The organism is Algoriphagus terrigena DSM 22685, assembly GCF_000429445.1.
Classification (GTDB): Bacteria; Bacteroidota; Bacteroidia; order Cytophagales; family Cyclobacteriaceae; genus Algoriphagus; species Algoriphagus terrigena.
In genome coordinates, this window is the sequence record NZ_AUBW01000029.1 from 1 (window position 1) to 55,494 (window position 55,494).

The window sequence follows — 55,494 nt, forward strand, 5'->3', positions numbered from 1 at the left end:
GGATCAATGGAATTATCAAAGGAGAATACCTGGATTGCTATGAAGTAAATTCCATACAAGAGGCAAACGAGTTGCTTTCCCACGTTGTCAACCTCTACAACCAAGAACGACCTCATATGAGTATAGGAAACAAAACACCTGAGGAAATCCACCAAACCAATCAAAAAACAGATCGGTTGTGGAAAAACTACTATGCCAAAAATCGTACACTTGTAAACCTATAAAAGGACGAACCAAAAACAGTCAATCAGTATCAGGATTTAAACTATAACCTGTAAACTGTTTTTAGGACGAGTCAGAGATCAATTTCATCTGGGAGTCCTATTCCATCCCCTCCCCCAAGTCAATCCTCCAGATCACGGTTGATTCGTTCAAACTCAATTATCTATTTCTGTTGCGACAATTGCGTGCCGACATGTTTACCACCGTGCTCGCAATCTTGATCTTGATCGCCTGTTTCGTGTCGGTAGATCTCACCATGAGCAAGATCGAAAAAGACAAAGAGTATGGTAAAATCATCCTGGAAAGAGTGAAGTACTTGTCCAAAAGACCGTTTCCATCCGTAATGGTGGCCGCGCTTCCTTTGGTATTCTTCATGTTTGACACCGGGTCCGTGGCGCTGTTGACTTTTTTCATGTACTTGTTGGTGATTTTCTCGTCGATCTTGATTCACCTGGCATTTCCACGCCGTGTATTCCTCCGGTGGCTGGTGCTGGTCGCCGTCTTCGCATTCTTCTCTATCAGCAATCTCTATTGGGAAATCGCCTATCAGGAACGGATCTATTTTCAGCTGGGAAACCTCACCGTCATCTACCTGCTGTGGCAAATCCCGAAAAAATTCAAATCAAACGACAAGAGCGAGATCAAGTTCCTGCTAAGCCTGCGGATCTTGACAATGACGTTTCTCGTCATGGGGGTTATCGCCAATGTATTTGCCAGATATAGTCTGGCAAAACTCCTAAGTGTAGCAGGTGTAGTCGGGTTCATCCATGCGATCACGCTGTATCTCTTTATCAAAGTCATCATGGAGATCATCTATGTGATCGTCGAAAACAAAAGAGATTCGGATGCTTTTACTTCTTACATGCACTTCCAGGGAATTCAGGATCGGATCCGGGGATTTTTCACGTTTCTCGCAATCTTCTTCTGGATCAATATGCTGCTGCACAATCTCGCACTAAGCGACTATGTGCAGGAAACGCTGACCCAATTCCTTACCAAAGAACGACTGCTGGGAGCGACCGCCTTTACCTTTGGCAGCATCTTACTGTTCGGCGGGCTGATCTATGGCGCCTACGTTCTTGCAAACAACGTTGCCTATTTTGCCTCCCTCAAAGACCAACAATACGCCGGCAACCGAACCAAGCGTCTCGGAAGCTCGATCCTCCTGATCCGTCTGGCGGTCTTGATTGTCGGGTTCATCATCGCCGCCACCGCCGCGGAGATCCCGCTGGACAAAGTCACCATTGTGCTCGGAGCGTTGTCCGTCGGCATCGGCTTTGGTCTCCAGACCATCATCAACAATCTGGTATCCGGTGTAATACTTGCTTTCGAGCGACCCATCCAGATTGGCGACGACATCGAAGTGGGCCTCAATAGCGGACAGGTAAAAGAGGTCGGAATCCGAGCCAGCAAGATCCTTTCCTACGACGGCGCAGAGGTGGTCATCCCCAACGGTGACTTGCTGTCGCAAAGCCTGATCAACTGGACGCTATCCGACAAAAGACGCCGAATTGAACTGATCATTGGCGTGGGCTATAACTCTGACATGCAAAAAGTCAAAACGCTCATAGAAGAAGTTCTCAAAAGAGACAAGATCCTGACAACTCCAATGCCCAGGGTGCTTATGCAGAACTTCAATGAAAGTTCGGTGGATTTTCGCGTGCTCTTCTGGATCGAATCCATGGATATGATGCTGGAGATGCGCAACGAAGTCATGAATGCGATCTTCGAGAGTTTCAAGGAAAATAAGATTGAAATTCCCTTTCCAAAGCGGGATCTCTATGTCAAAAGTCTTCCCGAAGAAATCACCGAAATCGGCTTACCAAAAAAAGATTCCACGTCGACCGATTTGCCTGCGGAAGAGACGGATTCCGCGGACTTACTAAACAAGGAGGACAAAAAAAATCCTCCGAAAACAGATCCGGAGGATAATTTGCACTAGAGCATTCTCTCGAAGGGATTAGGCTCTCTTGACGTTAATGGCATTAGGGCCTTTTTTCCCATCTTTGATGTCGTAAGTGACCTTGTCGTTTTGTGCGACTTTGTCAACTAATCCAGTTGCATGCACAAACACATCACCCTGAGTTTCATCATCAACGATAAATCCAAACCCTTTGGCGTCGTTGTAAAATTTTACTGTTCCGGTAAACATAATAAATAGTGATAAATTGTAATTGAAAGTGGTTAAAAGTAAATATTTGATCAAAAAAAACAAAATAATCGTTCTTTATCAGGCGATATGAAGAAATTAATTTTGATACGGCATGCTAAATCGGCCTGGGACGATCCTTCGCTGAGCGATCATGATCGCCCACTCGCTGAGCGAGGCCTCGAGGATGCCCCAAAAATGGCCAAACGGCTCAATAAACGGGGTATTCAGGCTGATCTGATGATCAGCTCCTCCGCGCTCCGTGCCAAAGACACTGCGAAATTTGTCGCCAAAGAACTGGGCTATCCTAAGGACAAAATCATACTCGAAAGCAGCCTTTTTCATGCTTCTCCCCATTCGATCTTAAAGCATCTCCGAACGCAGGATGACCGCCACAATACCATCCTGATTTTTGGGCACAATCCGGGCTTCACTGACCTGGTCACCTATCTTGGAGGAGAAACCGACAACCTGCCCACTTCAGGCCAGTACGGATTCAAACTAAAGTCAGAACACTGGGCTGATCTGAAACCTGAAACTGTCGAAGTGTGGTTTTACGACTACCCAAAAAAGAAGAACTAGGGCAGTTCAAAGTCCCGCACATCCTGAACGACGTCAGGAAAAAGAGTGGGATTGTTTACGAGATAAAAGATCTTTTCGGCTACCGTCTCCGGAGGCAGCAACTTTCCCTCTGTCTTAAAATCTTTGAAGCGATCCAGCGCCGGAAAATCCACGGAATCGGAGGTTCTGATTTCCGCCTGCATCTCAGTGTCAACGATACCGGGAGCAACGGCAAAGACCTCGAATCCCTGTGCACTGAGATCGGCTGCCGTTACTTTCGAAAACATCGCCAATCCAGCTTTGCCGCTGCAATATTCCGCCCAACCTGCCATAGGTTTGCTCGCTGCACCGGAGCTGATGTTGCAGATTATCTTCTGTCCATTCAGTTCTGAATACGTCTTGACAAAAGCATCCGTGAGAATCATCGGGGCTACGAGATTCAGATTCATCGCTTTTCTGATTTCCGCCGGTTGAAGCTTGCCGACGGGCTTGACCTCCCCGATCCACCCGGCGTTGTTGATCAAGACTACTTTTTCAAAATCTCCTGTCGGAAAAATCTCCGAAAGACTTGCCTCCAACACGTCCAAATCGCTCAAATCCAAGGCTATTTCAGTGAGGCTGTCTTTTGGAATATCCAACCCCGATCTGGAAACTCCGATTATCTGGAAATTTCCCTCCGATTGAAATCTTTCCAAGATGGCTTTGCCCAAGCCTTTGGAATGTCCGGTGAGGATGAGAAGCGATTTTTTCATGGCATAAAAAAGGCACCGAAGTGCCTGTAATTTTAAAGTATGTACTGCGAAAGATCCCGGTTTTTGACCAGCGAATTGAGTCGGTCGAGCACCATCTCCCTAGTGACCATGATCTTGGAATTGGGCTCGATCACGTCCGGCACTTCAAACAGGAAGTCGTTGAGCAAGTGGCTCATGACCGTGTGAAGCCTTCTCGCACCGATATTTTCTACCTCCTGATTGATTACGAATGCTATTCTAGCGATCTCTTCGATGGAGTCCTCAGAAAATTCCAAAGAGACCTGTTCTGCTTCAAAAAGCGCCTGATACTGCTTAGTCAGCGCATTTTTTGGTTCGCGGAGAATCCTCGAAAAATCCTCCTGAGTCAGACTCTGCAGCTCTACGCGGATCGGAAAACGACCCTGCAACTCAGGGATCAAATCCGAAGGTTTGCTCACATGGAAGGCTCCGGCGGCGATGAACAGCACGTGATCCGTATTCACCACGCCATACTTGGTGCTCACCGCAGATCCTTCTACGATTGGCAGCAAATCGCGCTGCACACCTTCGCGGCTGACATCGGGACCGCCACCGCCTTTTCCCGATTTGGAAGCGATCTTGTCGATCTCGTCTATGAAGATGATCCCGTTGTTTTCGGCGAGCTTGATGGCTTCTTCCTTGACTTCGTCAAAGTCCACCAACTTGGAAACTTCCTCTTCCAGCAAGACCTTTCTGGCTTCTGCAATACTGAGCTTACGCTTTTTGGTCTTTTTGGGCATCATGCCTGAGATCATATCCTGAAGTCCCGCCATACTGGCGTCGTCCATCATCCCATTGCCGATCATTCCGATTCCAACTGAGGAACTCGCTTTGACATTGATCTCGATCTTGCGATCATCCAGTTCGCCATTTCTCAGCTTTTCGCGAAACCTGTCCCGCGTCCGCTCATTGAGATCAGCATCTGAGCTCGGTTCACCTTCCAAGTCTGTATCGACAGGGATTGCCCGTGCAAAACCTGCACTCTTCACCGGCGGGATCAAGATATCCAAGATGATTTCCTCCACCGCTTCAGCGGCTTTGATCTTTACCGCTTCATTCTTGATCTCACGGACCAGATGAACGGCTTGCTCCACGAGGTCACGGACCATGCTCTCGACATCGCGCCCGACATACCCCACCTCGGTGAACTTAGACGCCTCCACTTTGGTAAAAGGAGCATTGGCAATCTTCGCCAATCGGCGGGCAATTTCAGTCTTTCCGACACCGGTGCTCCCGATCAACAGGATGTTGTTGGGCACGATGTCTTTTTGGATTTCGGACTTTACCATCATGCGGCGGATACGGTTGCGCAGGGCAATCGCGACATTTCGCTTGGCGTCTTTCTGTCCGATAATGTATTTGTCAAGCTCCGTGACGATCTGCCTTGGAGTCAAAGAATCAATTTCGTTCATGGGGAATCTATGGTATAGTTAACTAATAGTGGTTTTCGATCTCAAAAAGAAAAGCGGCTTCCTCTGGTGGTCAGAAGAAGCCTCGAAGCTTTATTCTTGAATCGGTTTCGTCTCCGGAGAGAAGGTGAATTTCAAAGGCTGATCTACGAGTGACTTGGTCAAGGCGATATCCAAAACCTCTTTCACCTTGTCAACGAAATGGAATTCAATTCCTTTTACATATTGAGGATCGATCTCTTCGATATCGCGAAGGTTCTTTTTGCAAAGGATGATTTCCTTAATCCCAGCTCTTTTGGCAGCGAGGATCTTCTCCTTGATTCCACCGACCGGCATGACTTTACCGATGAGGCTGATCTCTCCTGTCATCGCGACTTTCGACTTGACTTTGCGCTGGGTGTAAACCGATGCCATGGCGGTCAGCATGGTGATCCCCGCCGACGGTCCATCCTTTGGCACCGCACCAGCCGGCACGTGAATGTGTAGATCATACTGCTCAAAAATCCGGTGGTCAATACCCAGGGTTTCAGCCTTCGATTTCAGATAGGAAAGTGCCGTCATCGCTGATTCTTTCATCACTTCTCCCAGCTGGCCGGAGAGTGTCAGCTTGCCGCGACCCTTGCTGAGGCTGGACTCGATGAACAGAATCTCTCCTCCCACGCTAGTCCATGCCAAGCCTGTGACCACTCCAGCCACACTGTTGTCCTGGTAGGTTTCCTTGTCGAAAATCTCCCCACCCAGAATCTTCCGCACCGTCGCTGCGGTGATCTTATGATCGTATTCCTCCTCCATGGCGATGGATTTGGCAATGTTACGGATCACTTTGCCGATCGCCCGTTCCAGACTTCTGACGCCAGACTCGCGGGTATAGTCTTCGATGACCTTCACCAGAGCTGCCTTGTCAAAAGCAATGTCTTTTGCTTTCAACCCATGCTCTTTTCGCTGTTTTGGTACGAGGTGACGTTTGGCGATTTCGAGCTTTTCCTCCTGGGTATATCCAGTCACCTCGATGATCTCCATCCGGTCTCTGAGAGCGGGTTGGATCGAGTCCAGTGAGTTGGCGGTAGCGATGAAGAGCACTTTGCTCAAGTCGTATTCTACCTCCAGATAGTTGTCAAGGAAGGTGCTGTTTTGCTCCGGATCGAGTACTTCCAGAAAAGCCGAAGAAGGATCGCCCCGGAAATCCGAGGAAAGCTTGTCGATCTCATCCAGCACAAAGACGGGATTTGAGATCTTCACCTTTTTCATGTTTTGGATGATCTTGCCCGGCATCGCACCGACATAGGTCTTGCGGTGACCTCGGATCTCCGCTTCATCGTGCAATCCGCCGAGCGACATCCGGATGTATTTTCTACCCAATGCGGCAGCGATCGATTTCCCCAAAGAGGTCTTTCCGACACCCGGAGGGCCATAAAGGCAAAGGATTGGGCCTTTCAAGTCGTTCTTTAGCTTCAATACCGCGAGGTATTCGATGATTCTTTCTTTGACTTTCTCCAAGCCAAAGTGATCGTGATCCAGGATTGCCTTCGCATGCTTCAGGTCAAAGTTGTCTTGCGTAAACTCGTTCCAAGGCAAATCCACCAAGGTCTCTGCATAGTTAAGCGCGATGGGATATTCTGCCGCTGCCGGGTTGATCCGCAGGATCTTGCCCAGCTCCTTGTCAAAATGCTTCTTCACTTCATTCGACCAAAGCTTCAGATCTCCTCTTTCGCGTAGATCTTCGACTTCCTTCTCTGGCCCTTCTTCTCCCAGTTCGGTCTGGAGGACTTTCATCTGCTGTCTGAGGAAGTAGTCCCGCTGCTGCTGATCGATGTCGGTATGGACCTTTTTGTGGATTTCCGACTTGAGCTCCAGCATCTGGATGTCCTTCATCATGTACTCCAGCAAGAGTGTAGCGCGCTCCACGCCGTCGTTGATCTCCAGCAACCGCTGCTTGGATTCCACCGGTGCGTTGATGTTGGAAGACAGAAAGTGGGTAAGAAAAGCCGTGTTGTCAATATTGTCCAAGGCGACTTGCGCTTCGCGGGGGATCTCGGGATTGAGGTGTAGGATCTTCGTTGCGGCCTCTTTTAGAGACTCTTCCAGTGCCTTGATCTTCTTGGAGTTTTTGGGGAAATTCTCGTCCAAGTAATCCACCTTGGCAAGGAAATACGGATCGTCAGTGACCTGTTCGCGGACTTTGAATCGCTTTTTCCCCTGAATGATAATCGTCGTATTCCCATCGGGAAGCACGATCATCTTGATGATCTTGGCCAAAGTCCCCACAGAATAGATGTCATCCCAAGCGGGATCGTCATTGTTTGGGTTGATCTGCGCACAGACTCCGATCAGCTTATCGCCTTTGTGGGCTTTCTTTACCAGTCGGATCGAGCGCTGCCGGCCGACTGTAATAGGGATCACCACACCGGGAAAAAGAACTGTGTTTCGAACAGAAAGGATGGGGATATCTTCACCAAACGCCTCTTTGCTGGGATCTTCCTCTTCTTCGTCGGTGATCAGTTGGATCAGATCACCTTCGCCGGAATAGTCGCCAGTCATGAGGTTTTGGAAGAACGTATTTTCAAATTGATTCATATGGACAGATTGACAGCCGGGCTGTCAGGATATAGCTAAAATAAAAGAAGAACCTACTATATACGAAGGTTCTTCCAATTAAGTCAAGGTCAATGCCAAAAGGGGATCGGGTCAGAATGGCAGTTACTGATCGAAATATTCCGGATCAAATTCGTAGAGGAATCTATCCTTTGTAACGTATATTTTGCCGTTGGCTCGAAAAGAGTAGTTCCAATTGAAAGATGAAACGTAGAATCCATGCTGCCAAATTTTGGTGTCGCGGGTCTTCATGTTGTAAGCAGAAACTTCCTCAGGATAAAAACTGTACACCCAATCTCCTACGACGAATATTTCATTGGCGGACGTAACTCCGCCATAGTGTCCCAAATCCGCAAAATCTTCCCACGCTTCAGACGTCGGATTGAAACGCTTGATTTTCGGATAAATAGACCCGGGATTTGTCAAAATCGAGTAGAGCTGCCCATCATATCTGAAGGTTCTGAACAATCGGGTATATTCATCATTATCAAATTCCCTGAGCAGCTTCTCCCATTTATCTGTTGCAATCGTATATCGATACACTCCAGGATCCCAAATATATCCGCCTGCGGCAAATTTGTACCCACCTTCATAATACAAGTATGACTCTGTAGAATAAACCAGCTTTGGCTTATTGGCTATGGAAGGAATGTTGGCGAGCTGTCTAAGTTTGTTTGTTCTGGGATCAAATTCCCAAAAGGAATTCTGGGACGGAGAGCTGCTGATAGCTCCCAGATAGATTTTCCCGTTACTGGCATAGTAGGAAAACCCGCCTGCAAGATTGAAGATACTCTCAGGAGCCACTGCAACTTTCTCTACTTTGCGCGTACCGGGATCAAGTTTATATACATTCCTTTCGAGGAAGAAGTACCCCACCCCATCTACAGTCACTCCACTTTCCTGGACAAATCTATAAACAGCAAATTCGTTAGGTATCTCCATATGGCGAAGGCTTGGATTCGTAAAGTGGAATTCTGCGTAGTTCTGAGACTTTTGTCCATAATTGTTTGCATAGACCTTTAGATTCCGGGAAACGATGTTCCCTCCAAAATTAATCCCCGATTCGTTTGAAAAAGCGTATTCCGAATTCACCGTGACCCCGGGAATATCAGTTGTAAAACTATTTGACTGATACTCCGCGATAAAGTGCTCGCCCTTAACCTCATAATATTGATTGGTCAATCCTGAGTAAGTCTGGTTTGGCAACAACTCGGAACCTTTCATCCTATAAATGTCCGGAAGCGCGTATTCCTTGCCTCTGACCTTCACAAATAAGTCCCCATCATAGATATAGTTATTAAACCTTGCGGCGATAACGATCTTTTGGTCGCTGTAAGAAACCAAAGGCACTTCCCATCCGGAATTTGCCTCCTTTTTGAGCCTGACCTCGACTCTGTCCGAAAACAGAAACTTGCCTGATATCGTCACTTCCTCTCCGTAGTGAACGTCCTGAATCTCTCCGACGACAAACTCCGCATCTCTGAAGTGAAGGGGAATCTCCAGATGGAGACTCTTGCCGGCGATCTGGAGATCAGTGCTAAATACATCCACAACATTCCCATACTCCTCGAAAGTAAGGTGGCCTGGTATCAAAAACTCAAAATAGCCCTCTCCGACTTTGCTGATGGAGACAAGCTGTCCCTGCATCTGTACCGAATACTGGTTGAGTGAGCGTGGGAGAGACTTTGCATAGACCCGGATGGTATCTCCAAAGTAGACCTGCTCGGGCACTTCGTACCGCTCAAAAACAAAGCCCTCGGAGCCCTGACTCGTGAAGGAAAAAGGCTCTGAATACACCACTCCTGAGTCAGTTTTTATAAACGCTGATACGATCATCTGGTCGCCAACATTCATCCCATACGTAGTCTTTAGGCGAAACTCCGAAGCCGGAGATCCCGCCGATCTGACTATCTCGGAAGTTTCCACAGTCAAGGGTCCGCCTGAACCGAACACAAAACCGTGTTCCAAAATCTCCTCGGAGCCGAAGTCATACATGTTGGCAGCGAACTCCACCCCACTTGCGTCTACTGTCTGGACGAAGGCCACGCTAAATCGTGGATTAGTCCGCGGCACAACCTCATCCTCACTACACGAGGTCAGCACCCAAACCGAAAAAACCGCTATTACAATCTGTCTCATCATGATCTCAAAATTCTAAACCTACTTGAAATGACAGCCTATTCCGGGAGTAGCGCGATTTATTCTGCAGCACATCGAAAAGGTAATACTCCTTTTGGGTGTTGGCTTCCAGCTCCATCAGCAGTCGCATCTTGGAGCTAAGCGCCAAAGTATAGCCGACCTTAAGGCCGGGGATAAAATTAGAATCAAATACTTCTACGATCTCGCCCTCGTACAATCTCGTATCGCCCGTACTTATATTTGTCAGATCAACAATCCCTCCGGATGTAGTCACCTCCTGGATCCATAGCCCTCCTGAAATTCCAAGATAAAGCTCCGATTGCTGATTTTTTACTACGCTATAATTGAAACTCACAGGAATGTAGAACGCAGTTTCCTCCATTTCCTCAGATGAAGTCCATACAATTTGGGGTCCCTCCGAGCTGGAGAGTACCGTGGTGTTAAACATCGAATAGCCTACACGCACATCAATACTGAGTCGGGGTATCGCTCTCAGATCGTGAAATCTTACTCCCAGAAACCCTTGGTACGCTAGGTTGTTGGAAAATTGATCATTTCTACCTTCTCTTTTCTCGGCAGAACCGAGAGAAAAATGTGAGATGCCGACTCCAGCCGTAGGGGAAATTTTCACCTGAGGAACCTTTTCTACATGAACCCGATACTCAGCTTCCTGGCAGATATAGTAGTCCTCCAGCAGCCGGATGATATTGTCGCGATTTAAGGTGAGTCGGTCGACTTTTGGATAAAGCAGCACGGCACATTCACCACTCAGCGCAGTCTTCAAGATAAAAATGTAGGGTTTGTACAACTTCCGGACTGTTTGGCCATCCCGATCGATCTTCTTCTCGTAAGAGTCCAGTTTTTGATAGGTTTTTCCGTCGTCAAGAAACAAACTGCCCCGGCGTTCGCTCAATTCCAAAGATCCGGAAACCAAGATTTGAACGAAAGACTGGGCTGTTTCTCCAGGGAGTATCCTCGAAAAAAACAGCTGTCCGTTATCCAAGCCAAAGCCTTTAAGATCCGCGGGGACGAAAGATTTTATCTCACCACCTGCTTGGAACTGTATTTCATCATATGAAGCTTTGTCGAAATTTCTGAGGATTTCGCCGAAGAGCTTTTCTCCCGAAACCAAAACAACAAAGTCGGATTCTTGTCCCGACGATGGGTCCACATTGGTCCAGTCAAACTCGGAAAGCCTGTCAGTTTGGGAAAAAGCCTGAAGCGCGCCAAAGAAAAGCCAGCCAAAAACGGCTAGGCGGGAGATACATTTAATCATAAAACCATAATTGCAGGCCTAGTTAGAAAGAAACTAACTAATAAACTATCTACACAAACAATCACACGCATAGGTAGTTGACGATCAGAAAATTAATCTTTCAGGAATTGATTTTTTTGATATTTAGCAATAGAAACGGGAAATCCTTTTTCTGCAAGAATCTGAAAGCAGAGAGACAGAGTAGCCCAGGCAAGATTCTCTTCACATTCATCAAAATGCAATCCCCGCCGAGAATGTCCCCACTAAGAGATTGTGATTAGAGTAATAGACCAAAGGGATCATTTCATAGTTTTTGATCAAAAAGTCACCTTTGGCTTCGATGAAGAAATGGCTCTTTTCAGAGAGATTCATACTCCAGCCGAGTTTCAAATTTGGACTAAGCGAAGCTGATTTTCGCAATACAAAATCATCCGTATGGGTAATCAGATCGGGTTCGCCATTGTCCAATACCAATTCGGCGGAATCATTTTTATAATTGGTAATCCAAAAGGTCAAACCTGCGCCGGCATACCACTCCGCAGACGCTCCCTTTGAGAAAATGTAATGGATCTGCATAGGCAACACGATGGAAGAACTGGTAAAAGACTGCTTTCCTTCGAGCTCAAAAGAAATTTGGCTAGTCTTTGCCAGGATCTCGTCCGACTCGGCATAGTACCCGATTCCCAGATCTACCATCAATCTTGGAGAGCTCCTGAAATCTCTAAATCGAGCGCCAACCTCCAAGTAAGGAGAAATGCCACTTTCAAAACCATACTCAAAGCCTTGATTCTCGAAGTTCTCCAGCAACTTTTGTACTCCTACACCCGCCTGCACTTTCCATTTGATTTTAAAGACAGGTCCTTGAATCACCCCAACTTCCTGCCCCAGAGCAAGATTGTTTTGCTCATGATAGAGTTGGAAAATTTTGATCAGATCACGGTCATTCAGATCCGAGGTTCGAATTGCTTTGCCTAATTCTTGCTGGGCAGAAGTAGGCTGCATTACGGAGAGCAGTACACCTTGATATTGCTTTATGGTCGAATTGACCTGTTCTCCATCCACTGTTCGACTGGATCTGACTTCTTGGAGTGGGGTGATTTGATCCGATCGGCGGAGAAAATAATTGCCTTCCCACTTCAGAAGATCCACCTCACCGTCGACCATCACCAGTACAAAAGCTTTTTGCGTTGCGTCCGGCAAGATGATAGATTGAAACACTCTCCCATTTTCAAATCCAACTTCCAAAGCCTGATCCGGGCGTAAGTCCAACTCCTCACCATCACTCACAATCACAAACTTCTCATAATTTTCCCCGTCAAAGTTGAACTTGTAGGAAGCTTCCTTACGCTCTCCAGCAGGATCAATGTAGTAGCCGGGCATGAGTTGCTGCGCAAAGGTCGATTGAATACCCAACAAGTAGGTAAAGAGGATTAACAGGTATCTTGGTAATCGCATGATCTTAGTAAGTGGACAGCTTAATAACTAATTTTACTTCCAAATAAAGTTTAAAAACCGCTTTCTACAACCCACAAAAAACCAAGAAGAAACTAACCCCCTGAATGTCTTGACTATCTTTTTCTGAAAATTTCTATTTTTCACCGTACACAAAAAAACCGGGCTAAAAAACCCGGTTTCAAAAACTATGGAAAGCCAAGAATCAACCTCAGTTGAACAGCTTCAGAATATCATTTCCGATCGCAAATACCATCAGAGCAAGTAGGATGACCATGCCGACTTTTTGGGCGTTCTCCAGGAATTTGTCCGACGGAGCTCTGCCGGAGATCATCTCATAGAGTAGGAACATCACATGTCCGCCGTCCAGCGCCGGTATCGGAAGCAAGTTCATAAAGGCCAAGATCATCGAAATCAAGCCGGTGATGCCCAGAAACTTCGTCCAACTCCACTCAGCACCGTAAATCTTGGCCATGCCGATCGGACCGCTGACGTTTTTGGTAGAAACTTCTCCGGTGAACATCTTACCCATCGCCTTCGCATTGACGATCACCACAGTAAAGGCTCGGTTTGTTCCTTTTGCCAAGGCCTCTCCCACTCCATATTCTCTTCGCACGGGCTCGATAAGGGGCTGAACCGCAAATCCCATCCTGGCAGAATCATTTACCGCAATCGTAAGCGTATCAATAGCTGCTCCACTTTGTCTGACGACTTCCGCAGATTGATTTGCAATCCCCTTCAGGGAACCTTGCAGTTGGTCGAAATATTGAACTTCCTGACCGTTTATTGCCAGAATCTTGTCACCGGTATGAAGCCCGGCGGCTTCCGCTCCGCTTCCCGGGTCAACTTCCCCAACTTCGAAAGGGAAGCGAATGTCAACGAACTTGTCGAATGACTCCTGGGAGTTGAAGGTATTGATAAAGCCGCGCGGAATCTCGACTTTGAGGATCTCTCCGTCTCTGTCTACGGTGTAGTAGCCATTTTCGCTCAGCAACGACTTTCCACTGGTCAGATCTGTTATGCTTTGGTACGGCTCGCCATTAATGTCAAGGATCTTGTCGCCGGTCTTCAGTCCGATGGCCTCTCCATATTCGTATGCTACGATCCCGTTTTCTACGATCTGCTCTCTGGAAAAATAGGTCTCTCCGTTGTTGTACACCAACAGCCAGAAGATCAGAATCCCAGTCACTACGTTGACGATAATCCCTCCCAGCATCACGATCAGTCGCTGCCAGGCCGGCTTGGATCGAAACTCCCAGGGTTGGGGTTCCGCAGCCATCTGGGCTGAATCCATGGATTCGTCCACCATGCCGGAGATCTTCACAAAGCCTCCCAGCGGGATCGCTCCGATCGAATATTCGGTTTCTCCCCATTGGAATCCGGCGATTTTCGGAGGAAATCCGATGGAGAATTTTTCTACTCTCATGCCAAACATCTTGGCGGTAAGCAAGTGACCCAACTCATGAAGCCCTACCAGGATTGACAATCCCAAGAGCAGTTGGCCCACCATAATCAATGTTTCCATTATACTTTCGACTTAATTAATTGTTCTGTTATAATTCTTGCCTCCCGGTCTGTTTCCACGTAATCGTCCAACTTCGGATGCGCGACAAACGCAACTTTTCCCAAAGTGCTCTCAATCAAGTCTGGCATCTCAAGAAATCCTATCTCGTTTCTCAGAAATGCTGCAACGGCAATTTCATTGGCAGCATTCAACACACAGGGCGCGTTTCCACCCTGAGCCAAGGCATCAAATGCCAACTGGAGATTGCGGAATGTTTTCAGATCGGGTTGCTCAAAGGTCAATTGAGGGTACTTCATGAAGTCAAATCGCTCAAAATCACTTTTGAACCGGTGCGGATAGCTCAGGGCAAACTGAATGGGAATACGCATGTCGGGCAATCCGAGTTGCGCTTTGATCGAACCATCCTCAAACTGCACCAGCGAATGTACAATGCTTTGCGGATGCACGACCACTTCGATCTGCTCGGCTTTGAGCCCAAAAAGCCACTTCGCCTCGATCACTTCCAGACCTTTGTTCATCAACGACGCAGAGTCGATGGTGATTTTAGCGCCCATATCCCAGTTGGGATGCTTGAGCGCCTGCTCGCGTGTGACTGTTTCGAGAAAAGCCCGGTCTTTGCCGCGAAACGGCCCACCCGATGCGGTCAGGATGATCTTCTCGATCGGATTGTGAAACTCCCCAACCAGACATTGGAAGATCGCCGAATGCTCCGAGTCCACCGGATATATATTGACCGCGTTTTCCTTCGCCAGCTTGGTGATCAGCTCACCGGCGACGACGAGCGTCTCTTTATTTGCCAGAGCAATCTGCTTCCCCGCCTTGATCGCATTCACCGTAGGAATCAATCCCGAATAGCCGACCAATGCAGTTAAGACCACATCGATCGTCTCCATCTCTACGATCTGGGCAATCGCTTTTTGCCCGGCAAAGACCTTAATGTCGTGGGGAATGAGTGCTTCTTTGACCTTCTGGTACTTGGCTTCGTTCCCTATCACCACCGCATTTGGCTGAAACTCCAACGCTTGGGCGATCAGTAAATCGCAGCTATTCTGAGCGGTAAGCACCTCTACAGTAAACTTGTCGGCGTGCTGGCGGATTACATCCAATGTCTGTGTGCCGATACTACCGGTACTTCCGAGGATAGCTACACGTTTTGCTTCTGTCATTCAACGGGATTAAATCAAACTAAAAACCTTCCGTTTTGGGGGAAGGCTTCCGGTTCAGGTTGGCAAAATTACCAATTGGTCAGACTTTTCCTTGCACAATCGATCAGTTTTTGGGGTTTGGGAAAATTAATGCCTTTTGCGCAGCTAAAAACATTCTTAAAATTTGTAAACGAAGTCCCGAGTAGACAACTTGTATAAACCCTATTTGGTAAATACACCTATGAACACACTGATCAAATCCTTAGCAATTCCATTTGTCGCCGGACTGGCAGGAGCCGCACTTTGGACCACGATTGATTCGCAGGAGTCAACCTCCCGGTACGGTCTCCAACAAGACTTTTCGGCTACCCCATCCCAGTTTACTTCAGACTATTCTTCCTCCGCCTTGCGGGCTGACCCGCCGATTTCCTTTGTAGAAGCTTCGCAAAAGAGCACCCAATCGGTGGTTTTTATCAAGAACTTCAGCGGCACCGATCCCAGCCGTTACAGCATGTTTGACTACTTGTTTGGCACAGGTGTACCGCCGCAACAAGTGAGCACCGGCTCTGGTGTGATCCTGTCAAACGACGGCTACATCATCACCAACAACCACGTGATCGAGCGGGCCGAAACCATCGAAGTCGTCCATCAAAAGCGAACCTATACCGCCAAACTCGTCGGCACGGATAAAAACTCGGACATTGCCGTACTCAAGATCGAGGCGACCAATCTACCGGAAATCAAGCGCGGCAGCAGCCGCAATCTCAAGATCGGCGAATGGGTGCTGGCCGTCGGCAATCCTTTCAACCTGACCTCGACCGTCACAGCCGGGATCGTATCTGCCAAAGAACGCCAGATCAATATCCTCGGCGGTGAGTTCCCGTTGGAAAGTTTCATCCAGACGGATGCTCCGATCAATCCGGGAAACTCCGGAGGCGCCCTCGTCAATATCAGCGGAGAGCTGGTCGGGATCAACACCGCCATCCTGTCCCGGACAGGAACCTACACCGGATATGGATTTGCGGTGCCGGTGGATGTCGCCGTCAAGATCGCCAATGACCTGATCAAATACGGGGAAGTACAAAAAGCCATCCCAGGCATGGACGTCGTGGAAGTCACCCCTGAATTGGCTGAGGACATGAGTCTCACCAACATGGATGGCGTCATCATCACCCATGTCGTCAACGAGGGTGCAGCCGCAGATGCAGGACTCATGAAAAGCGACGTCGTAACGAAGGTCGCCGACTGGAAGATTACCGGGAAGGGAAGTTTTGAAGAAGCGATTTCCTACTATTATCCAGGTGACAAAATCATGGTGGAGTACATCCGAAATGGAGAATCAAATACCGCGGAACTGACGCTTCAAAATCTGGAGGGGACGACCGGGGTGATCAAGCGAGAATTCTACAGCTCGGGACTGCTTGGCGCCAAACTGGAGGCGGTCAACACCATCGAAAGAGATCGACTGGAAATCCCCTATGGTGTGAAAATCACTTCTGTGACCAGAGGATATCTGAGAGATATGGGCTTCCGAGATGGATTCGTCATCACCCACATCAATCAGATGCCGGCCAAAGATCCGGATGAAGTGGGCAAATACCTGGAGAAATTCAGCGGCAGGCTCCAGCTGGAAGGTGTCGGGCCAAACGGGCAGCCCTTTTTACAGAGCTTTAATGTGAGGTAAAAAGCCCACGGTCCCTAGACCACTTTCGAGTGCCTAGCTTGTTGAGGTTTTGGCCGGGCTTTCTCCTGAGTAGCTTGACAAACCATCTCTATCGATAAAATAATTGCCGTTGGAAACAGAAAATCCAACGGCTCTTTTTCGCAAAAGCGGCCGATTTTTCTTAATTTGATTAACTGACTTATCCCATGATGAAAACCGTAGCACAATCCTGTGAGCAATGCCTGGAACAATTCTCAACCGCACTGGAAGATCTGAAAATCTATGCTGGCCGGGGAGAAAGTTCCGTCCGTACCGAATCCAAAGCCCGGGAATTGATCTCACATTTCGAGACTGTACACGAGCTTGCACTGAAGGTGATGGCCAAATACTTTGAAAAACAGGGAAAAGGACCCTTTTCGGGTTCCAGAGATGCCACCGTGGAAGCCTTCCATGCGGAGTTGATCGACAATGGCAAGGGCTGGCTGGATATGGTCATTGACCGCATCCAGTACAATCCGATCTATCCCATGGATACGCAGCAGACATTCCTCGAAAATATCCGCAACCGCTACATCCGTATGTTCGACCGATTCGAAAACACGATGGGTAAAAAGCTGGACGAATAATAAAGTCCACAGTCAACGGTCACAGTCGACAGCTGGCCATACCAATTGGCTGGGTCCAATTCCAATCTCCACCATTTTTCAGATCTAAAAATAGCTTCATGATACAGACATAAAAAGCTGCCTCTTCGGGCAGCTTTTTCATTTTTCGGGTTCTAAAGCGTCACCATCGCTTTGGCTGGTGACAAACTCCCTAAAGTTCGTCCGATGAATCACCTTGAAAGTCGGATGATATTCCTCTCCAAAGGAAGTGGGAAGTGAGGCTTTGGCTTCGGGATTCCACTTAAATTCAAACGCGGCAATCTTCCCGTCTCTTTCTTCCACGTAGTCTACCTCCTGCTGATATTTCGTTCGCCAGAAATAGCCATTGTACCGGATCTTCGCATATTCCATCCGCTTAAGGCGCTCCGCCATGAGGAAATTTTCCCAGAGTATTCCAATATCATTTCGCAAAGCAATAGGCTGAAGGTTCTTGATTAAAGCGTTTCTCACCCCATTGTCAAAGAAGTATATCTTTTTATTGGTCTTGATCTCATTTCGGAGATTTCTGCTGAATGTCCTCAAGCGGTAAATCACATAAGCCTGCTCTAAAAGCTCGATGTAAGCGATCACGGTCTTGGTATCAATCATCAGTGATCGCCCCAATTCATTGTAAGACACCTCGCTTCCCACCTGATAGGCAAGCATCTGAAGCAGGCGATAGATCACGTCAGGCTTTTTGACAATTCCCAAAGCCAAAATATCTTTGTATAGATAGCTTTCCACCAATTCATATAGAAGCTCCTCTTTTGCCTCAGGATTGGTTAAGATTTCGGGATAGAATCCATAAACCAAACGATTGGGAAGGTCTTGCTCAGCTGTCAAAAAACCGACCTGGTTTTCATACTCCTCCCAACTGATTGGGTACAGATGATAGGTTAATTTCCGCCCTGTCAGCGGCTCCTGAGTGAGGCCCGAAAGCTCAAAAGATGAAGATCCACTCATGATCAGGTGAATATCCTTCATCTGATCGTGAATGACTTTGGCGGTCAGACCAATATTTGGGATCCGTTGTGCTTCATCCACAAACACATATTTATAAGCACCCAAGAGAGACTTGATCTGCTGTGTATTTGGAGTGTCCAGGAGTGTCCTGACAGTTGGATCATCCCCATCCAAAAACAGGTAATCCTGATTTTTCAGCAATTCACGGATCAACGTAGTCTTACCTACCTGACGCGGCCCGATAAGCAAAATAACTTTCTCCCGATCAAAGGCTTTAAGGATGACTTGAGTAAGGTTTCTGGAAAAGTTCATGTCCTGAAAGTCTAGAATTTAAATTCTCAACTTTACAAATATATCCACTTTTATGGAATACACTCCACAAAAGTGGCAACTTTTATGGAATACACTCCACGTAAGTCGCAACTTCCATGGATTTGATGGGCAGTAAACTCAACCGTATTCCTGTAAAACGAAAAAGCCCAATCAATCGACCGGGCTTTTTAATCTTTCAACTTTGAGATTTTTCAATCTTCCAATCATCTAAACAGAAAACCTGAAGGCCCTCTTCCCACTTCCATCTCGGCTACTTCAGTTCCGTCGTTCTTGAAAACAGTGACCGTTCCGCTCCCTTGAAAAGCGTTTGAATTGGCAAGATAGATCTCCTGTCGAGCCTTGTCGTAGCCAATACCGTAGAAGCCTGAGCCGGTCGTCCAGTCCAATCCAACACCGCCGTCCGCTAGGGACACCACGGCTACGGCGTCTTCATAGTTTGGCCAGCCTGTGCTTGTGAGGATGTATATTTTTCTATCCTCGCCAAAGGTGATCTTACCCATCGCGTTGGGCACATCAAATGAAGTTTCCTCTTTGATGGTTTGATTGGTCAAGTTCAAAGATTGGAAATAGACTTTTTCAGAGTCATAAGAATATACCCATACTTCTCCACTTTGCTCAAAAAACAAAACCGGGCTGCCCTCTACTTCGAGGGTCTTGGCGACTGTTTCGGCGTCAGCGTCGATGATCTCAAGTTTCCCTTCTTCTGATCCTGCTACCCAGACAAATTTGCCGTTGGCAAATAGATCCTCAGGCTTATTGGAGACCTCAATCTTCTTCTTCACTGTACCCCCATCCAAACCGGAGACGACTGAGATGTAAGAATCAGGCGTGTTGTAGCTGGCGTCGTAAGGCCCATAGTCAGAGATAAAAAGCTTTCCGCTTGCAGTCGCCAGGGATCTCGGCTGGTCCAGATCACCGATCACCGCACCGACGGACTTGAAATCACCCGGATTCACGATCTCAACTTTTCCCGTGTTGGCGACCAGATACAGTCGGCCCTCTTCCAACACCATATCTTCCAGCAGACCTGCAAATGGACGGCTGTTTTCCAATTCGAAGATATCTTTTGTCAACGTGCCTGTGCCCGGATCAAGGTGAAAAACTTCCCCGTCGTTGGCACCAAAGTTACCTTCGTTCATGATCAGAACGCCTGTATCGTACTTGCCAAGCGGCGCTTCTTCCCCACTGTCGTTACAGGAAAAAGCAAAAACTAGCAGGGCAAGTGCCCAAAGTTGATTTTTGAAAAGATGCTTCATAAGTGTATAGTTAAATTAAGTTGATACGATCTGCCGGGCATTGCCCGGAGGTAGAGAACTTGGTAGTCTTTGTCCAGGAGGTTGAGTACCTGAAAACTCAGCGGAAACTGAACCTTGCCCCAGGTGAGTTTGGAAAAAGTCACACCAGCGTTCCATACTTGATAGGAGTCCATGATTCGGGCATTGCCGGTGCCGATGGCTCGCTGACCGACGAAAAAAGAACTCAGGTTCAAAGACAACCCGCCGATTCCTGCGCTCAGATTTCCGTTTGCCTGGTGCTCCGGCGTATAGGGCAACTGATGGGGACTTTCGGGTTCGGTGGTCAGATCCAAGGCCTGCGAATAGGTATAGCTGAGACGTGTTTCCCAATCCCACTTTCCGGTTTTCCAGTTTGCCTTCCCTTGATATTCGATCCCCTGATTTTGGACTTCCCGGATATTTTCGGGACTCCAGACGGAGCCCTGCGGCAGCCAGATGATCCAGTTGTCGACCTGCATCCGGTAGTAGGTCAGGCTTTGATCCCAGGAGAAAAGTCCACTCTTCAGCCAATGGAAGCCAATTTCTCCGTTGATGCTTTCCTCAGGAAGGAGATCAGGATTTCCGCCGGGCTCCCAAAACCGGTCATTGAGCGTCGGCACCTTGAAGCCTTTTCCTACGGAAGCTTTTAAAAGCAATTCATGTTTTTCGCGCTGCAAAAGTTTCCAGTCCGCCCCGATCCCAGGGAGAAGCGGTTCAAATCCATCGGCATAAGCAAACTGGCGGAGATTGAGAGAAAGACTCAGATCTTCGGCTGCTTGCCAGCTCGCTGACTGATAAAACTCGTAGCGCTGATCGGCGGCTGAATAGGTGCTCAGGTCGCCCTTCATGAATGTCGCTCTGGCTCCAGCCTTGAACTTCCAGTCGGTTTCGTATTCAAAATCGTAGTCGGTAGCCAGGAAAAACTGTCGGGTCTGATTGCGCGTTTCGTTGAAGATCATCTGGTCTTGCACCAGTCCAGCTTTCAGATTCCAGACCGATCGCTCTCCAAATTTAAAATAGTCGACCACTGCCCGGATATTCTCGTCGGATTGGAGATCAGCGGTACTCGACCCCATCGGCGGCTGGATTTCCCTGTCCGCCTTTTGCCACCAAAAAGCCGCCTTCAACTGGGACTTCCCGCTGAGGTTCCAGGCCAAGTCCTGTACTACGCCAATCTGCTCGACCTGTGCGTGATCTTCCTTTACCTCGGGAGTTCCGGGCAGGGAGAGGTCCCGGTAATCAAAATTATTGGCTGCAAACTGTCGGTAGATCCGGGTTTTGGTGCTGAAGTCTTTGGAAGAAAACCCTCCGGAAACCGCCGAATTGAACATCCCGAAGCTCCCGATTGATTGCGATATCCGCGCCTTCACGCCTTTGCCAAATTCCGTTTTGGACCCAAGGTGCACGCTTCCGCCAATGGCTTCGTTCCCAAAAAGTGCCCCGGAACTGCCAAACTGCAGTTGCGCCTGATCGATGGCTTCGACTGGCAAAACCGATAGATCACTCTGACCGAGCGAAGGACTGTTGATCGGGAGCCCGTTCCAAAAAACAGCCGTATGTCCTGCCGACGTCCCGCGAAAAGAGGGAGATGCCAGCATTCCGGCGCCATACTGGCGGACGAAGACCGGGCTTTTTTCCTGCAAAAGATCTCCAAGTGACCGGGCAGAATAAGCCTCCAAGAGCTTGGAATCAAAGCTTACCACCTTTTGCCCCTGGGCAAACCGGTCCAAAGCCGGAGCATAGACCTCCACCTGCTCTAGCGCAACAGTGTCCTGAGCCGCAAAGCCCACAAAAGAAAATACCCAAAGCAACAGTGTCATGCCAGATCGAATTGATAAATCCGATTCGGGCTTGAAGAGAAATAGAAAGAATTGAAAACTACCTCCCGAGAACGGAAGCGAAATCGACAAATCCTTTTTGCTTTTCCTCCGAAAGCACAGAATCAACAGATCTAGGCAGGTCTCCTGGCTCATCTGACTTTTGCCGGCCTTCTCCTCCGCATTTGCGGAGAATGGCATAGTGGTGCAAAAGCATTTCCCCACCATCACGACGGGGCAGACTTACAGTTGCGGGGACAGCTCCGGTTTTACACCGGATTCCCTATTATTCCCGAGAGCCGAACGGACGGATCAGGAACCTAAATCGCAGGCAAAGTAAAGCGATTTTGATTCGGCAAAAAAGCGGCAGACAGTCAATAATTTTGGAAAACAGGAATTATCTCAATTACCTTGGCAGAATATTTCGTTCCGCTTTATCCATGTCATCATCCGCCCACAAACACTTTTTACACTCTTTTTCAAGCACTTACCAGATCTTGCTCTTGGCTGCTTTTCTGTTTTTCTCCTGCGGAAAAAAAGCAGAAACCAGCACCGAAAAAAAACCGGTCGCACTGCAATACGCTCAGGGTTTTGAAATTTTTCAGGGCACTGATTTTTGGGAAATCCACGTCACACAAGGCTACACCGGTGCGGAAAAAACGTACCGTTACCTCGTCTTGGAAGAGAACTCAACCGCCGATTCATCTGGCTTTGATGCAGTCGTACAGCTGCCGATTTCCAAGGTCGTCGTGACATCGACCACTCATATTCCCCACTTGGATCTGCTGGGCGTGACGGATCTGCTGGCTGGCTTCCCGAACACGCCCCTTATCTCCTCCCCGACAACGAGGGAGCTGATCGACGCCGGCAAAGTCACTGACTTGGGAACCGGTGTCTCCGCCAATCCCGAGATGGTCATCGACCTCCAGCCGGACTGGATGATGATCTCGACCCTGGGCGAGGACTTACGCTACTTGGACCTCTTTGCGCAGGCCGGGATTCCAGCCCTGATCAATGGAGAATATGTGGAGCAAAACCCCTTGGGAAGGGCCGAATGGATCAAGTTTACCGGGATTCTCCTGGGAAAATATGAGGAATCAGTAACTGTCTTTGAAGAGATCGAAAAGGCCTATCAGGATGCTGAAAAGCTGACTGCTTCGCTTTCCGAGGCTGAACGGCCCAAAGTCCTCAGTGGGGTGATGTATCAGGATATCTGGTACGCTCCTGGAGCCGAAAGCTGGGGCGCTAGAATCCTCGAAAACGCAGGAGGAGCCTACATCTTCGCAGACCAAAGTGGTACCGGAAGTCTTCAGCTGAATTACGAATTTGTACTGGACAGAGGACTCGAAACTGATCTTTGGATCGGCTCGTCGGACTTCCCTGACCTGCAAACCATGGGAAATGCAGAGCCCCGATATCAGGCATTTAAACCTTGGAAAAACGGGCAAGTCTACACCTATACGGGCAAAAAAGGTGCAACGGGTGGATTGGAATACTTCGAACTCGGCTATGTGCGTCCCGATCTGATCTTGAAGGACCTGATCAAGATCCTCCATCCAGAGCTTTTGCCGGAGTATGAGTTATATTTCTATCAGAAGCTTCCATAACATTTCCGACGTGGTCTGTGTCCCCACAGACCACTTACAAACTGAATCGATGAATCCAAAAAGATACCTTTTCCCCATCGGACTATCGCCCAGGTTCGTGTCTCCACGAACCTCTTGCACCATAAAATCATCTTTCAATTTCAATCTTTTCAATCATAGCGATCGAAACATCTATCTAAATCAAACTTAATTGTACCCGATCGGGTGTAGAATAAGCAACGAAATCTAATTTTATACGCGATCGGGTATAAAATTAGATTTGAAAGAATACCCTCTCGTCAGTGCTCGTGTGGCCACACACCTCATTAAAGTAAAACAAATGCCCAACCGCTCCTACCTTTTCCCCATCGCCTTCCTCCTCCTCGGACTGAGCTTCCTGCTCAACCTGAGCCTGGGATCGGTGATGATTCCGTTTGGGGAGATTGTGTCGGGGATCTTTTCCGGTGAATGGACAAAGACCTCTTGGGAGCAAATCATCCTCAATTATCGGCTTCCAAAGGCCCTGGTAGCCATCTTCGCAGGAATCGGCTTAGGCTTAAGCGGCCTGCAGATGCAGACTTTCTTCCGAAATCCGCTGGCGGGACCTTTTGTCTTGGGGATCAGTTCGGGTGCCGGATTGGGCGTAGCTATCTTGATGTTGGCTGGTTCTGCGTTCGGCTTTGCATTGAGCGGGATCAACTCCTGGGCCATCGCCCTGGCTGGAGTGACAGGTGCCGGACTGGTCTTGTCAGCCGTCAGCTTGGTGGCATGGAAAGTCAAAGACAGCATGACGCTATTGATCGTCGGCTTGATGTTTGGATCGGCCGTCTCAGCGGTGATCTCCGTGCTTTCCTACTTCTCCGGAGCAGAGGCATTGAAGCTGTTCACCGTTTGGTCCATGGGTAGTCTCGGTGCCTTGGGCTGGTCTCAGGTGGGGATCTTGGGGATTCTGATTGCATTGGGCTGCATTCCTGTCTTTGGATCTATCAAATCCTACAATGCACTGCTGCTCGGTGAGGCTTATGCCAAAAGCATGGGAATCCGCACCGAAACCATGCGCTGGCTGATGATCGGAAGCACCGGGATCTTGGCCGGAGGCATCACCGCTTTCTGCGGACCGATTGCCTTCATCGGGATCGCCGTCCCCCATCTCGCCCGCATCGTTTGGAAAAGCTCCGACCACCGCGTGCTCTTTCCTGCATCTGCCTTAATTGGAGCTATCCTGCTTCTGCTCTGCGACGCAGCAGGCCAACTGCCGGGATTCGCCAGCACGCTTCCGATCAATGCGGTCACCTCGCTGGTCGGCGCGCCGATTGTGATTGGGTTGATCTTGAAAAGGAATTTTAGCCGGGATTTTTAAAGTATGGAAATGTCAGCAATCAATTTAAAAAATCCCCCCAGCCCCCTTTTTGAAAGGGGGAGTCTCCTCGATTTGAACTTCAAAACTAATTTTTATAGATACCTGCAAGATTCCGGAAAGTCTTTTAAAAAGAAAATCATCAGTTAATGTCTGAATTTCGGCAACATATCGCACTCGAAGGCAAGGGTTTGACGCTGGGTTATCTTCATCAGAAAACCCGGAAGCTAATCCTCGAAGACTTGGATTTCCGGCTTTTCAAAGGAGAACTCACCTGCCTCCTCGGGCCCAACGGCGTAGGAAAATCTACACTGATCAAAGCTATATTGGGACAGATCAACCCTTGGAAGGGCGAAATCCTATTGGAAGATGAGCCTATTCAAAATTTCAACACTGAAAACCTCGCCAAGCAGATCTCAGTCGTCCTGACCGACCCGGTCTTTCCGGGAAATATGACCGTCGGACAGTTGGTCGCCTTAGGCAGAACTCCCCACACGGGTTGGACAGGAAAGCTGAGTTCTACTGATCGGGAAATCGTCGAAAAAGCCCTTTCAGACACCAAGATCGCCTACCTCCGGGATGAGCGCCTCAGCGAAATCAGCGACGGTCAACGTCAAAAAGCAATGATTGCCAGAGCTTTGGCACAGGACGGGCAGCTCATCATCCTGGACGAACCCACCGCGCATCTTGACCTGGTCAACCGGTTTGAGATCATGCAACTTCTCCGGGAGATTGCCGCTACGAAGGCAAAATCCGTGTTGGTGGTGACGCACGATCTGGACATTGCGGTGGAGACGGCCGACCGGTTTTGGCTGATGAACTGCGGAACTCCGGTCGTCTCGGGAAAGCCGGAAGACCTGATTATCTCTGGGGCAATCAACCTTTTGCTTCCCGGCGAAAAGTACCGCTTCAGCCTGGAAAGAGGAAAGATGGAATTCGAAATCCAGGATTCGAAATTCGAGTTTTCAGGCCCACAGGAGCTGGTTTTTTGGGTGAAAAAAGCGATGGACAAGGCAGGAATTGGCAAAATATCGGAATTGATCCAAGTGACACACCGGCCGTTTTCGATCCGATACAAAGACTTGGAATTCGCTCAGATCTCCGACTTTGTCAGTTTCCTGAAAAGATAAATAAAGCGGCCAGGCAGCAGATCTTGGGATCAACTAACCTTAATTCTGAAAGAGGGTTTCAAACAAAAAATATGTTTATCTTATTTACACTTGGAACCGGAGGTGATGGAGAAGAAAAACACAGGGAATTTTCTTTCCTTTTTGTCCCATCCCCCTACTGGATTGAGTGTGGTACCTCTCCGGAGAAAGGTGCCAGCATCAGTGAAAAACTAGAACTATGGATCTGCAAGAATTAGTCGACAACTATCTGGAGGGCAAGCTGAGTCCTGAGGATCGGAAACTTTTCGAAAGCCTGATTGCGGACAATCCAAAGTATAAAGCAGAGCTCATCCAGCTGGAAAAAGGACGGGCAGCCGTTGAGCTGTTTGAGCAGAGCACCCGTCGCAGGCCCAGCAGTTTGAAGTCATGGCTTTTCTCGGCTGCAATTGCCTGCGTCCTTGTATTGTCAGGCTATCTGCTGTGGATCACCTTAGGCATGAGTCCCGGTGAAAAGCTTTACGCCAAATACTATGAACCTTTGCCCAATCAAGTTCCCAAAAGCGCATACGGAGAACTAGCCGCGGACATCAAAACCCAGGCTTTTCAGGCCTATGATGCTGGGGATTTCGAAAAAGCAGCGGCGTTGTTCCGGCAAGTAGAATCCCAACCTGACTCTGAGTACATCCTGCTTTACTACGGAATCTGCCAACTGGAACTCGGCCGTCCCGAGAAAGCTATTCCTCTGCTGAACCTGGTAAACGGAGAAACCGCCATTGCACCCAAAGAAGTGGCGGCTTGGTATGAAGCCCTGGGATACTTCAAGATGAACATGTTGGACAAGGGAACGCAGTCTCTGCAGGTGACCGCCTCCAGCCCAAACCCCTACCAGGCCCAAGCCAAGACCATCATCGAAAGTCTGAAGTAAAGGTTGACCGCTTCACAGTTAAACTATCTCACCGCAGAGTCGCAGAGATTTTCCTAAAAGCTTTTCTGCATGTCTTTCTAAAAGGGCCGAAAAGAAAGAGGATTGGAGTTCAGGTTATGGTCAAATCTTGCTACTCCCCTTGCTCTATCCCCTCTGGGGTAAAAATCCTTCCTCCTTGCTGTTAAACTATCTCACCGCAGAGTCGCAGAGATTTCCTTAACAGCTTGAGTAGAGACCAAGTCCCTCTTCTCCTTTTTCTCCGTGCCCTCAGTGGTTAAGCTCCTTTGCAGAGAATAATTCCCCACAGATACACACAGAAAAGGACACAGATTTCCGCAGAATTCTTTGCGCCTTAGCGCCTTTGTAGCTAATTTCTTGCGAGCCTGCGAGCAAAACTTTCCGCCTTCCCGCCTTTGTGGCCAAAAACCCGGCGAGATATCCTCTGCGCCTCTGCGGTAATTATAAAAAGCTTTAGCTTTTATCACCGATCTCGAAAAATACTTATCGTGCCTCCCCATATCTAAGCTCCTCTATCACCGTAACTACTGAAGCTCTTTCACTCTTTTTCTTGGGTGGAAAACCAGCATCCAATAGGCAGACCCTTGAAATTTGATCATTGAATTTGATCATTGCCCATTTCCCCCTTTGGTTCCCAGCCCCTTATCAACTATTTTGCTTTGCAGTCGGACTTTTTGACCGCAAACCCAAAAAACCTCAACCTATGAACAAGCCCCTACTTGCGCTGCTCTTTGTCTCAGCCCTGACTTTTTCCTGCGAAAAACCCAAACCCCAGCTCACCGCCGAAGAATACGCCGCACTCACCGATGAGCAAAAACGCTCCGTGGAACATGCCCTCGACGGCATCGAGGTGACGGATGACCGCCTGGAGCTGACGCTCTTCGCCTCCGAACCCATGATGACCAACCCGACCAATATGGACATCGACGACCGGGGCCGGGTTTGGATCACCGAAGCCTATAACTACCGCACCCAGCTCAATCCTGAAAACCCCACCAAGGCCGAAGGGGACCGGATCCTGATCCTCGAAGACACGGACGAAGACGGCAAAGCCGACAAATCCACGGTCTTCTACCAGGGCACAGACATCAATGCCGCTTTGGGCATCGCCGTATTTGGCAACAAGATCTTTGTCTCCGTCAGCCCGAATGTCTTTGTCTTCACGGACGAAAACGGGGATGACGTACCGGACAGCAAGGAAGTCCTCTTCACCGGAGTCGGTGGCGAGCAGCATGACCATGGGATGCATGCCTTTACTTTTGGAGCAGACGGCAAGCTTTACTTCAACTATGGCAATGAGGGAAAAGGCCTTCACAAGGGTGACGGTTCGCCGATCCTCGATCCGATGGGTAGACCCGTCAATTCTGAAACAGCACCCTATCAGGAAGGCATGGTCTTCCGTTGTGATCCGGACGGCAGCAATGTCGAGATCCTCGGCTGGAACTTCCGCAACAACTACGAAGTGGCCGTGGACAGCTACGGCCGCATGTGGCAAAGTGACAACGACGACGACGGCAACCGCTCCACGCGGATCAACTTTGTGATGGACTATGGCAACTACGGCTTCAAGGACGAGATGACCAAGACCGACTGGAGAACCCGCCGCATCAACATGGAGGACTCCGTCTGGCAGCAGCACTGGCACCTCAACGATCCCGGCGTGGTGCCCAATCTGGTGCAAACCTATGCGGGTTCGCCAACCGGAATCCTCGTCTATGAGGGCAAACTCCTCCCCGCTGAATACCAAAACCAAGTAATCCACGCTGATGCCGGACCCAATGTGATCCGTATGTATCCGGTGGAGACTTCCGGTGCGGGCTTTACCGGGGAAGCAAAAGCGATCCTTGATGGCAATACCCGTGACAACTGGTTCCGTCCTTCCGATGTGACGGTCGCTCCTGACGGTTCGGTCTTCGTCTCCGACTGGTACGATCCCGGAGTAGGCGGACATGCGGTTGGCGATCTGGACAAAGGGCGCGTCTACCGACTGGCTCCGAAGGGCTCAGATTACAAAGTTTCCACACCGAACTATTCCTCCGTCGAATCCCTGATCGAGCTGGTACAGAATCCCAACCGCGCCATCCACTTCAAGGCTTTTATGGCATTGAAGGAAAAAGGAGCCGAGGCCAAAGAAGCCTTGGAAGAACTCTATGAGTCCGAAGATTCCCGAATGAAAGCCCGTGCGTTTTGGCTCTTGACCAGACTGCCAAATGGCAACGAATACATCCAAAAAGCGGCAACTGACTCAGATGAAAATATCCGGGTAGCCGCTGTCCGTGCTTCCCGAATCAACGGAATGAACGACGCCAATTTCCTGCTCACCATGGCTGGCGATGCGTCTGCACAGGTGAGACGGGAAGTGGCCGTGGCGATCCGTTATCAGGATCAGCCCACCGTATGGCAAAAGCTGGCCGAGTCCTACAAATCCGGCGACCGCTGGTACTTGGAGGCTTTGGGCATCGCGGCGGAATACCGATGGGATAGCTACCTGGCTGCCTATCTGGAAAAAGCCGGGGCCAACTGGACGGCATCGGCTGAAGCCAAAGACATTGTCTGGAGATCCAGAGCTACAAATACCCCGGAACTTTTGGAGCAACTGATCCTGGCGGAAGACAGCCCCGCTGATCAGCGCTACTATCGCGCACTGGACTTCCAAAACGCGGACCTGAAAAACCAAACCCTCAAAAACCTGCTTGCAAAAGGCCAAAACGAAGACCAGGTGATTATCCTTCGTCAGGCCAGTTACGATACCCAGAAGCCCGATACCCAACTCCTGAACTTGGCCAAAGCCAAGGCCGGAGAGATTGCCGATGACCGTGACTTCCTCGACATCGTACGCAAGTACCAACTCAAGGACCAAAAGGACCGCCTGCTAAGCATCGTCTATCAGGCAGAGGATGGCCGAATGGCAAGTTCCGCTGCAGGAATCTTCACCAGCCTCTATGGACTGGGAGAAGTGGAAAAGGCCATGAAAGATCCGGATCAAGCCAAAGCCATCGCGGCCATCCGCAAGTTTGGCGTGGTGGACAACAAGGAGATGGCGACGCTCCTGAGCAAGTTCTGGAACAATCCGAATGCCCCCGCCGAAGTCCGCACTGCAGCTATGGAAGAGATGAAAGGCTACCAGTCTGAAGCCACCCTGTGGGAATATGCCGAGAAGGACCAGATCCCTGCCGAACTTCTTCCTATCGCACAGAAGATCCTCATGTCTACCTGGAACTCCAACCTGCGCCAGCTTGCCACCGAGAAGTACGGCAGCAGCCTGAATACCAACTACGACATCCCCAAGATGCTGGCCGCCGCTGGTAATATCGAAAAAGGAAAGACCATTGCCGCTACTTACTGTGTGGCCTGCCATAAGATCGGAAACGAAGGCATTGACTTCGGTCCGGGTCTGAGCGAGATCGGCGACAAACTCAGCAAAGAAGCCCTGATCAACTCGATCATCAATCCATCCGAGGGCATGGGCTTCGGCTACGAAACCCAACTCGTCAAGTTCAAAGACGGCAAGGAAATCCGCTGCATCGTCAACTCCAAGACCGAAATCGACCTGATCGTGAAGCTCGTCGGTACGAGCGAACAAACCATCTACAAGCTAGCCGACATCGCCTCCATCACCCAACTCGACGAATCCCTGATGCCCAAGTTCCCTTTGACCGAAGAAGAATTGGTGGATCTGGTGAGTTATTTGGCGGGGCTGAGGAAGTGAGGGACAATTAAAAAATAAACGCTTCGGTTCCGGAAAGGATTCTAAAACAAAATCTTACCGCAAGTTTGCGATCATACACCATTGGCAGTTTCCAAATAAATAGAATGAGCAAAGAGACAATAACATTGGCTAAGGCCGCAGCACTAAAAAAAAGCTTCGATCAAATTAAATACGGACGAGGAAGATGCCTTGGGCAGACGGTAGAACCCTTATTTCCAAGGTATACAAAGATTATCGAATCTTTAAAAGAATTAAACCCAGAATTGTATGAGGACCTTCCTGAGATAGAGATTCCGATGGCGGCAGGACAAAGCACTGATGGTCTAGTTTATGAACAACATGAAATAGAACCACTTGTCCAGAACCTTGACTATATCCTTGAATTGAGTGCAAATGCAAGAATTGGTATGAATTTGGAGAAAAAGGACAAAAGCAACAGAGTATTTATTAGTCATGGACGAAGTAACGAATGGTTCACAGTCCAGACATACCTAGAGAAAGATCTAAATATTGCAACATTGGAACTAGCTCAAGAACCAAATATTGGAAGAACCGTACTTCAAAAACTAAGCGAAGAATCAGACAAATGCTCCATAGCTGTAATCGTCATGACAGGTGACGATATAACTGAAGACGGAGAAATAAGAGCCCGTGAAAACGTCATGCATGAAATCGGATATTTCCAAGGTAAGTATGGTCTAGGAAGAGTTGTCCTACTACATGAACAAGGAGTCAATATTCCGAGTAATATCCAAGGATTGGTATATATTGGGTTTCCTCAGGAAACGATCGATGCAGCTCTAGGAGCATTAACAAGAGAAATGAAAGTTCTAATTTACAGCTAAATTAATAGTCAAAATCTAACGGGAAATGATCAAAAATTACAAAAAAGGTTAACCATCTGCCTAGCAAGATCTGTACATATGACGGAAAAAACGATGTTTATCAAGCGGAAATCTATTGCTGATATTGAATCGAATGAAAATTATAGAAGGTAATTGTTCATTATGCGGCGAATTCAAAAAATTATCATTTGAACATGTACCCCCTGCGGCTGCATTTAATAATTCGCCAATATTCATTCAAGGTTACGAACACCTGACTGATGAAAACAGTTACTTGTATGGTAAAAAAAAGAAAAGTAATAAAGGATTCGGGGGTTATACTTTATGCGAGTCTTGCAATAACAATACCGGAGATTGGTATGCGAGAGATTTTGTAGAATTTGCCATTCAAGGAATGGAAATAATTAAAAAAAAAGAACTTCAGTACGATATAAAAGGGACCTATACAATAAAGCCACTTAATGTAATTAAGCAAATATTGACAATGTTTATGTCTGCCGACAAATCGGGACATCTCCAATCACAAAAGGATCTGGTTGAATTCATTTTAAATAAGGAATCTATTGGAATGCCCGAAAGATATAAGGTTTATCTTTACTCGACTTTATCTCCTTTCAAGAGAATGATGGGGTATTCGATTGTTTATGATCCTAAGCTTGGAATTCAAAAATGGTCTGAAATCAATTTTCAACCATTCGGATACTTTCTAACCGAAGAGTCAAAGCCAGCCCATGAGCATATGTGCGATATAAGCACTTTCGATAGCATAAATTATGATAAAAAATTATCAGTCGAAATATCAACGGCATATCTTTCCGTTAATTCACCAGAGATTGGATTTTACGGATAAAAGTCTCAATCTGAACGTAGTTTAATGTTTTTCACCACAGGCACTATCCTAGCATTTTATTGCTAAGGGAACATAGTACTTTCACCTAAACAAACGCTTGAAGTTATTCCGAGGTAGAAAATTATATTTTTGCAATAACTATTTTAGTTTAACAATTTAATATTAATTCCAATGAACAAGCTAAAGGATATTATCAAAAATATTACCCCGAAAAAGCTAGTCGGGATTCAAATTATTTATCTAAGTATTGTAGGTGGACTTCTATTTACAATCGGAAACCAAAAGCCTGGTGTTCTTTATAAAGGCAAAATCATAAGCCTTAATGAGGCTAAAACTTTAGACCTGGATCTTGGCCAAGGTCGGAAATTTGGCGAAAAACATGCTCCGAATAATAAAGGAGAAAAAGTTTTTAACAAACCACTAGTTAAGAACATGCTAATTTATTTACTCTTGATTGATGGGATATTTGTAGGATATTGGTTTATAAAAAGAGGTTAATGACACAGGTTAATTCCCTGCTGAGCGTAGTCTACTGGCGTCTCGAATGGCGTCAAATTTACGTTGGACTGAGCGTAGCTTGTAACCACGTTCAACTATCAAAACGAATTTGCAATTCGCTTAATGAGCAACCAGAATTTGTTAAGCCAATTAAAAATTGGTTAAAAATATCAGAGGGAAGTTACACCTACACGCAGCGTCCCGACGAACTGCAGCGTAACCGGTAGTGTCGAATAACCAAATAGGCGTTTGCCTTGGAATTTAACTTGAAAAGGAGGCTTTATTCAAAAAAGTAGTTTTCAGACTTGCCTTGCTCAACATGCCAGTTCTCCCAAAACTCTCTTTCATGCTTAAATTGTTCGGGATCAATCGATCGGGCTTTCAACTGTTCTATTTCGCTCACCCTTTCTTTTGAAAAAACATTTCTAAATGAATGCTCCACAATCAGTTTATTGAAAGAATTAGTCTGAGCAGGTGACAACCTAGTCCCCCTTTGGGGAGGTTTTGCTCCAATCTTAGTATAAAGTAAATGCTCCGGACTCAGTGGAAAAATAATCTCAGTACCCTTTGAATTCCAACCACCCTTAAAGTCATAGCTACCTTTATGGTAATTTAGACGCATGACCGGCTTATCTGATGTAAACCAACTTTGTCCAAATGCAGAATGCAAGATAGTCCACCTATGTTTATGCAAAATGGAGGATGTGTTTCTCATTTGATGCTGGATAACGCTCAACCAAGATGCACGCCCAGTATCAGTTTCAATTTTTAAAGAAACTGTTTCTTCTCCTCCAGTTATCTCAGGAGTAACCTTGAAAGGGAAATTATGTTTATTATCGTCTGGTATTGATTCAATTGCTCTGTTCTTAAAACCCTCCAAATCCTTAGGGAAATTATCAATTACATTTTGCATAACATCCATAGATGATTTGGAAGCTCGCTCTAGATATTCTAAAAGTCTTGCTGGTGTTCTCAGATCATGCAATGCCAGGAATTTAACCAAAGTCCTCCAGTCATCAGGTTTAAGTACATCATTTTTTAGCACCTTTCTGAGGACCGAAGAAACAGGCGATTCAAATTCTGAACCAAACCAATTCTCCATTTCATCTGAAACTGATCCCCTTTCAATCCTAGAATACAAATGAGTAAAAAAAGCTGTTCCCTCAATATGTGTTTCATTCCAAGGGGGAACGTTTTCATGAGAAACAAGTGTCCTATAGCACCAAACTTTTCCCATAGATGATTCCCACTGCTTAAGATAAGATTGGGATAAATAATGATTGTCTTTAGTTATTTGTTTTCCTTTCATAAAGACTCTAAAAAGGTGATTTTATCAAAAAAGCCCTCCTGATTATCAGAAAGGCTTTTTTTATCAATGTTGATATTTATTTCTCAAGCATCCTCTTCAGCAACTCTACCTTCTCTTTCTCAGATTCCAGGAGTCGCTCATATAGCTTTTTGTTCTCATCCATTGTTTCAAGGAGTTTATCCAATGGATTAAATGTACAGTGGTAATTCAGACCTATTCCGGAGCTGTTGTTAAAGGAATTGTTCACAATCTGCAAAGCCATTTCCTCATTAAAACTCTTAATCGCCTCCGCCGGAACTTTCAAGATCTCGGCGACTTGACGCAAGAGCTCCTCCTCCACTTCTTCCTTCTGCTCCAGAAGGCTGATCTTCTTCTGGGACCAATCCTCACCGAGTTCGTGGGCCAGGGCTTCCTGCTTGATGCCCATCATCTCTCTGAATCTTTTGATATTCCGGCCGTGGTGGATCTTTTCGTTCATAGTCTGAAGTATTAGAAAGGGAAATTAGGGAAATCTCCCCATAGTCTCTGGACTAATTTATTCCTTAGGACTGATTTCAGCAAGGGAATCGGGGTTTTGCTTGATTTATCCGGACAAAAAGTGTCGGGTATTAAATTTCTCCCCGCCTCGGTTTAATGGATAGAAATAGTTCAACCCCTCTGGGGTTGTCATTTCTCTCTTGTTCCTCAATCCCTAGGTTGCACCTAGGGCTATTGAGAAGTTCGATCCATTTAGGATCGTATCAATCATCGGAATTCAAAATAATGACCCCGAGAGGGGTCAAACCTTTCAATAGCCGCGGGTGAAACCCGTGGAAATTGATCGAGGAACAAACATCCACGACCCCGAAGGGTGTCGAACTATCTTAAACCAAAAATACTCCCTCCTTGGTAACCCCCGCTCTTTTCCAACCCGATTCGTTTGCGTGATGGGCATTTTAGATATCGGCCATGCCTGCCTACCGTCAGGCAGGCCTACGGCATTTTTTCCGGATAATATCCCGCCCTACAAGCTTGCTGCTCGCTGGATTTGTCCACCGGACAAATCCTTAACGCTCGCCCCTCCCGTAGGAACGGCCGATATAATCTCAACAGCAAAAAAAGATATCCTCGCGAAGTATAGCCTCGAGTCCCGCTTTTCGGGTAAGCTATCCCATTCCTAGTAAAAGATTGCTTCGGGATCGGAAGGCTCAAAAACAACTTGCCATTCAAAAACGATCCCTCGCAATGACACTGCTTTTATCCTTCCAGTTTCTTCAGTCTGAGATACATTTCCTTGGCCAGAGGACGCAGATTTTCACGGTTACCCGTCATATCAAGCTCCTTGCATTTCTCAATATGATCCCGATAAACCTGAAAAGACCGATCGACTGATTCCTCCCCGCTCATCCCCATCAGCTCCGCAATAATGAAGGAAAGATCCAAGGAGTGATACCCTTCTTCTACAAAACCGATGGATTCCAACCCATAGATCAGCTGCATGTGCCGAAGGTCCTGCATGATCAGATTTTCTATCAGTTCTTCCTATTCATCACCGGAAGCATCTGTTAATTGTCCCGCTTTGACTTCATTGGCAAGCGTCACCAAAGATTGGTAGCACTCCTTTGCTAAGGGACGAAATTCCTGGCCCATGTTAGTGATGGGATATTCATCCCCATGGTCCATGTACCGGAAATAAACGTCCGAAAACCGGTCCAGCCCATAAAGATCTGAAATGCCAAAGAGCGATGTAATCAGGTCATAGATGCCCAGGTAGTGATCGGCTGAATCCAAATCCAGGTTTCGTAAGCCGGTGATCAGCTGATTATGCTTCATATCCGCCATAATCAGCTCTTCGATCAATTCTTCGAAGGGAATGGTTAGTTCTGCTTTCATGGGTTTGTAGATTTATATAAAATCAAAATGGTCTTCTGATAGCTTCATGCCTGCAGCCAGCGTCCGCTTCAGTTCGCGAAGGACGCTCAACACATCAAAACTCGCAAGTGACTGATGATTAAGCTATTCCCCATTGGAATAGCTTATTCTTGAAAAGGGATAATTTATTCCTGCGCCTGGAGTGTTTCGCGCTTGACTTGGCGTTGGTATTATCTTTTTGAAGTTTGTGGAGAAGTAGTTCAACCCCTTCGGGGTTGCCATTCCTTTCTTGTTTCACGATCCCCTAGGTTGCACCTAGGGCTATTGAGAAGTTCGATCCATTTAGGATCGTATATCAATCATCGGAATTCAAAATAATGACCCCGATAGGGGTCAAACTTCTCAATAACCGCGGGTTGGTGGGTGAGCGAAGTCGAACCCAAACCCGTGGAAAAGGACAATCGAGATCAAAACGACCCCGAAGGGTGTCGAACTCATCATAATCAAAAGAGCTTCCCCACTCAAACTAGCCTCCAGTCTTCACCTATTCAAAATACCCTAAACACAGGTGAAATTTCTGTCTGAAAATCCAAAACCAGCTAATCCATACCTGATTAAATGCCAGACTTAGACTAGATTCAGTGATTGATCAACCACATATTCCTATGAAATGCCCATGAGAAAAGCTTCTCACACATGGGGAATGATTACTTTGGGCATTCCATGTGGCCTTCAAAAAACAAATTATAAACACATGAAAAAGATAGTATTCAGCTTTTTGCTATTCAGCATTGCATTCGCAGGTATTTCTCAGGGAAAAATGGAAAGGCGGGAGTTTGTGGCAGCATCCCTGGAAAACAACCCAGCAGGAGAAGATCCTTTGCGCCAATTATCAATCTATCTGCCCCAGGATTACGAAAAAGGCACTCAGCGGTATCCGGTAATTTATGTATTGCATGGCTATGGGGGTACAGACAGTGTGATGATGAATGTTTGGATTGACTTTAAGCTTTTGCTTGACGAAGCGATCAAGACTGGTAAGATGAGCCCGATGATAGTGGTAGCCCCAAACAGTATGACCCGGATGCAGGGTAGTTTTTACACCAATTCAGCCGGTTCAGGGAATTGGGCAGATTATATTGGTAAAGATGTAGTCCAATACATGGATGAGAATTTCAGGACCATTCCTGACCGTGCCAGCAGAGGCCTTTGTGGACATTCGATGGGTGGAAATGGTGCGCTTAAAGTAGGGATGCTCTACGCGGACACCTTTAGTGCAGTATATGCACTCAGCCCGGCTGTTCTAAATTGGTATGGGGATTTTTCGCTTTCCAGCCCAGCATTCAAGCGCATCAGCAAATTGAATAGTCAAGATGCAATACTAAAAGGCTTGTTTAAATCAGATCAGACGGGTGACTTCGATGGTTTTTTTGCGGCTGTTTATACTGCGATGGCGCAGGTTTACTCACCTAATGGCGCAAACAAGGAGCTGGGGGCAGATTTTCCGGTTTCATACCTGGGCGACAGTGCGGTATATGATTCGAAAGTTATCAGCGAATGGGAAGCAGAGTTCCCTTACTACATGATTGATGACTACCTTCCACAGTTGAGGAGTCTATCAGCTCTGAAAATGGATTGGGGGCGGAATGAGGATTTCCCCCATATTCCCTACAGCAGTTTGCAGTTCAGCAAGAAATTGGAATCCTACCATATCAATCATTTTGCTGAGGAATATATTGGCGATCATGGGAATATGCTGGATGGTTTCGAAGGAAGGGTTTTCACCGAGCTCTTGCCATTTTTCAATACCTATCTGAAAGTTCAAACGCCTACAAATTGAAATGATCGCCGTCAATACCTCAGATCTTTTGCTGGATAGCATTAAATCCTAGCAGGCCGGTGCATTGTAATCATCCCTTTGTGTTTGGCTTTGGGTCATGCCTGTCTGCCCCAGGCAGCTCGATTTCAACCCTCGTCCTTGGTCGTTTTGACTAGGCCAATGCCAGCGATAAAAAACAATAAGCCCAATGATCCATATACAATCATTTGTTTAACGTCTGCTGATTCATTGGCAAATGTGACAGCGGCATAAATAAGCCCTACTATGCCCAAAATTGTAAGTATGGCTCCGAAAATTCTTTTTAAGTTCATAGTTAAGGTATATTATAATTCAAAGGTATCCACAATCATGCCAGCAAGGATAACTTGAAGGGGCTCGATTCCTACAGTTAGATGAGCTTTAGTATCGTTATATCCCTTACTGAGTGTAGCATGTAAGCCTGAGCGTAGTCCCAATCTGAGTATAGTTTACCCCTCCTCCCCAGAGCGTAGATTGCAGTTACACCAGGCCCACAAGTATGGAGAAGTTTCCTCCGTCCGGCGGGGGTCAATTTGCATCGTCAGCCAGGGGCCACTTCATTTTTTTTGAACACACAGATACAGGAAAAAATCAAAACCTATTGCGCAACCAAATAATTGCACATATATTTGCAATCATTTGGTAGCAAATAGAAAGTAATGGAAGTAAGACGAGACGTATTTCAGGCAATAGCCGACCCTACTAGAAGGGCAATCATCATGCTCTTGACAGTGGGCGCATTGACTCCAAATGCAATTGCAGAACACTTTGATTCTAGCCGACAAGCGGTTTCTAAACACCTTCAAATCCTCACCGAGTGCGAAATACTCAAGCAGGAGCAGCAAGGCAGAGAAATTCATTATCACCTAAATGCTGCTAAAATGAAAGATATCGAAAAATGGCTGGAGCAGTTTAAGCAATTGCTGGCCAAGCGTTTCGACCAACTTGACGTCGTTCTAGAACAACTCAAATCAAAAAGAAATGCCCATGAGAAAGACCCTAACACCGGGGATGATTATCCAGGGCATTCTCCCGAAGAAAAATCGGGACAGGCTATCTGACGATAAAAAATAAAATCTTAAACAGATGAAATCGAGCACGACGAAAACGTCACACACGGGGTGATTACAATGCATGCGAGATTCCATGTGGCCATTTAAAAACAAATTATAAACACATGAAATCGAGCACGACGAAAACGTCACACACGGGGTGATTATAATGCATGCGAGATTCCATGTGGCCTTAAAGAAAAAATTAAAATCATATGAAATGCCCATGAGAAAAACTCTCACACAGGGGGATGATTATCCAGGGCATTCTCCCGAAGAAAAATCGGGACAGGCTATCTGACCAATAAAATTCAAAATATAAACAGATGAAAATGAACAGCCATTTAAAATTTGACTTCATTGTCAACAAAGAGAACAACACAGTTAATGTAACCCGTGAGTTTGCGGCCAACCGGGAATTGGTATGGGAAGCATGGACGAATCCGGAAATACTGGACCAATGGTGGGCACCAAAACCTTACCGTACCGAGACCAAATCAATGGATTTCAGGGAAGGTGGGAGGTGGTTGTATGCCATGATCAGTCCTGAAAATGAAGCCCATTGGTGCAAAAATGACTACCACAAAATTGTGCATCAATCGATGTTTTCGGGCTTAGATGCATTTTGTGATGAAAACGGTACGGTAAACACAGAAATGCCCAGGACTCTTTGGACAAATGTGTTTACAGAAAATGACAATACCACGCTCGTGACCATTACAGCCAGGTATGATCAGCTTTCTGACTTGGAAAAAGTGATTGAAATGGGCTTTCAAGAAGGTTTCACCATGGCTCTTGAAAATCTTGATCAATACATTGAGGCACAATTTCGCTTGAGAATGCAAAATAAGCCTGACAACAAGGCCAGAGTAACCACTTATCTAAACTTTCCGGGCAACACAGAGGAAGCTTTCCGGTTTTACAAATCCGTTTTTAAAACAGATTTCATCAACGGAATTCAACGGTTTGAAGACATCCCGGCTGAGGCAGGACATCCACCTGTCGCAGAGGCAATCAAGAAAATGGTATTGCATGTAGAACTTCCCATTCTTGGCGGGCACATCTTAATGGGTACTGATGCGCCAAAAGAAATGGGATTTACTTTGACATCCGGCAACAACATGCACATCTGCCTGGAACCTGACACAAGGGAAGAAGCCAAACGCCTTTTTGATGAACTCTCTGCCGGAGGGCAGGTATCCATGCCACTGGCAGACATGTTCTTTGGTGCCTACTTTGGGGAATTTAAAGACCAGTTTGGAATGAATTGGATGATCAACCACCACAATAAATGAGAGGATTATGAAAAATAAAATGTTCAACATCGTCTCGGTTATCTTCAGCCTACTACTGATCAACGGAGGTTTGAATAAGTTCCTAAACTACATGCCTGTCCCTGAGGATTTGCCGGCAGAATTACTTAACGACAATACAGCTCTGATGGAAATTGAATGGTTGATTCCATTGGTGGGTATTGCGGAAATTTTAGGAGGCATTCTTATCGTATTCCCAAAAACAAGGGCACTGGGAGCATTAGTGATTTTCCCGGTAATGGTTGGCGTTTTGCTGACTCATATTTTTGTCGCCCCAAGTGGACTGCCCATCGCACTTGTAATTTGGGCTATATTGGTTTGGATCATTTATGAGAATAGAGAAAAGTATCTCCAGCTAATGACATAAAAAAGAGGCAACCTGGCTGCAGTTAGACACACTGCGTACAGTTTACCCCGTCTGGGTATAGTTCTATCTTGCTTAGGAGTAGGTATTATCTTTATCCGTGGGTAAAGGAATAGTTCAACCCCTTCGGGGTTGCCATTCTCTCTTGTTCTTCAGTCCCTAGGTTGCACCTAAAGCTACGCCACGGCGCACAAGTATTGACAGGTTCGATCCATTTAGGATCGTAATCCAGGCAACCCGTAGAATCGCCCTGCATTTTCCTACCACTTGGAATCACCATTCCGAAGCATATCCCATTGCCAGCAAACTCCTAAAAAAGGTTCATTCATCAGTAAGTTTAGCTAGGGTTCATTTAGCCTTTGGTTAGGATTTCGATAGGCTTTACATAGCCATAATCCTATATAAAACCTATCTGATTATAGTATAAACTCTAACTTTTATATGCCTGGCTATTTTGATTTCTCTCACGCTTTTATTAGGTTAATAGCCTGAATTTTAGCCTACAATCCTGTCGGGGATCTCCGAGCGGATCTGCAGAATTCCTGAGCGCTTGCGCCCGGATTTTCGAGGTAATTTTTCTCGGGACTTCTAGCGGAACTAGTCAAAATGGGAAGCTTTTACAGGCGGGTAGGCATATCATTAACCTCTAAACATAAAGTCATGGCAATCTTACCCAGCTCCAATGTGATCTACCCCAAAGGCACAATCGGCACTTTGGTTTTCTACGAACTCAATGGCAAAACTGTCGTACGCAGCAAACCCGGCTCAAACCACAAAAACAAGCACAATCCCAGTCCGCTTCAGCTCATCCAGCGGGAGAAACTCAAGACCATCAATGCTTTTCTAAAGCCGGTTAAGCTGGCCCTGGACTTCGGCTATCAGGAATTCATGACCCAAAGCAAGAAGGGCATGCACTGCGCCTATTCCGAGATCAATACCAAGGGATATAATCACACCCGGGAGTCTAAAATCGATCCGGCATTCCTACGAATCAGCAAGGGTGGCCTACTCGGGCCCGAAAGTCCGAGACTCATTCGAAACGGGAATTCCCTGGAGATCACTTGGGCAGACAACTCCGCAGAAGGCAAGGCCCAGGCATCAGATGAGACGTTCATCCTCTGCTATTGTCCTGAGGAGAAAAAGTACATTTGGCCGAAGAGTAAATTCCGCAGGAATGGCGGTCAGGCGGTGATCGAATTGAATTCGGAGCAATCAGCGATGTCCTGGCACGTCTATCTGGCTTTCAGTCAGACGAATTTAAAGAAGCGCACTTCCATCCTTTCCGATTCGGTACATCTGGGAAGGATCTGAGTTTGGATTTTACAGACCTTGCTATTCCAACCAGAATTGGTTTTGATTTCGGCCTAGGCGCAGTTATTTTCTTTGAAAGTTGGTGGAGAAACAGTTCAACCCCTTCTGGGCTGCAAGCTGACTTCCCGCTAAAGGCTTCACTGAACCTTTTTTGACGCCCGCTCTTACTCGACGATCGTCCAATCTTGTAATTCGCCAGAAACAACCCTCATCAATAAAATAAGCCAAGTACAAATTGGTTAGTATATTAGTGGTACTCACAAAAACACTCAGCCCAAACCACGATATGGCCACGTCATGTGCGGCTTGATACTCGTACCCTGTTACCAAAATTCCCTCCATGTATATTTTTAGGTCTCATTTACCGTGTTCATATAAAGCCTTGAAATTGGTTTTGATCCTGATCTTAGGATTAGCAACTGCCTGTCAAGAAACTGCGACGAACGAGGAATTCACCCGGCCGGACGCGAGTCGGTTCACTCAGAAAGTATTGGTCGAAGGTTTGGAAGAACCCCTCCAGCTAGAGTTTGACCAGAGTGGAAATGTATATTGGATTGAGCGGGTCGGCCACGTCAAACGCTTCATTGAAAAAACCGGAGCAGTTGAACTTCTGGGAACACTGGATCTCACCAAAGAGACTGCGCCGGGACTGATCGGGATATTACTCGACAGAGAATTTGAAAGAAGTCAACAGCTGTATCTTTTCTATTCAGCGGAAGCGGACAATGGAGAGGCCATGCGCCTTTCCAGATTTGAACTCGGAGAAGATGGCAAGTTGGACATGCCCAGTGAAAAAACAATCCTGACCGTACCCTGGGAGCAGCCCGATGGCCAGCATTTCGGAGGAGGAATGACCTGGGATAATGACGGAAACCTATATCTCACTATCGGAGCGGACTCACATCCTACCCAATATTCTCCACTTCCTTTCACCAACGAAGGCGGAAGAGGGGAAGACGAAGCCCGAACCGCCTCGAATACCAATGATCTGCGGGGCAAGATCATTCGGATCAAGCCTCAATCCGATGGCACCTATCTTATTCCCGAAGGTAATCTGTTTGCTCAGGGCAGTCCAAATACATTGCCTGAGATCTATGTCATGGGCAATAGAAACCCCTGGCGCGTATCAGTTGACTCCAAGACACAATACCTCCACTGGGGAGAAGTCGGGCCCGACGCGGGTGTGGATTCGGAGGAATTTGGACCGATGGGCTATGATGAGTTTAATGTTGCCAAAAGTGCCGGGAATTATGGTTGGCCGTACTTTATTGGGTACAATCGAGCGTACAAAAGCTACGACTACAGCACTGACAGTTATGGAAAGCCCTATAATCCTGACTCCAGCTACAATGACTCTCCCAACAATACCGGACTCAAGATCCTCCCTCCTGCTCAGCCGGCGCTGGTTGCCTATCCTTACCAAGTTTCGGAGGAGTGGCCAATCCTTGGCAGTGCCGCTCGCTCTGCGGTGGGCGGACCTATCTTTAGGAAGGCTGACTTTCCCAAGACCGCTGAGAGGATTTTTCCGGATTATTTCGAAGGCAAGTGGTTTGTCACCGATTACGTCCGCAACTACATCATGGTGATAGAGATGGATGACGATCGCTCCAAAGTAGTCTCACTTGAGCGGTTTCTTCCTGCAGAGATGTTGACTCACAGCCAGCCTCTGGACATGGATTTCAGCCCCAATGGAGACTTGTATTTGGTCGAGTATGGGATCGGAGGATCTGGGAAAATATCCAGAATCGAATACATCGCAGGGAATCGAACTCCCATAGCAGCCGCGAGTTCGTCTGCCATGGACGGAAAAGTCCCTTTGGAATTAAAACTTTCTTCCGAACAAAGTGTGGATTTGGACGGAGATCCTCTCGCTTATAAATGGACAGTAAATAGCGCCGACGGAGGGAATCAACAAGTATTCGAGACCGCCAATCCAGCCTTAACTCTGGAAGCCGAAGGAAGATATGAGATCAAACTGGAAGTAACTGACCCCAGTGGCCTCAGCTCAACGGATTCCCTCTATGTAATTGCTGGAAACTCTAAGCCACAGGTTAAATTCAATATCCTCGAAGGGAATCAGAGCTTTTACTTCCCTGATGCGATCATCCGCTATGAAGTCTCGGTCGAAGATCCCGATGGCAGCATCGAAAAGGAAAAGGTCCTCGTCACTGCCCAGTATATTCCCTCCGGCATGGGATATCCTCAACTGGAGGTTTTGGACAAGCAGGGTGAACTGAATCCTGACACCCCATTAAAACACCTGAATGCAAAAGCATTGGTACAGAAAAACAATTGCGTCTCCTGCCATACCGAAGATACAAAACTGGTAGGCCCGGCCTTTAGAGATGTAGCCCTGAAGTATCGAGGAAGTCCCAATGCGTTTGAAACACTGTCCAAGAGCATCTCGGAAGGCGGCTCAGGGAAATGGGGCGATATAGCCATGCCACCCCAACCTACATTGACCAGTCTTGAGATTTCTCAAATCATAGATTACATTCTGGATCTAAATTCCGAGGAGGAAGCAAGCGCCCGTCTGGCAACTTCGGGAAAATACCAGACAAAGGCTTACGAAAAGAAGGGGCGCGGAGGAAGACTCGATTCTTATTTCCAAACTCCTTTGGAAATGGGTTCCTATGTCTTTTTGGCGGGTTATACGGATGGAGGCTCCAGCGGCAAACCGGGCCTGGAACTATCCGGCAATGACTTTTTTCTCCTCAGATATCCTGTGTTGGCACCTGAGGACGCAGACTTCTTCTCCGAAACAGGAATTTCATATACCCCCTCCACCAATGATCCGGGATTCATATTCACCGGAAAAGGCGGTTACATTGGTTTCAGCAAGATTGATCTGACAGGAATCAATCAGGTGAAAATCGGTGCCCCAAACCGTTTTTGGCACTGGTCTCATTTTGTCGGGGCCACAATCGAGATCAGACTGGGGAGCCCAGATGGCGAATTGGTCGGTGAGCCATTTACCATCCCTCCCGCACCAAAAGGTGAAAAAGGTCCCTTCTTCGGAGCGGCGATGGGCCCTCCTGCGTTCATAGATGTATCAAAGGCAGGTGGTATACATGACCTGTTTATCGTAGTGAAAAATCTCCAGGCAAAGGACAGCGATGCGCTGGTCATGATGACGGGGATCGAGTTTATTAGATAATGGGATGGTTCGGTACTGAGGTGACAAAGCTTTCTTCAATCAAACATCATTTTACGCTAGTAAGCATGGATTCATTTGGAAGAAAATTCGCTGCGATAGTCCTACTACCACTCAGCATTTTCAGTTGTTCGCAACAGGTGAATTCACTTGATGGATTTGATCCCATCTTCAACGGGAAAGATTTAGCCGGTTGGCACATCAGCAAGACCAATCACCACGGAACCACTGGGAATTTCGATGTCGAGAATGGGGCCTTGGTCCTGAAGCAATATCCTTATGGTCAGGGTGGGCTCATCCTGACGGATAAAAAATACCGGGATTTTGAGTTGTCTCTGGACTTCAAAGGCTTCCCCGGCACCAACGGAGGAATCTTCCTAAGATCAAGCGAAAGTGGAACTGCCTATCAGTTGGAACTGGCCGGAGATGGGGATCGCGGAACCGGAAATCTTTTTGGTGAATTGCTAAAAACCACCGTGAATGCCCAGATCGCCAATATCGGCGAGGTTTGGAAAAAGGGGGACTGGAATAGTTTCCGCATCCGAATTACAGGAGAAGTTCCAAAAATTTCACTTTGGATAAACGACCAGAAGATGTGGGATGCCGAAGGTGAACGCAACGATCTGATTGGAGATGTGACAGCCGGGATGATCGCCCTTCAACTGCACTGGAGCGCCACTTTACAGCCTGTGCCGGGTGGTAGATGCTGTGATTTTTCCTGGCGGCCAGAAGCTTCACATCAGTTTCGAAACATCCTAATCAAAGAGCTTAAACCGGCAACACCAGCAATTTCCCCGAATCTCTCTTCTGCCCAAAAGTCTCCGTCTGCGACACCAACTCCTTTCGATATGGAATTCGCCCGCATCGAACCCGGTAAGATGCTCGTGGGGAAAATCGAGATTGAGTGTCCCAGTTCTCCTGATACCCGGGATGTTCCCGAGGAAGACAAATGGACGGAAGAAGAATTTAGACTTTGTCAGGAGATGGCAGAACGCGATTCCAGACCGGGCTTTTGGGTAACTATCGATCAGCCCTATTTCATCGGCAAATATGAAGTAACGCAGCGTCAGTGGGAAAAGGTGATGGGCTTCAATCCGTCTATCTTCACTGCGGTAAAAGTAGGTGCACCGACAGAATCCTATCCGGTAGAAAATGTCACATGGGAGATGGTTCAGGATTTTTTGAAAAAGCTGAATTCCATGGACAGCATTTACAGCTATCGATTACCTACAGAATTCGAATGGGAATATGCTGCCAGAGCGGGAAATGACAGCTTGCTGTCTTGGTCCGAAACCAACAAGACGGCATGGATTCAACAGACTGATAAAGGAACGACCAAGCCAGTCGGCACGAAACAACCTAATCCTTGGGGTCTGTACGATATGCTGGGCAATGTCTGGGAATGGGTGGAAGATTATTACAATGACGAGGTCTTGGCAGGCCCTGTCCCTCCGGACTCGGGTGAGGTTCATGTCCTAAAAGGCGGAAGTATCACTTCAGACGTTACCAATGCGACCTATTTGTATCATGGTGCCGGCCCGGGGAATGGTTATGATGTAGGCTTTAGGCTGGTAAGAGAGCTGCGGCTTCAGCCATGAAAACACTTCCTAAATAGTTGGATGGTTGAGACTCGTCTCTCCCGGCTTTGTGTAATTTGACGTCGGCCTAGGCGTGGTTTGCAACTACGCCTTTATATCCAAACGAATTTGTAATTCGATAGAAAACGACCATCCAAGAATTAATATGGGGAGTTCCTATCCATTCAACAAAAGCATGGAAGGAATATAAAAGAACAAATAGGGAACCACCGAATCCCTGATTGATTGGCTTTTAGCTAAAAATGGATTCCATCGGCCTTACTTCTCATAGTCAATTTTCACAATACGCCAAAGGACCTGCATGGTAGGCGTTTGTACCAAAGCTTCGTCGCCTACCCCTTTTTTCAGCAGCGCCTGTGCCATGGGAGAATCAATCGAGATGTAATCCCTGCGCTCAAAAATCTCTTCCCCTCCCACGATTCGGAAGCGGATCTTCATTCCCTTGGTATTTTCGATCTCTACCCAAGCACCAAACATGACTTTTTCCTCCTGAAAAGGAGAATAGGGAATCACCTTTAGGTCATCCACGCACTTGCGCAAGTAGTGGACACGCTGGTCTATTTCCCGGAGACGTTTTTTGTTGTAATGGTAGTCGGCGTTTTCCGATCGATCTCCCAGACTTGCCGCCCAGGCGACTTTTTGCGTGGTTTCAGGGCGCTCCACCCGCCAAAGGTGATCCAGTTCGGCCTTCAGCTTTTCCAAGCCTTCGGAAGTAATCCACATCGTCTTCATTTCGGTAAATCAGGTTGTAGTTGGCAAATGGGTGTCAGTTTAGTCATCGTTCACCCTATTTCGGTTCAAAAAACGGTCAATGGGTCAAAATACAAATTGAAATAGCCTCAGAGAGAAAGTGCAGCATAGCTACTGCAAGGTTCGATCCTCCCGAGTGTAGTCTACTATTTTATCGATCAATCGCCAAATGAGCGTTGGACTGAGCGTTAATTGCCCACCCTGCAAGCTGGCTTCTCACTAAAAATTCACTGAAGCTTTTTTTGACGCTCGATCCCGCTCGACTATCCAAACGAATTGGCAATCCGCTCTTTGCAATCTGAGGCTTGCTATTTTTCTATTACCACTCCTTCAAAATCATCAAGCCGATCGATGCTGATCGATACATATCCCTGATCGTAGCTGAAGTCGATCGCTTTCTCGCTGATCATTCCCCACACCTTCGTCGGCACAAAGTCTGTCTTTATTTTAACCTCAGTATCATAGACCGGCAAGGGATCGAAATAGGTGTTTCCACTAAATCCGGTGAGGTTAATCAAGTGAAGGATCTTTCCTTCCACGACGTTTTTCTGATAGTTTTCCGGTGTGTTGCGGGCAAAGTCCTGTAAGATCACTTCTACTCTTGGATGGGCATTGGTTACGATTAGCTCGCCAGCTTCCGGGAAGCTGTAATCTATAAGATCCAAAAGGATGTTTTTGTGTTGCTCATAGCCGTGGAGATAGTAGAGTTTGCCCAAGTTGACAGGCAAGAGGATCGCTTTGCTGCTTGCGTGTTTCTTGATTCCAACAGCATAAAATCCCGTGGGTTCATGTCCACCGATCTTCTCTGGAGGTCCAGGCCTTCCCGGCGTGAAGATGGGAAGCTTGACTTCATCAGCCTCTTCAAAATCATACATGCCCAAGTTGAATTTCCAGAAAAGCAGTTCTTGCTTGTCAAATCTTGAAAAGAGCACGTTGTCTGCCGGATTGAGGTAGAAGCCACTCCCTTCGTGATCCAATTGTTTAATCTTTGCTCCAAATAAGTCTTCCAAAGCCTCAGTATGTCCCGACAAAGACTTGTTTGTAGCAATGAAGTTGGTTCCTGATTGGCTAAGGTTGATCAAGGCGGCCAGGGATTTTTCGTCAAGGCTGACGATCTCAGGCAGGATGATCAGCTTGTATTTTTTCAACTGCTCCTCAAGGTTGCCGATTTGGCTTTTCTCAATAATGTCAAACTGGATGTGCGCTTCTTTGAGCATCAACTGGATCCCCCGATATTCTTGAGCGGCATCTCCTGAGGGCCAGGAACCCGGCGCAATCACCGCCACTTCTGCCGGCGAGGTGTACTTGCCGAAGTAGGCTTCGTACTTCTTATGCAGGGCGTATACTTTCCTATATATATCAAAATTCCGCTCATCCTCATAGTCCCGGAAGTCGCCCATGAGGCTCATGTCCAGACCTGAACCGTTCGCGATGTTTTCATAAAGACGGATCGCCACTTCCTCTGGCTCTACGGCATTATATCTGGACTGAAAGGAGATCTGCTGGATGCTGGCATTGCTTACAATATGTTCCGGATAGGAATGGATCGTATTGCTGACATTGTCCGAGGCATTATAGGGCCAATAAGGAAGCGAGTTAGTCTGAGATTCGTGACGGATGATATCTACATATTTCTCTGAATATGTACAGATTGCAATGTTTTCATTCTTGGATTTGACCAGTTTGTTTACCCGACGGATCAGATCGTCAGAGGTGAATGCTTTGAAGTCAAGATATTTTTTGAAGACGGGGTCACTGTCGTCTTCCTCGATTGGGAGCTCCATGCCTCCACTGAATTCCGAAAACCGCTCGCGGTCATAGGGATTCTGATCAATGCCATGATACTCTCCGGTGTAGGCATTTTTGGTGGCGTAGCCCGGCATGTTGATAAATATTCCATCAATCGGATACAGGTCGATCACTTCTTCCACGATGTTGAAAAGCTGCTCCTGCTCATAGGGGGCATTGATGGAGATCACATACATGTCATCATTGACGATTCGCTCACCTTTCGGAGACAGGTAGAACCAATCGGGCTGTTTCTCGAAGATGCTTTTATGCGCTCTGCTAAAATCAAAGCGAACGATGACTCTGATGCCATTTTCATGGCATTTGGAGATGACCTCACCGAGCATATCCTCCTTCATATAAGGATTGGTGTATTGATATTCGAGTTTTGTGGGGTAGAAAGCCATGATTCCGCCGGCATTTATAATCAGCGTATTGGCGGAAAAATTCTTGAGGTCAGCCAGGAGTGAATCAGGATCCAGTGTTTCTGCCTCGTAGGCGGGCAAATTCGTCTGCATCACCCGGAGATTGTTAGCCTTCCACCAGGGTGCGCTGTCTGGCCAGATGGAAGTTTGCGCCGAAGCTTTGTCTGACATAAAAGTGACGAAAAGCAAAGAGAGACTGCAAATGAAAAAAAGGCGAAGTGATGCGCTTCTAAAGGGTTTCATAGTATAGGTTATGGGTAGGTTCGCAGCCCAATATACTAAACGAAACCTTTATTACGCCTTTCTATCAGCCATTGATGGTGCGGTTTCGCTCACTGATCATGGCTGGCTTACAGTGTCGGTCATGCCTACCTGGCAGGCCCACGGCATTGTTCACTACAATCGTATGGGGACGACCACAGCCAGCCCAGGATTGATACATGGAAGACATTGCGGCCAACATTAACTCGTTTCGGGAAGCCTACGCTGAAGCCGTGCTTACACGATTTAGAATCCAAACAGTCAATTCTCTATGAAATTGAAAAATATGGTTGTCATCTAGCACATTCATAGACTCTGAAAGCTTATAGTGCTTGAGTTCAAATTAAAATTGAACAATAATCAAATAACGTCCGAAATTTACCAGTAGCTAGCTTTTTGTTCGAGTCATCTTTGAGTATTACAACCACCAGATAACTATGAAACGAAGAAAATTCATTCTCACCACTGCTGCGCTTGCTGCGTATGGTTCGGACCTAATGGCAGCCCCAAATAACGAAACAGATGAAAAAGATGGGTTTCTAGTCAAGTCGGGGGAAGCAAGACATGGAATCCACACGCCCTTCATGGGAGTAAATCCGAACGATCTCAAGATCTCGACCAAAGACACGGCGGGTCAGCTGTCCGTATTTGAATATACCGGTGTCGAAAAAACAGGTCCTCCATTGCATGTTCATCTGGAACAGGACGAGGTTTTTTACGTAGTGGAGGGAGATTTTCTATTTCAATTGGGAGATAAACGATATAGCCTTTCAGGGGGAGATACTATCTTCTTACCAAGAAATATTCCCCATACCTGGTTACAGATTTCAGACCGTGGAAAGTTGTTGTATATTTTACAGCCTGCAATTAGGATGGAAGAGTTCTTTTATGCGATGAATGACCTGGGAAGACCGCCCTCTGAAGAGGAAGCTCAAAAGATCTCCTTGGCACATGGAATCAAAAATGTAGGTCCACCAATCACCCTTGTAACCATGTAAAAATGATTTTACGGGATTTTTTGCCAGCTCCACATTTGCGCGAGTATATCAGGAAGCATCAAGTCATCAGGTTTGAATTTGGTGATGGGGGGATGGTCCATTGTAAGGTTTATTGTCCCAGGCCTGAGAGTTGCTTGATGTTTTACCTAAGAGATTTACAGGTCGTCAGTTACACGGCAGACTCCACGGTTTTACAGCATCCACGATGTACGATCATTGGTCAGCATACTGTGGTAACCAAGAGGTTTGTCCAAGGAGACTGTTGGTTGCTTCAAATCGTGCTACAGCCCAGTACTTTATATTTGCTTACCGGAATTCCAGCCTACGAACTCACAAATACCTTCATTGATGCTGAAGCTATTTGGGGCGGAGAAATCAGGGCTGTTCACGAGCAGATGTGCAATAACAATAGCGTGGAAGAAGTGATCCGTATCGTTGAAGTGTTTTTGGGAAAGCTAATCAGTCGTGCAAAACACAGCTTGCAGGGGATTGACAAGGTCAATGCTGTGATTTTAAATCAAAACAAGCCTCTTTCCATAGACAAACTTGCTTCAGAATCGTGTCTTAGCAATCGCCAATTTCAACGAAGGTTCACCGAAAGGACCGGGATTGGGCCGAAGCTTTTTGAGAAAGTAGTGCGTTTCGAGAAAGCATTTTTTATGAAAAATGCCAACCCGAATTTGGATTGGCTGAGTATCGCCCTGGCATGTGGCTACCACGATTATCAGCATTTGGCAAAGGATTATAAATATTTTACCCAGTTAACTCCAAAAGGCTTTTATGAACTGGATGCCCAAGCACCCGAAAGGTTATTTGGTGTTGTTGAGATACAACAGTAGGAACATACCCGGTCGAACTATCAGTCAGCACAGCCAACAATCGGTCCCACAGTGATCGGATCGTCGATTCAAAAAAATCCAAGGAAGGCAATGTATCCCTCCATTCTTCTAAACCGCTAACAGTAAGCTGTTTGAGGACAGACAATATCCTGCTCCCTGACCATGTCCCCACTCTGCTTTTCAGCTTCCCGGGTTTTGCAATTGATAAACCAAATTGTAACTTAAGATCATAAGAATATCAACAATCTGCCGAGAGGTGAAAGCGCTCAAAATCCCCGCAGTACGGATAGCAGATCCTATTTTTCTAACCTTTCAAAGTGACCATCGGAATCATGAAATTTTCAACAAATGAAACCAAAGCGTAAAACTTTTCAGCCAGCGCCAGCCGCGATACAACAGCATTTTATCAAAACATGAAGACATCAGATGAAAACCGTTTTTACCTCCCTTTTTAGCCTCCTGACTGTAGTCGCATCTTTTGGCCAGCAACAGGAAAAAGCCAGTGCGTTGACCTTGAGTGTCGGGCCCGGTTTCCTCAACCGGCAGGATTTGATTTTCTCACCTTTTGCCCACAGTGACTTTTCCATTCTAAACGTGGGGCTGGATTACACCAGAGAGGCAGAATTTTACCAAAAAGTAAGCCTCCGGTATGCAAATTTCAATCCCATGGTGACGGCACCGTATGGATTCACCTTTCACGGCGAACCCGAAACGGCCTATCCCCACAGTTTTAACTTCATTGATCTGGACTACCAATTTGGGAAGCAGGTGAAAGGAATACAAAACGGAAACCTGAAGGTCGGAGGACTTTTCTCCACAGATATCCAGGCAACGAGCTATGTCTATGGCAGGATCAGCAGTTTTGGGTATTACGCCGCCATCGGTTTAGGGGTCTTTGGTACTTACGAAATACCGATTAACGAGAAAAGCAGACTGTCAACAACACTCAAGTTGCCTCTTTTTGCATGGCTAGCTCGATCACCTTACCTGGTCAATGACGATGAATTTATCGAAAACATCAGTTCTCATTCTGGATTCAAAACCTTTATGGCCTATTTGGGCGATGGGCAATTGGCGACTTGGAACAAAGTGCAAACCCTTGACTTTGAGCTAAAGTACGAGTATGATCTGAGTGAGAGGTGGGGAATTGGGGCAGCTTATCTGTTTGAATTGATCCACATGAGCCAACCCAGAAACCTGCTTTCCTTCCGTAATTCTCTGAATTTTTCAGGCAGCTATAAATTTTGAGCCCATGAAACGAACCGCCAATTTCCTCGCCCTCATCCTGCTTTTACTATCGGCTGTAAGTTGCAACCAGCTTTTTGAGGAAACTCCCGCCAACGACCCTGAAGCGATTTTCGAAAATCTCTGGACGACTTTTAGTGAAGAATATGCTCCTTTCGAAGAAAGAAATATCGACTGGGAAGCCCAATACACTAAGTTCCGTCCGATGGTGACTGCCACCTCCACGGATGACGAACTGTTTTCTGTTATCTCTCAGATGCTGGCCACCTTGGATGACGGACATGTCACGCTGACCGCTCCCGGCAGAGATCTGTTTATATCAAACAAAATCAGAAATGAACTCATTGAGGATGAGCTCTTCGATATTCCGATTGTGAAAACCTACCTGGAACCTGGATACAAAGAGGGGGAAGAAAACGCATACCTCTATGGCAAAATCAAAAACGCCAATGCAGCCTACATCTACTTTGACTATGTGGGGGATAATTTCTTCAAACTGAACGATTTCCTGAGCGAATACCCGGATGTAAATGGATACATCATCGACATGCGGCATAACCAGGGAGGCGATTTTACCTATTGCTTTTCAGAGATCGGAAGGCTGACTGACCAGTCCCGCTATGTGTTCAAGAGTAAGACTAAAAACGGCAAGGGAGCTGATAATTATACCGACTGGTATGAATGGAATATTTCTGCCGAAGGGGACTATGTAGACAAACCGATCATTGTACTGATCGATCGCTATACCATCAGTGCAGGCGAACGGGCGGTGATGGCCTTCAAAACCCTGCCCCAAGTCACCCTCATGGGGGACACAACAAACGGTGCTCATGGGACCATGATCGGACGGGAATTGGCAAATGGATGGTTTTATTCGCTGGTACCCCAAAAGGTGGAATTGTTTGACGGCCAGACCTATGAAGGCATTGGGCTTGCTCCGGACAGTTACAGCAAAAACACCCTTCCGGAAATCAACGCCGGCATAGACATGACCCTGCAGCGGGCGATTGAGGCATTGAACTGATCAGGTCTTAGGGCCTGAAAATCCTGGCGGAAAGCTAATTTTCCTCAAAAAAAGCAAGTCTGCCGATGAACGGGGCTTTAGATTCCAGGTCTTGAAACAGATCAGCCGGAGACCATTCCTGTCGCCCGGTATTTGGATTTCGACCCTAAGCCCCTAACTTACTTGTAGTTGTCAGGCTATCTTGAAAACTGCAAATACTCGATAAACCCACCCATTAACCTATTTACTATGCCTTTTCATCTTAAAAATTTCAGCAAACCGGCCTTATTGGCTTCCCTTCTCCTACTGACTTCAGCCGTCATGGCGCAGGACGGCACGATCTATCCACTCGAAGCGCCCGCGGAACCGAATGCCATCCTGCTCGGCACAGGCGGCGTCGAAAACCAACCCGCTTCCGAAACTTGGTTTAAGCAGTGGGGCGATCCAATGGCCCGAAATATCACCACCGCCACGCTCACTCCTTTCCTTCCCGAACCCGGAAAGGCAAACGGTGCTGCCGTAATCGTGGCACCGGGTGGAGGTTTCAGCTGGCTGTCCATGGGAAATGAAGGCTGGGAAGTCGCTGAGGCGCTGGCTAAGCAGGGAATCGCCGCTTTCGTGCTCAAATACCGCCTCAACCCTACTCCTCCGGCGCTTGAAGACTTTTCGGCCTGGATGAACCGTCCCCGCCCGACACCAGCCCCAACCTCCGATAGTTCACAGGTAGCAAATCCACCACGTCCGCCGCAGCGTGACCTTTCCAACCAGCTCGAGGACGCGGAAGCAGCCTACGCCATGATCGTCGATCGCGCCGAGGAATGGGGAGTCGATACGGATCGCATCGGGATGATCGGTTTCTCAGCAGGCGCTGGACTGACCATGCATTCTACCCTTCACTCCAAGACCATGAAGCTGGCCTTTATCGGACCGATCTATGGAGGAATGGGCCCAGTTGAAGTGCCTGAAAATGCCCCGCCGATGTTTAATGTAATCGCCAGCGATGATTTTCTATTCCTGGGAAAGACCGGTGTGATCGAATCCTGGTACAAAGCCGGCAAGCCTGTCGAGTTTCACCTCTACCAAAACGGCGGTCACGGATTCGGTCTCGGCAACCCCAACCGCACCAGTAACCGTTGGTTTGACGCGTTTATTTACTGGCTGGAAGTCAACAAGTTTTTGGCTAAAAAATAGCAGTTTTGAAATTCATTGAATAGAAGTGATTTTCAGAAACGTCATAGATCGATTAGCGAAAGAGCCTAGAAAACTGGTTCTACCCTTAAGTTAGTGAGGATATAAGTTTAGGCCTCCATGGAAGAATAAAATAGCGCTTCTAAAGTTGGCGAATGTTCGATAGCCTTTTCCCACTGTTTTGAGTTCCTGTATTTTACCGTTTAGGCGTTCGGCCATTGCATTGTTTAGGTTGGTGAGTAATGCATTGACCACTCCGGAAACATGCCTGTTAAACATCTCTACGACCTTGTCTATTTCTTTGATTTTTCTTTGAGTCGCATCGGTACTCCATCGGTTAAACAACAGTCTGGCGAAAAGCTTTCCTACACTGAACA

44 protein-coding genes, 1 pseudogene and 1 riboswitch are annotated in these 55,494 nt (G+C 47.1%); of the genes and pseudogenes, 25 read left to right on the forward strand and 20 right to left on the reverse strand.

From position 1 onward, the window contains the following. Together G459_RS28200 and G459_RS28205 are read left to right on the forward strand one after the other, a co-directional pair. A partial coding sequence (locus tag G459_RS28200) for an integrase core domain-containing protein (protein WP_035456624.1) occupies positions 1-224 on the forward strand: 224 nt, incomplete at its 5' end. 191 nt (positions 225-415) lie between these two features. Further along, positions 416-2,164: a mechanosensitive ion channel family protein gene (locus tag G459_RS28205; protein ID WP_051315357.1), complete on the forward strand. Its 1,749-nt coding sequence runs from the start codon at positions 416-418 to the stop codon at positions 2,162-2,164. An 18-nt stretch (positions 2,165-2,182) separates the two neighbouring features. On the opposite strand, the gene G459_RS0121460 is transcribed toward G459_RS28205, so the two are convergent. Next, a complete protein-coding gene (locus G459_RS0121460; RefSeq protein WP_026969463.1) occupies positions 2,183-2,374 on the reverse strand; it encodes a cold-shock protein in 192 nt (63 codons plus the stop codon). 87 nt (positions 2,375-2,461) lie between these two features. Between G459_RS0121460 and G459_RS0121465 the strand changes: the two genes are divergently transcribed. Continuing rightward, positions 2,462-2,953: a SixA phosphatase family protein gene (locus tag G459_RS0121465; RefSeq protein WP_026969464.1), complete on the forward strand. Its 492-nt coding sequence runs from the start codon at positions 2,462-2,464 to the stop codon at positions 2,951-2,953. Here G459_RS0121465 and G459_RS0121470 read toward each other — a convergent pair. From G459_RS0121470 to G459_RS0121510, 8 genes are all read right to left on the reverse strand, one after another. After that, the gene (locus G459_RS0121470) at positions 2,950-3,684 is read right to left on the reverse strand and encodes an SDR family NAD(P)-dependent oxidoreductase (RefSeq protein ID WP_026969465.1); all 735 of its coding nucleotides are present in this window, start codon (positions 3,682-3,684) and stop codon (positions 2,950-2,952) included. The genes G459_RS0121465 and G459_RS0121470 overlap by 4 nt on opposite strands. 32 nt (positions 3,685-3,716) lie before the next feature. Beyond that, positions 3,717-5,114 carry an ATP-dependent protease ATPase subunit HslU gene (hslU, locus tag G459_RS0121475; RefSeq protein ID WP_026969466.1) on the reverse strand — a complete coding sequence of 466 codons (1,398 nt, stop codon included), beginning with the start codon at positions 5,112-5,114 and terminating at the stop codon, positions 3,717-3,719. 90 nt (positions 5,115-5,204) lie between these two features. Next, complete coding sequence (lon, locus tag G459_RS0121480) at positions 5,205-7,685, reverse strand: endopeptidase La (RefSeq protein ID WP_026969467.1); 2,481 nt, start codon at positions 7,683-7,685, stop codon at positions 5,205-5,207. 123 nt (positions 7,686-7,808) lie between these two features. After that, positions 7,809-9,845 (reverse strand): Kelch repeat-containing protein, encoded by a 2,037-nt coding sequence (locus G459_RS0121485; protein WP_026969468.1) that lies wholly within the window; start codon positions 9,843-9,845, stop codon positions 7,809-7,811. Positions 9,846-9,849: 4 nt separating this feature from the next. Then, complete coding sequence (locus G459_RS0121490; RefSeq protein WP_026969469.1) at positions 9,850-11,118, reverse strand: outer membrane beta-barrel protein; 1,269 nt, start codon at positions 11,116-11,118, stop codon at positions 9,850-9,852. A gap of 210 nt (positions 11,119-11,328) precedes the next feature. After that, entirely contained in the window at positions 11,329-12,552 is a 1,224-nt protein-coding gene (locus G459_RS0121500) for a hypothetical protein (protein WP_157373406.1), read from the reverse strand. Between the two features lie 208 nt (positions 12,553-12,760). After that, the gene (gene rseP / locus G459_RS0121505) at positions 12,761-14,074 is read right to left on the reverse strand and encodes an RIP metalloprotease RseP (protein ID WP_026969471.1); all 1,314 of its coding nucleotides are present in this window, start codon (positions 14,072-14,074) and stop codon (positions 12,761-12,763) included. Continuing rightward, positions 14,074-15,240, reverse strand: coding sequence for a 1-deoxy-D-xylulose-5-phosphate reductoisomerase (locus G459_RS0121510; RefSeq protein ID WP_026969472.1), 1,167 nt, complete (start codon positions 15,238-15,240; stop codon positions 14,074-14,076). The genes rseP and G459_RS0121510 overlap by 1 nt, the downstream gene beginning before the upstream one ends. Positions 15,241-15,460: 220 nt before the next feature. Here G459_RS0121510 and G459_RS0121515 point away from each other — a divergent pair, with 220 nt between their 5' ends. Beyond that, positions 15,461-16,903, forward strand: a complete 1,443-nt coding sequence (locus tag G459_RS0121515; RefSeq protein WP_026969473.1) for a S1C family serine protease — start codon at positions 15,461-15,463, stop codon at positions 16,901-16,903. Between the two features lie 185 nt (positions 16,904-17,088). Then, the gene (locus G459_RS0121520) at positions 17,089-17,508 is read left to right on the forward strand and encodes a nucleotidyltransferase substrate binding protein (protein WP_245588225.1); all 420 of its coding nucleotides are present in this window, start codon (positions 17,089-17,091) and stop codon (positions 17,506-17,508) included. Between the two features lie 138 nt (positions 17,509-17,646). On the opposite strand, the gene G459_RS0121530 is transcribed toward G459_RS0121520, so the two are convergent. From G459_RS0121530 to G459_RS0121540, 3 genes are all read right to left on the reverse strand, one after another. Beyond that, positions 17,647-18,801, reverse strand: a complete 1,155-nt coding sequence (locus tag G459_RS0121530; RefSeq protein WP_035456625.1) for an ATP-binding protein — start codon at positions 18,799-18,801, stop codon at positions 17,647-17,649. A 224-nt stretch (positions 18,802-19,025) separates the two neighbouring features. Continuing rightward, positions 19,026-20,078 (reverse strand): YncE family protein, encoded by a 1,053-nt coding sequence (locus G459_RS0121535; protein WP_026969476.1) that lies wholly within the window; start codon positions 20,076-20,078, stop codon positions 19,026-19,028. After that, positions 20,075-21,916, reverse strand: coding sequence for a TonB-dependent receptor plug domain-containing protein (locus tag G459_RS0121540; protein WP_169725058.1), 1,842 nt, complete (start codon positions 21,914-21,916; stop codon positions 20,075-20,077). Before G459_RS0121540 ends, G459_RS0121535 begins: the two co-directional genes overlap by 4 nt. Positions 21,917-22,033: 117 nt before the next feature. Next, positions 22,034-22,252, reverse strand: a riboswitch (cobalamin riboswitch). 101 nt (positions 22,253-22,353) lie between these two features. On the opposite strand from G459_RS0121540, the gene G459_RS0121545 reads away from it, so the two are divergent. The 8 genes from G459_RS0121545 to G459_RS0121600 all read left to right on the forward strand — a co-directional run bounded on the left by G459_RS0121545 (position 22,354) and on the right by G459_RS0121600 (position 32,810). Continuing rightward, positions 22,354-23,520 (forward strand): ABC transporter substrate-binding protein, encoded by a 1,167-nt coding sequence (locus G459_RS0121545; protein ID WP_051315359.1) that lies wholly within the window; start codon positions 22,354-22,356, stop codon positions 23,518-23,520. Between the two features lie 319 nt (positions 23,521-23,839). Continuing rightward, positions 23,840-24,859 carry a FecCD family ABC transporter permease gene (locus G459_RS0121550; protein WP_026969479.1) on the forward strand — a complete coding sequence of 340 codons (1,020 nt, stop codon included), beginning with the start codon at positions 23,840-23,842 and terminating at the stop codon, positions 24,857-24,859. A 146-nt stretch (positions 24,860-25,005) separates the two neighbouring features. Then, complete coding sequence (locus G459_RS0121560; protein ID WP_026969480.1) at positions 25,006-25,986, forward strand: ABC transporter ATP-binding protein; 981 nt, start codon at positions 25,006-25,008, stop codon at positions 25,984-25,986. 217 nt (positions 25,987-26,203) lie between these two features. After that, positions 26,204-26,890, forward strand: coding sequence for a tetratricopeptide repeat protein (locus tag G459_RS0121570; protein WP_026969481.1), 687 nt, complete (start codon positions 26,204-26,206; stop codon positions 26,888-26,890). Positions 26,891-27,611: 721 nt separating this feature from the next. Beyond that, positions 27,612-30,617 carry a PVC-type heme-binding CxxCH protein gene (locus tag G459_RS0121585; protein ID WP_026969483.1) on the forward strand — a complete coding sequence of 1,002 codons (3,006 nt, stop codon included), beginning with the start codon at positions 27,612-27,614 and terminating at the stop codon, positions 30,615-30,617. A 104-nt stretch (positions 30,618-30,721) separates the two neighbouring features. Then, positions 30,722-31,462, forward strand: coding sequence for a TIR domain-containing protein (locus tag G459_RS0121590; RefSeq protein WP_026969484.1), 741 nt, complete (start codon positions 30,722-30,724; stop codon positions 31,460-31,462). 133 nt (positions 31,463-31,595) lie between these two features. Next, the gene (locus G459_RS0121595; RefSeq protein WP_026969485.1) at positions 31,596-32,312 is read left to right on the forward strand and encodes a hypothetical protein; all 717 of its coding nucleotides are present in this window, start codon (positions 31,596-31,598) and stop codon (positions 32,310-32,312) included. 171 nt (positions 32,313-32,483) lie between these two features. Continuing rightward, entirely contained in the window at positions 32,484-32,810 is a 327-nt protein-coding gene (locus G459_RS0121600; protein ID WP_026969486.1) for a hypothetical protein, read from the forward strand. Positions 32,811-33,090: 280 nt separating this feature from the next. Here G459_RS0121600 and G459_RS0121605 read toward each other — a convergent pair whose 3' ends face one another. The 4 genes from G459_RS0121605 to G459_RS0121625 all read right to left on the reverse strand — a co-directional run bounded on the left by G459_RS0121605 (position 33,091) and on the right by G459_RS0121625 (position 35,991). Further along, complete coding sequence (locus G459_RS0121605) at positions 33,091-34,119, reverse strand: DUF4238 domain-containing protein (protein WP_026969487.1); 1,029 nt, start codon at positions 34,117-34,119, stop codon at positions 33,091-33,093. Positions 34,120-34,195: 76 nt separating this feature from the next. After that, positions 34,196-34,597, reverse strand: coding sequence for a helix-turn-helix domain-containing protein (locus G459_RS0121610; protein ID WP_026969488.1), 402 nt, complete (start codon positions 34,595-34,597; stop codon positions 34,196-34,198). 758 nt (positions 34,598-35,355) lie between these two features. Next, entirely contained in the window at positions 35,356-35,616 is a 261-nt protein-coding gene (locus tag G459_RS0121620) for a hypothetical protein (protein ID WP_157373408.1), read from the reverse strand. 24 nt (positions 35,617-35,640) lie between these two features. Next, a complete protein-coding gene (locus tag G459_RS0121625; RefSeq protein ID WP_026969491.1) occupies positions 35,641-35,991 on the reverse strand; it encodes a hypothetical protein in 351 nt (116 codons plus the stop codon). Positions 35,992-36,646: 655 nt separating this feature from the next. On the opposite strand from G459_RS0121625, the gene G459_RS0121630 reads away from it, so the two are divergent. Then, positions 36,647-37,810 carry an alpha/beta hydrolase gene (locus tag G459_RS0121630; protein WP_169725059.1) on the forward strand — a complete coding sequence of 388 codons (1,164 nt, stop codon included), beginning with the start codon at positions 36,647-36,649 and terminating at the stop codon, positions 37,808-37,810. Positions 37,811-37,935: 125 nt separating this feature from the next. Here G459_RS0121630 and G459_RS0121635 read toward each other — a convergent pair whose 3' ends face one another. Then, positions 37,936-38,121 (reverse strand): hypothetical protein, encoded by a 186-nt coding sequence (locus tag G459_RS0121635; protein ID WP_026969493.1) that lies wholly within the window; start codon positions 38,119-38,121, stop codon positions 37,936-37,938. A 366-nt stretch (positions 38,122-38,487) separates the two neighbouring features. On the opposite strand from G459_RS0121635, the pseudogene G459_RS28210 reads away from it, so the two are divergent. The 6 genes and pseudogenes from G459_RS28210 to G459_RS30465 form a co-directional block, all read left to right on the forward strand. Further along, positions 38,488-38,808, forward strand: a pseudogene (locus G459_RS28210) (ArsR/SmtB family transcription factor); the annotation flags it as partial. 404 nt (positions 38,809-39,212) lie between these two features. Next, entirely contained in the window at positions 39,213-40,175 is a 963-nt protein-coding gene (locus G459_RS0121645) for an SRPBCC domain-containing protein (protein ID WP_035456639.1), read from the forward strand. Positions 40,176-40,182: 7 nt separating this feature from the next. Continuing rightward, entirely contained in the window at positions 40,183-40,560 is a 378-nt protein-coding gene (locus G459_RS0121650; protein WP_026969495.1) for a DoxX family membrane protein, read from the forward strand. 657 nt (positions 40,561-41,217) lie between these two features. Beyond that, a complete protein-coding gene (locus G459_RS0121655; RefSeq protein ID WP_026969496.1) occupies positions 41,218-41,868 on the forward strand; it encodes a DUF6266 family protein in 651 nt (216 codons plus the stop codon). A 382-nt stretch (positions 41,869-42,250) separates the two neighbouring features. Beyond that, a complete protein-coding gene (locus tag G459_RS0121665) occupies positions 42,251-45,025 on the forward strand; it encodes a PQQ-dependent sugar dehydrogenase (RefSeq protein WP_026969498.1) in 2,775 nt (924 codons plus the stop codon). A gap of 137 nt (positions 45,026-45,162) precedes the next feature. Continuing rightward, positions 45,163-46,620, forward strand: a complete 1,458-nt coding sequence (locus tag G459_RS30465; RefSeq protein WP_245588226.1) for an SUMF1/EgtB/PvdO family nonheme iron enzyme — start codon at positions 45,163-45,165, stop codon at positions 46,618-46,620. A gap of 258 nt (positions 46,621-46,878) precedes the next feature. On the opposite strand, the gene greB is transcribed toward G459_RS30465, so the two are convergent. Further along, a complete protein-coding gene (gene greB, locus G459_RS0121680) occupies positions 46,879-47,343 on the reverse strand; it encodes a transcription elongation factor GreB (RefSeq protein WP_245588227.1) in 465 nt (154 codons plus the stop codon). A gap of 335 nt (positions 47,344-47,678) precedes the next feature. After that, complete coding sequence (locus G459_RS0121685; protein ID WP_051315360.1) at positions 47,679-49,826, reverse strand: family 10 glycosylhydrolase; 2,148 nt, start codon at positions 49,824-49,826, stop codon at positions 47,679-47,681. Between the two features lie 455 nt (positions 49,827-50,281). Here G459_RS0121685 and G459_RS0121690 point away from each other — a divergent pair, with 455 nt between their 5' ends. The 5 genes from G459_RS0121690 (at position 50,282) to G459_RS0121710 (ending at position 55,120) form a co-directional block, all read left to right on the forward strand. Then, positions 50,282-50,842 carry a cupin domain-containing protein gene (locus G459_RS0121690; protein WP_026969501.1) on the forward strand — a complete coding sequence of 187 codons (561 nt, stop codon included), beginning with the start codon at positions 50,282-50,284 and terminating at the stop codon, positions 50,840-50,842. Positions 50,843-50,844: 2 nt separating this feature from the next. Continuing rightward, the gene (locus G459_RS0121695; RefSeq protein WP_026969502.1) at positions 50,845-51,681 is read left to right on the forward strand and encodes a helix-turn-helix domain-containing protein; all 837 of its coding nucleotides are present in this window, start codon (positions 50,845-50,847) and stop codon (positions 51,679-51,681) included. A 426-nt stretch (positions 51,682-52,107) separates the two neighbouring features. Continuing rightward, the gene (locus G459_RS0121700) at positions 52,108-52,929 is read left to right on the forward strand and encodes a hypothetical protein (protein ID WP_026969503.1); all 822 of its coding nucleotides are present in this window, start codon (positions 52,108-52,110) and stop codon (positions 52,927-52,929) included. A 4-nt stretch (positions 52,930-52,933) separates the two neighbouring features. Continuing rightward, entirely contained in the window at positions 52,934-53,950 is a 1,017-nt protein-coding gene (locus G459_RS0121705) for a S41 family peptidase (protein ID WP_026969504.1), read from the forward strand. A gap of 228 nt (positions 53,951-54,178) precedes the next feature. Further along, positions 54,179-55,120, forward strand: a complete 942-nt coding sequence (locus G459_RS0121710; RefSeq protein ID WP_026969505.1) for an alpha/beta hydrolase — start codon at positions 54,179-54,181, stop codon at positions 55,118-55,120. A gap of 90 nt (positions 55,121-55,210) precedes the next feature. On the opposite strand, the gene G459_RS0121715 is transcribed toward G459_RS0121710, so the two are convergent. Then, positions 55,211-55,494 (reverse strand): transposase (locus G459_RS0121715; protein WP_026969506.1); only part of this gene is annotated, 284 nt, incomplete at its 5' end.

Bases quoted from the DNA above. Each gene is read 5' to 3' on its own strand.
- rseP (WP_026969471.1), bottom strand. From the start codon at position 14,074: ATGGAAACATTGATTATGGTGGGCCAACTGCTCTTGGGATTGTCAATC.
- G459_RS0121600 (WP_026969486.1), top strand. From the start codon at position 32,484: ATGAACAAGCTAAAGGATATTATCAAAAATATTACCCCGAAAAAGCTA.
- G459_RS0121470 (WP_026969465.1), bottom strand. From the start codon at position 3,684: ATGAAAAAATCGCTTCTCATCCTCACCGGACATTCCAAAGGCTTGGGC.
- G459_RS0121545 (WP_051315359.1), top strand. From the start codon at position 22,354: ATGTCATCATCCGCCCACAAACACTTTTTACACTCTTTTTCAAGCACT.
- G459_RS0121650 (WP_026969495.1), top strand. From the start codon at position 40,183: ATGAAAAATAAAATGTTCAACATCGTCTCGGTTATCTTCAGCCTACTA.
- G459_RS0121485 (WP_026969468.1), bottom strand. From the start codon at position 9,845: ATGATGAGACAGATTGTAATAGCGGTTTTTTCGGTTTGGGTGCTGACC.
- greB (WP_245588227.1), bottom strand. From the start codon at position 47,343: ATGTGGATTACTTCCGAAGGCTTGGAAAAGCTGAAGGCCGAACTGGAT.
- G459_RS0121645 (WP_035456639.1), top strand. From the start codon at position 39,213: ATGAACAGCCATTTAAAATTTGACTTCATTGTCAACAAAGAGAACAAC.
- G459_RS0121570 (WP_026969481.1), top strand. From the start codon at position 26,204: ATGGATCTGCAAGAATTAGTCGACAACTATCTGGAGGGCAAGCTGAGT.
- G459_RS0121560 (WP_026969480.1), top strand. From the start codon at position 25,006: ATGTCTGAATTTCGGCAACATATCGCACTCGAAGGCAAGGGTTTGACG.
- G459_RS0121490 (WP_026969469.1), bottom strand. From the start codon at position 11,118: ATGATTAAATGTATCTCCCGCCTAGCCGTTTTTGGCTGGCTTTTCTTT.
- G459_RS0121690 (WP_026969501.1), top strand. From the start codon at position 50,282: ATGAAACGAAGAAAATTCATTCTCACCACTGCTGCGCTTGCTGCGTAT.
- G459_RS0121605 (WP_026969487.1), bottom strand. From the start codon at position 34,119: ATGAAAGGAAAACAAATAACTAAAGACAATCATTATTTATCCCAATCT.
- G459_RS28205 (WP_051315357.1), top strand. From the start codon at position 416: ATGTTTACCACCGTGCTCGCAATCTTGATCTTGATCGCCTGTTTCGTG.
- G459_RS0121700 (WP_026969503.1), top strand. From the start codon at position 52,108: ATGAAAACCGTTTTTACCTCCCTTTTTAGCCTCCTGACTGTAGTCGCA.
- G459_RS0121595 (WP_026969485.1), top strand. From the start codon at position 31,596: ATGAAAATTATAGAAGGTAATTGTTCATTATGCGGCGAATTCAAAAAA.
- G459_RS0121520 (WP_245588225.1), top strand. From the start codon at position 17,089: ATGATGAAAACCGTAGCACAATCCTGTGAGCAATGCCTGGAACAATTC.
- G459_RS0121510 (WP_026969472.1), bottom strand. From the start codon at position 15,240: ATGACAGAAGCAAAACGTGTAGCTATCCTCGGAAGTACCGGTAGTATC.
- G459_RS0121635 (WP_026969493.1), bottom strand. From the start codon at position 38,121: ATGAACTTAAAAAGAATTTTCGGAGCCATACTTACAATTTTGGGCATA.
- G459_RS0121620 (WP_157373408.1), bottom strand. From the start codon at position 35,616: ATGCAGGACCTTCGGCACATGCAGCTGATCTATGGGTTGGAATCCATC.
- G459_RS0121585 (WP_026969483.1), top strand. From the start codon at position 27,612: ATGAACAAGCCCCTACTTGCGCTGCTCTTTGTCTCAGCCCTGACTTTT.
- G459_RS0121460 (WP_026969463.1), bottom strand. From the start codon at position 2,374: ATGTTTACCGGAACAGTAAAATTTTACAACGACGCCAAAGGGTTTGGA.
- G459_RS0121705 (WP_026969504.1), top strand. From the start codon at position 52,934: ATGAAACGAACCGCCAATTTCCTCGCCCTCATCCTGCTTTTACTATCG.
- G459_RS0121500 (WP_157373406.1), bottom strand. From the start codon at position 12,552: ATGCGATTACCAAGATACCTGTTAATCCTCTTTACCTACTTGTTGGGT.
- G459_RS0121465 (WP_026969464.1), top strand. From the start codon at position 2,462: ATGAAGAAATTAATTTTGATACGGCATGCTAAATCGGCCTGGGACGAT.
- G459_RS0121710 (WP_026969505.1), top strand. From the start codon at position 54,179: ATGCCTTTTCATCTTAAAAATTTCAGCAAACCGGCCTTATTGGCTTCC.
- G459_RS0121530 (WP_035456625.1), bottom strand. From the start codon at position 18,801: ATGAACTTTTCCAGAAACCTTACTCAAGTCATCCTTAAAGCCTTTGAT.
- G459_RS0121685 (WP_051315360.1), bottom strand. From the start codon at position 49,826: ATGAAACCCTTTAGAAGCGCATCACTTCGCCTTTTTTTCATTTGCAGT.
- G459_RS0121610 (WP_026969488.1), bottom strand. From the start codon at position 34,597: ATGAACGAAAAGATCCACCACGGCCGGAATATCAAAAGATTCAGAGAG.
- G459_RS0121540 (WP_169725058.1), bottom strand. From the start codon at position 21,916: ATGACACTGTTGCTTTGGGTATTTTCTTTTGTGGGCTTTGCGGCTCAG.
- G459_RS0121655 (WP_026969496.1), top strand. From the start codon at position 41,218: ATGGCAATCTTACCCAGCTCCAATGTGATCTACCCCAAAGGCACAATC.
- G459_RS0121550 (WP_026969479.1), top strand. From the start codon at position 23,840: ATGCCCAACCGCTCCTACCTTTTCCCCATCGCCTTCCTCCTCCTCGGA.
- G459_RS0121695 (WP_026969502.1), top strand. From the start codon at position 50,845: ATGATTTTACGGGATTTTTTGCCAGCTCCACATTTGCGCGAGTATATC.
- G459_RS0121515 (WP_026969473.1), top strand. From the start codon at position 15,461: ATGAACACACTGATCAAATCCTTAGCAATTCCATTTGTCGCCGGACTG.
- G459_RS0121625 (WP_026969491.1), bottom strand. From the start codon at position 35,991: ATGAAAGCAGAACTAACCATTCCCTTCGAAGAATTGATCGAAGAGCTG.
- lon (WP_026969467.1), bottom strand. From the start codon at position 7,685: ATGAATCAATTTGAAAATACGTTCTTCCAAAACCTCATGACTGGCGAC.
- G459_RS0121590 (WP_026969484.1), top strand. From the start codon at position 30,722: ATGAGCAAAGAGACAATAACATTGGCTAAGGCCGCAGCACTAAAAAAA.
- G459_RS0121535 (WP_026969476.1), bottom strand. From the start codon at position 20,078: ATGAAGCATCTTTTCAAAAATCAACTTTGGGCACTTGCCCTGCTAGTT.
- G459_RS0121630 (WP_169725059.1), top strand. From the start codon at position 36,647: ATGAGAAAAGCTTCTCACACATGGGGAATGATTACTTTGGGCATTCCA.
- hslU (WP_026969466.1), bottom strand. From the start codon at position 5,114: ATGAACGAAATTGATTCTTTGACTCCAAGGCAGATCGTCACGGAGCTT.